Origin of the sequence: Streptomyces sp. NPDC079020, from assembly GCF_044542225.1 — a bacterium.
GTDB lineage: Bacteria > Actinomycetota > Actinomycetes > Streptomycetales > Streptomycetaceae > Streptomyces.
The window spans coordinates 57,672-102,719 of record NZ_JBITUB010000022.1 but is presented as its reverse complement, the minus strand read 5'-3'; the positions used below and the strand labels follow the sequence as shown (position 1 = coordinate 102,719).

Genomic DNA, 45,048 nt, shown 5'->3' with positions numbered 1-45,048 from the left:
TCCACGGTCGAGTACCCACACCCTCACGAACGGCCGAATCGTCACACCGGTTACGCCCCACCAGCACACTTCAACAAGATCGTGTTACGAGCTCTATCTACCTGAATTACACGAGTGGCTCCAGCGCCTTCGCGTATCCCAAAGCAGTGGCGGACCGGGTGAATGAGAAGGTCCTCGGGCGGCTGATGAGAACCCAGTACCGCACCGGCGAAGTGCTGATGGACTATCCCGGCTACGCGATGATCAACACGATCATCGCCGCGAACCGGCCCTGGACCAACCCCGAGTGGAACGTACCGCGGTTCGCGGTGATGCCGCTGGGCGACTCGATCACCTTGGGCGTGGGCAGCGGCGCCCGGACCGGGTACCGTCCCGCCCTGGCCGCGAGCCTTACTGGGCATACGAGCACGCTGGAGTTCGCGGGTTCGCAGGTTGACGCGGACGGGGCCCGCCACGAGGGGCATTCGGGCTGGCGTATCGACCAGTTGCAGGCGAACGTCGAGACGTGGCTGGCCGGGGCGAAACCCAACCTCATCACGTTGCACATCGGCACCAACGATATGAACCGCGACTACCAGGTCGCCACCGCACCGCAGCGGCTGGGCACGCTCATCGATCAGATCCACACGGCCTCGCCCGACACCACGGTCGTGGTCGCTTCCCTGGTGCCGGCCACGGACCCCGTGGTCCAGGCCCGCATCGACACGTACAACACGGCGATTCCGGGGATCGTCGCAGACCGTGTTCAGCGCGGGTACAAGATTTCGCAGGTCAGCATGAGCGCGCTGACCACCGCTGATCTCAACGACAATCTGCATCCCAACAACGCCGGCTACACCAAGATGGCGGCTGCGTTCCTGGGCGGCATCGCCACCGTCACCGGCAAGGGCTGGATCAAGGAGACTGTGGAGGTCAAACCCGCCCCGCCCGGCCAGGCGGCGCAATTCGGCGACTCCGACGTGGACATCAACGGGGATGGCCGGGCCGACTATCTGGTGCTGGAGGACAACGGCGCCGCCCATGCCTGGCTCAACACCGCCGATCCCACCACGGGCACCGTCAAGTGGGTAGACCAGGGCACCATCGCCTCCGGCTCCAGTGCCTGGACGGCCGACCAGGTCCGCTTCGCCGACATCGGCGGCGACGCCCGCGCCGACTACCTGATCGTGGACCCCGGCAACGGGGCGGTCCGCGCGTTCATCAACACCGGCGGCAACGGCCGCGGTGGCTGGCAGGACAAGGGCATCATCGCCACCGGTTCCAGTGCCTGGACCGGCGGCCAGGTGCGGTTCGCCAACGTCGGCGGCGACGCCTACGCCGACTACCTCGTCGTGGAGGCCAACGGCGCCACCCGCGCCCTCCTCAACACCACCGACACCACCACCGGCATCGTCAAGTGGGCCGACCAGGGCACCATCGCGTCCGGGTCCAGTGCCTGGACGGGCAGCCAGGTCCGCTTCGCCGACATCGGCGGCGACGCCCGCGCCGACTACCTGGTGGTGGATGACAACGGCGCCACCCGAGCCTTCGTCAACATGGGCGGCAACGGCCGCGGAGGCTGGGACAACCGGGAGTACATCGCCACCGGCTCCAGCGCCTGGACCGCCGGTCAGGTCCGCTTCGCCGACCTCAACGCCGACGGCCACGCGGACTACCTCGTTCTCGACGACAACGGCGCCATCCACGCCTGCACCCACACCACCGACACGGCCGGGACCATCTCATGGGCCGACCAAGGGATGATCGCCACCGGTACCGGATCGCCCGGCTACCGCGTCCGCATCTGAACCCAGTCCCGCTCCGCCCGCCCGGTCACACCAATGACCGTAGTACGGCGGCCCGATGCCCCGACGCTCTCCGCGCCGGGGCATCGGGCCGTCAGCCTGGGCCGCGGCTACCGCGGCACCGACCGCATCACCGCGATCGTCCAAGCCGTACTCGTTCTCCACCGCGCATCAGCGGGAGGTGGGCGAGGGCGCACTCCCGAAGACGACGCCCCTGCGCTGATGGGCACGGCAGGACGCCGGGTCGACGCCGGCCATGTTCCTGCTGAGCCAGGAAGCTCGGGGCCGCATGGCCCGCGGCACCTCCGGACGTGTCACCGCGCGACCGAGTGCGGAACGGCTTCGGCCCAGGGGATGTCCGTCCCGGCATACCAGGTGAAACCGGGAGCACGCCAGAGCGGGGTCTGCCGGGCGAGCCGCTCGCGCAGGGTCGCCCAGGGGGTCGGGGCGAGCGTCCAGGCGCGTTCGGCGATCAGCGGGAGGCGGGGCAGGAGCAGGAGGTGCACGTCGTTCTCGTCGCTGACCGTCTCGCCCCACACGGCGGCCTCCACGCCGGCGATACGATCGGGGGCGATCTGGTCGGTCAGGGTGTCGGGATCCCATTCGAGGGATTCCCGGACGGCGGCGGGCGGGTAGCCGCGGTGCCCGATCCGCTGCCTGCTCGGTTCCTGCGCGGGGTCGCAGCTCACTTCCGCGTAACGGCGGTCGAGGTAGGTGGCCGAGACGGGGGAGAGGAGGACCCATGCGTTCTGCTCCCGTGCCCGGGGCAGATCGGCGGCAGACTTCTCGTACTGCTCCAGGACCATCTCGAGCGGCACGCCGGGGAGTATCTCGCCGAGCGTCCCGTTGCCGGTGACCTCCCGGAGACGGTCGAGCTCGATCCAGTACTGGACGACCGAGCGCGGGGGGAGGTCGCCGCGGGCGATCTCCTGCCAGCCGGCAACCTCCTTGCCCGCCCCGGCGACGACGGCGGCGGCGCGACCCACGAACGCCGCATGGGCGTCGGGACTCATCGCGAAGGCCTCGTCGCCACCGATGTGGATGAAGCGGCCCGGGGTCAGTTCGGCGATGTCCCCGATGACGTCCTCGACGAAACTCCAGGTGCTCGCGGATTCCGGGTCGGGCATCCGCTGGGCGAAGCCCGCGACACCGGGGTTCTCCGGCTGCTCCTTCACACCGAGTTCCGGGTGGGCGCGGAGGGCCGCTCCGCTGTGACCGGGCATGTCGATCTCGGGAACGACGGTGATGAACCGGGCGGCGGCGTAGGTGACGATGCGTGCGTAGTCGGCCCGGGTGTAGGACGGGCCGGCCGCGGGGTGGTCGGTGAGCCCCGGCCGTGAGGGCAGCTGGACGCGCCAGCCCGGGTCGTCGGTGAGGTGCAGGTGCAGGGTGTTCAGCTTGTAGAGGTCGAGGAGGTCGATGACCCGCTCGACGGCTTCCACGCCGAGGAAGCAGCGGGCGACGTCCAGGGACAGGCCCCGCCAGGCGAATCGCGGACTGTCGAGAATCCTGGCGCAGGGGAGCCGGACCGTGTCCTCCTCACCGTCCGGGTCCCCGCCGGTGACGGCGAGCTGCGCGAGCGTGACGAGGCCGCGGTGAATGCCCTCGTACGCCGTCGCGCGCACGGTCACGCCGGTCGGGGTGATGGTGAGCTGAAAGCGTTCGGCGATCGCGTCGTCCGCGGAAGGGCGGATGCCGCGCGGTACGGGCAGGGCGTCGAGCTCCGGGAGCTGTTCGCTCACCTCGATGAGCAGGGTGTTCTCCCCGGGTCGGTCGCCTGCCCGTCCGTCCGGGGCGGCTGCCGTGGTGGTGGCGCGGCCGAGCCGGACTCCTGTCCAGGCTGTCAAGCGCTCGCGGAACAGTTCGTAGGCGGTGACCGCGCCGGGGTCGGTGACGGTCACCGAGGTCGTCGCCGACAGGGGGAACGTCCCGGTGAGCGGATCGGTCACGGCGGGGGGTCGGGATGAGGTTCATGTGCGGGGTCCTTCGGTAGGCCCGTGCGGCAGCAGGGGATGACGATGTCCGGCGGGGTGCGTGGCGTTCAGCGCACGCTTTTGACCCGCAGGATGCAGAGGGCGGCGAGGATGCCGAAGACCGTTCCTATCGGGAACAGTGCGGCGTAGCCACCGGTGGCGACGACGACCGCGCCCGCGACACCGGGTGCCAGGATCTGCGGAATCGTCACGGCGATGTTCACGACGCCGAGGTCCTTCGCGTGGTCGTGCTCCGAGGGCAGGACTTCGGATATCAGGGCGGTGTCGACAGCCTGGAAACAGCCGAAGCCGATCCCGCCCACCCCGGCCATGAAGAGCATCCCGGTGACGGTCGGGGAGACCAGCGGAATGAGCACGGCGGCCGACACGAGCAGGCTCGCGGCGACGACGAAGACCTTGCGCCGCCCGATCCGGTCGGAGATCCGTCCGGCGGCCAGGGTCGAGGCGAAGAGGCCGACGACCATGACGACGCCGATCAGCGCGACCACGTCGACGGCATCGTCGCCGAGGCCGATGTAGTCCTGGAGGATGTACAGCTTGTAGCCGAACACGATGTAGTAGCCCGCGTAGGCGAACAGCCGGCTGATGAACGCCCAGGCGAAGTCCGGGTTCTTGACCGGGTTGACCCAGTAGGCGCGGGCGAACGCCCGGAGGCTGAACCGCACCGGTGGCAGGTCGCGGCTCGACGTGTCCGGGCAGATGATGACGTACAGGGTGATGGTCACCATGACGATCCCCGCCAGCAGGAGATATCCGGCCGGGATGTTCTCGGCGAAGGCGGCCACGTAGATCTGACCGCCGAGTGAGCCGAGCATCGCGCCCAGCCCCCACACCGACGCGAACGTGCCGCGCAGGGTGCGGGGAACACGGTCCGGCATGACGGCGGTCATCGGCGAGGTGGCGAGGCCCAGCCCGAGCTGCACCGTCACCCAGGCGATGGTGAGGGTGACCCCATCGTTCGCGACGGCGAGGCCGATGAGGGCCAGGCCACCGGTGAGCGCCCCGAGAGCCATCCACGGGGCTCGCCGGCCGAACCGGCTGCGGGTGCGGTCGGAGAGGGCGCCGGCGATCGGCTGAATCAGCATCGCGGCCACGGCGCCGCTCGTGGTGACGACGGCCAGCATCGCCACCTTGTGCTCTTGGCCGTAGATGTCCTGGACCTGGAGCGCCAGGAGGATCGAGGGCACCGAGCCCCAGACGAGCGAGATGCTGAACGAGGCCGGTCCGAAGAGCGCGAGAAGCCGCCCCGAAGGTCGTCGGATGCCGCCGATGCGAGGCCGCTGGCCGGGCTCTGCGGGCTCTGTCCGGGTGCGCTGTTGTTCGCTCATGGCCTCTGCAATCGAGTGGAAACGGAGCAGGAGAAAGCCGGAGAGGGAAACCGGGGCGGAAGTGTGCCCGAACGGATTCGTCGGGCAGGGAGGGAGAGCGGAAGAGGGGGAACGGGGGCGTGGCGTGCGCCTACGCGTTGGCCTTGGAGATCAGGGCATCCAGTGCCTGTTCGGTCAGGCCCGTTCCGGGAAAGCTGCCGATGCGGGAGAGGGGGATGGAGGCGTACCGGGCGAGCACCTCCGGATCCGACAGAGTGCGCGACATCTCGCTCTCGCCGAGCTTCTGTTCGAGGAACGAGGCGAGTATCCGGCCGCCGCGGGGATGAGCCATGCACTCGCCGATCGTCGAGTCGCGGTGGAGCGGCCGCACCGGCTCGGTCACCCGCACATCGACACCTGTGGCCAGCGGCAGGTCACGTGAACTGTGGCCGACGTGGATACCGACCGTGCCGGACTCGACGTACCACTGCCTGAATTCCGGGTGGAAGTAGGCCAGATCGCGCCAGGTCAGCGTGAGCGTCACTGCGCGGCTCTCACCGGCGGCGACCTCGGCCGGGGCGAAGGCGCGCAGCTCACGCACCGGGCGCCGCACCTTGGCGCTCGGCGCCTCGTCGTAGACCTGGACGACATCGCGGCCGTCGCGCGTACCGGTGTTGGTGACCGTGACGGTCACGTCGATCTCGAGCTGCTCATCGCTGCCGCGTACTTCGGTACGCAGATGGGAATGCTCGAAGATGGTGTAGGACAGGCCGTGTCCGAACGGGTAGCCGACCTCCATCTCACGCGCGTCGAACCAGCGGTAGCCGACGAAATCATCAGCCGCCTGACGGAACGGATCGACTCGATCGATCCCGAGGGCTTCTCGCTCGACCGGTTCGCGGAACTCCTTCCCGAACCCGAGACCGGTGAACGGGACTGGTTCCTGGTGACCGCCGAGTTCACGCTGCACGCCATCCGCGACCGGCAGGCCGCCTGGATGCTCGCACGCCACGACGCGCGGCTGCGCACGCAGATCGCCCGCGCCCTGACCGAATGCGTGCGCGGTGCGGGCCTCGCTCTCACCGTGGATCCCGAGGAGTTCGCCCGGCTGCTCATCGCCGTCCGGGAAGGGGAACTCGCTCGGAGCTACGTCGAACCCGATCAACTGCCACCCGGTGAGCTCGGGCGCCGCTACCTCGCCCGCTCCTGTCCGCCGTGACCGTACCGGTGGGTGACGCGCCCCTGCCCGGGACGCCCGGACCGGTTGGAGGCTCCTCGCGTGAAGGCTCCACGGGCGCGCGGTCGTAGCGCCCGTCGGACCCGGGGTGCGGGGCGCTCGGGCCGGACGTCCGGGGCGACGGCCATCAGGGGCACGTCTGCCGGGAAGATGTCCGGACAGCGGGGCCGGCGGCAGCCTCGCCGGCACACACGGCCACTGTGGTAGGAACAGACGGTGGCAGAGAAACAGATCAACGTGGTGATCGCCGACGACCAGCAGTTGGTGCGCACCGGTTTCAGCCTGATCCTGGGGGCACAACCAGATATCACCGTCGTCGGTGAGGCGGCCGACGGCGTGGAATGCCTTGAACTGGCACGCCGGCTACGCCCGCATGTGGTGCTGGCCGACATCCGTATGCCGCGTCTGGACGGGCTGGAAGTGGTGCGGCGGCTGGCCGGACCGGGCGTGGCCGACCCGATGAACGTCGTGCTGATCACCACGTTCGACCAGGACGACTACGTACGGACCGGGCTGCGCAACGGGGCGTGCGGGTTCCTGCTGAAGGACGCGTCTCCGGGACTGCTGGTGGAGGCCGTGCGGACGGCGGCCCATGGGCACGCCCTGGTGTCACCGGCGGTCACGGTCCGGCTGCTGAGGCGGCTGGAGGAGGCGGAACAGGTCGCGGCGTCGGGGGACATGGCGGCGGCCGGGCTCAGTGGGCGTGAGCTGGACATCGCTCGTCTGGTGGCTGTGGGGTGCACGAATCAGGAGATCTGCGACGAGCTGTTCCTGTCGTTGTCGACGGTGAAGACGTATCTGTCGCGGATCCAGGCCAAGCTGGAGGCCCGTAGCCGCGTCGAGGTCGCGGCGTGGGCCTGGGAGCACGGTGCGGTGCGCCGGGCCGGGTGAGATCCGACCGTCCGTCAGTGCGCGGGCCGGTCGTCCCGAGGGGGCGTGCCGGTGAGTGCCACCAGCGGGAATACGGCATGCACCTGCCAGCCTCCGTGGGAAACGGGGCCCGCACGGAGGGTGCCGTCGAGGGCTTCCATGCGTTCGCGCACTCCCAGCAGGCCGAAGCCGCCTCGGCCGCCGGCGGGCGGAGCGGCCTTGCGGTCCGGCGCGGTGTTGGTGACCGTCGCATGCAGCCAGGTGGTGTCCGCGTCCAGATGGACGGTGGTCCGGGCGCCGGGCGCGTGCCGCCGGATGTTGGTGAGTGCCTCCTGGACCACCCGCTGTACGGAGAGTTCGATCTCGGGGCCTAGGCGGGCGGTGCGCGCCGCCGCCGTGACCTCCAGCCGGGCCGGGGCGTCGTCGCCGCCGGCGGCGGAGTGGGCGGAGACGAGGTCGCCCAGTTCGGTGAGCAGGTCGCCGGGGCGCAGGGCGGCATGGCCGTCCTCCCGGAGAACGCGTACGAGACGGCGCATCGATTCCAGAGTCTCCGTGCCGGACCGCGAGATGTTGCGCAGAATCGGCGCCACCTCTTCGGGTGCGGTGGATCGGATGGTCAGGGCGGCGTTGGCCTGGACGATGATGCCGGTCATGTGGTGGGCGATCAGGTCGTGCAGGTCCCGGGCGAGGGCCAGGCGCTCCGCCTGACGGACGTCGTGCACAGCGCGTTCCCTGCGCAGGTCCAGGGCGCGGGCGGTGCAGCCGATGGCTACGCAGACGGCCAGGACCACGGTCAGGCAGTAGCCCCCGGCGACGAAGGCTTCCCGTGATCCCACGCGCAGCGGCAGCATGAGGACCGCGGCGGCCAGTGCGAGGGTGCAGGCGGCCGCCGTGGCCGGCCGCCGGGCGTGGGCAGTGGCGCGGACCGTGAGGAAGAGGAGCCCGCAGGTCTCCAGCCCGCCCCACCACGCTGCTCCGGGCGGCTCGATCATGCTCCAGACGGTCACCGCGAGGGAGATCATCACGGCGCCGATGACGCGCCGTCCCAGCGTGGGCGACCGGAGCGTGCCGAGCACGGCGAGGCCGATCAGCGGGCCGGTGACGAGTACGGGCAGCCAGGCGGTGGGAGATCCGAACGGATGGGGGCTCCTGGCGAGCACAGCGAAGTCCGCGAACCAGGTCAGCGCGAACGCGATCGCGCCGCTGACCTTGATGAGGCGGCTGATGGCCGGGGTGAGTGGGAAGTTCCAGTCCACGCCGATCAGCCTAGGAGCCCGAGGCGAGAGCGGTGTCGGCCGAACGGCCGACACGGCAGGGCCAGCACGGTACGTACGGCCGACACCGGGGCCTCGGCCCCGGCGGAACCATGGCCCACACGGGGCGGTCGGCGCTCCGGCGATTTCCCGTTCTCACCGACAGAGAGAGTTCTCACACTCCGATGGCCACCTTCCTGTACCGCATCGGCCGGGCCGCGTTCAAGCGGCGTTGGCCGGTCGTCCTGCTGTGGGCGCTCGTTCTGGGCGCCGTGGGCGTCGGCGCCGCCGGCGGCTCGGGCCCCGCGAGCTCCAGCATCACCCTGCCCGGTACGGAGGCTCAGCGGGCCTTCGACGTGCTGGAGGAGAAGTTCCCCGCCGCCAACGCGGAAGGCGCCACCGCCCGTGTCGTCCTGCGGGCCCCCGGCGGGCAGAAGATCAGCAGCGCCCGGAACAAGACCGCGCTCGAAGAGACTCTGGCCGGGGTGAGGGACTCCTCCGCACGTATCGGCCAGGTCAGCGACCCCTTCGCCGCGAAGGCGGTCAGTGCGGACGGCACCACCGCCTACGCGCAGGTCACCTACTCCGCCAAGGACACCGACCTCACCGATGCCGAACACACCGGCCTCGACGAGGCCCTGGAGTCCGGCCGGGAGAGGGGACTGACGGTCGAGGCATCCGGCAACGCGCTGGCCGCTCCCGCGGGGAGCCACACGGCCGAGGCCATCGGCTTCGCCCTGGCCGCTGTCATCCTCCTCATCACCTTCGGCTCGCTGACCGCCGCCGGCCTTCCCCTGCTCACCGCGCTGGTCGGGGTGGGGGTGAGCATCACCGCCATCACCGCGCTCAGCGGTCCGCTCGACCTGAACAGCAACGCCTCGGCCCTGGCCACCATGCTGGGGATCGCCGTAGGAATCGACTACGCGCTGTTCATCGTCTCCCGTTACCGCTCGGAACGCGCCGACGGCCACGACGCGTGTGAGGCCGCCGCCCGGGCGAACGGCACGGCCGGATCGGCGGTCGTCTTCGCCGGTCTGACGGTGGTCATCGCGCTCGCGGGCCTGGCCGTGGTCAACCTGCCCATCCTGACCGCGATGGGTCTGGCCGCCGCCGGCGCCGCCGCCGGCGCCGTCGTCGTCGCCGTCCTCGTCGCGATCACCCTCGTTCCCGCACTGCTCGGCTTCGCCGGGGAACGTGTGCGGGGCAAGGCGCACAAGCATTCCGCCGGAAGGACCGACAGGGCGAGGCCGGGGCTCGGACAGCGGTGGATCTCCCATGTCCTGCGCAGGCCGGCCCAGGTTCTGCTTCTGTCGGTGGTCGTCCTGGGCGTGGTCGCCCTGCCCGCCGCGAAGCTCGAACTCGGCCTGCCGGACGACGGCTCCAAAACCGCCTCCTCCACCCAGCGCAAGGCCTACGACATGCTGTCGCAGTCCTTCGGGCCAGGCTTCAACGCTCCCCTCACGGTGACCGTCGACGACCGGAGAGCGACTGTCACCCGCACCGGAGCCGAGGAGTTGGGCAAGGCCCTCGCCGGCCTGCCGGACGTGGCCGCCGTGACCCCGGCCATCTTCAACGAGGCCGGCGACACCGCCATCATCACCGTCATCCCCACGAGCGCACCGGGTGACGACGCCACCAAGGGCCTCGTCGACGGCATCCGCTCCCTGGCCGACGGCATCGGGGCCCGCGCCCTTGTGACGGGCACGACGGCACTCAATATCGACATCTCCGCCAAGTTCAGCGCGGCGATCGCGCCGTACCTGGCTCTGGTGGTCGGCCTGGCGGTTCTCGTGCTGATCCTGGTCTTCCGCTCGATCCTGGTTCCCGTCAAGGCCGCCCTTGGCTTCCTGCTCTCCGTGCTGGCCTCCCTGGGCGCACTCGTCGCCGTCTTCCAGTGGGGCTGGCTGAAGGACCTCATCGGCCTGGAACAGACCGGCCCGATCATGAGCCTGATGCCCGTGCTCATGATCGGCATCGTCTTCGGTCTCGCCATGGACTACCAGGTGTTCCTGGTCACCCGTATGCGCGAGGCGCACGTCCACGGCGCCGACGCCCCCACGGCGATCGCGTCGGGCTTCCGGCACAGCGCCACCGTCGTCACCGCCGCGGCCCTCATCATGATCAGCGTCTTCGCCGGCTTCGTCGGATCCCAGGACGCCATGATCAAATCCCTGGGCTTCGGGCTGGCGATCGCCGTCGCCTTCGACGCCTTCATCGTCCGCATGGCGATCGTCCCCGCCACGCTCGCCCTCCTCGGCAAGCGCGCCTGGTCCCTGCCCGCCTGGATCGACCGCATTCTGCCCAACGTCGACATCGAGGGAGAGAAGCTGGCACGGCGGGACCCCGGACCGCCCACGCGGGAGCAGCCGGTCCGCACATCCGAACCCGACTACGGCGGACACCACTGACAGCTGTGCAAGGTGCGGACCGGGACGGGCGGCGACACCGTCGGCACCGACCACCGTGCTCCTGCAGGGCCTGGTGATCGTCATGCCCGTCATCGGTGCCCGTCCCGGGACCCCCTCAACGGCCCACGGAGCGGCGTAGGACTTCGCGATCACCAGCGTGCTCCTCGCCGGCGGGCTGCCCTGCCCGCGCTGTCGGCAGGGAACCGCTGTGCCAGGGCCACCTTCAAGGCGCTGGTGGCCCTGGACTTCAGGCCGAGCGGAGGGCCTCCGTCGGGGACGCCCTGGCGGCGCGCAGCGCCGGGTAGATTCCGGCCAGGGCGGCCACCAGGACGGACACCAGAGGTCCGGCGACGACCGTGTAGAGCGGAATCGATGCCGGCCAGCCCTGGGCGAACGCGTAGCCGTAGACAGTGAGGCCGCCCACGAGCAGTCCGCCGACGCCGCCGATGAAGCCCATCAGGACGGCCTCCAGGAGGAATTGCGCGGCGATCTGGCCGCCTCGGGCGCCCAGCGCGCGGCGTAGTCCGATCTCGCCGCGGCGTTCCATCACGCCGACCACCATGGTGTTGGCGATACCGACGCCGCCCACGAGCAGGGCGACCGCGGCGAGGGCGAGGACCAGCCCGGTGAGGGCGTTCTTGGCCTCGGTGCGTGCCGTGTACAGGTCGGACGGGCGGCTGACCGCGACGGTGCCCGGGTTGGCGGGGGCCGCGGTGGCCCCCGCCACCGCCTGCACGTCGGGGACGCGTTCCGGATACGTTCTGAGGTAGACCGTGGCGGCGGTACCGTCTGCGCCCAGGTGGGCGATGGCCTGCGGCCGGCCGACGAGGGCTGCGGTGGCGAGCTCGGGGGAGAGTTCGCTCGACGCCAGGATTCCGCCGACGACGAACCACTGCCCGCCCAGCCACACCCGCTCGCCCGGCGCGCTCACACTGAGCCGTTGCGCGGCCTGCTCACCGAGGACGATCACCGGGAGCTTCTCGCTCGCCGCGTCCAGCCACCGCCCGCTCTTCATGTGTATGCGCAGGACGCTGAGCAGGTTGATCCGAGTGGCCAACACGGTGATGCTGCCGGTCCGTTCCGTCGGAACGAGGTCGTTGCGGTAGACGTGGGCCTTGGTGGCCCCGGTCGCGGTGACCTGCTGCACGGGGGCGATGTTGGCGAGCATCTTCTCTGCGGTGGGTGGCAGCGGCACCGGCTTCTGGTCGGGCCCCTTGCCGGGGGCGACGGTGAGCAGGTTGGAGCCGAGCTGGTCGAGCCGTTCGAGCAGGTGTGCCTGGTTGGAGTGCGAGATACCGGTCACCGCGATGACGGCTGCGATGCCGAGCGAGATGCCGAGCGCGGACAACGCGGAGCGCGTCTTCCGGGTGCGTGGCCCGATCATGCCGAGGCGCAGCAGGTCCGTCGGACGCAGCCGGGTTCGGCGCGGGCTGGACGACGTCACAGGGCCGCTCCCGTCGGGTGCGCTGCGCGTTCATCGAAGTCGATGCGGCCGTCGTGGAGGCCGATGCGCCGGGGGAAGGAGGCGGCCAGGTCGCGGTCGTGGGTGATGACGACGATCGTGGTGCCGTCGGCGTTCAGGGTACGCAGCAGGTCGACGACGGACGCTCCGGAGACGCTGTCGAGCGCACCCGTGGGCTCGTCGGCGAGCAGCAGTGCGGGGCGGCCGACGAGCGCGCGGGCGATCGCGACCCGCTGTTTCTCGCCGCCGGAGAGCTGGTCGGGATGGTGGCCGAGCCGGTGGCCGAGGCCCACTTCGCGGAGCGCTTCGGCGGCGCGGGCGCGGCGCACACGGAGGGGCGTGCCGCTGTAGAGGAGGCCTGTGGCGACGTTCTCGACCGTGCTGAGCCCGGACAGCAGGAAGAACTGCTGGAAGACGAAGCCGATCCGGTGCGCGCGCAGGGCGGCCAGTTCGGGGTCGGAGAGGCCGGAAACATCGCGTCCCTCGAACCGTATCCGCCCGTCGCTGGGCCTGTCGAGCGAGCCGAGCAGTGCGAGAAGGGTGGATTTGCCGGAGCCGGACGGGCCGACGACGGAGACGAGCTCGCCTGCCGCGATGGTCAGGTCGATGTCGTGCAGAATGCGCAGCGGCGGCGTGCCCGGGTACTCCTTGACGACGCCGGTGAGGTCCAGGACGGGGGCGTCGTGCGGTGGCTGATGCCAGGAGGGTCCGCTGGGTTCGACGGTGCATGTACTCGATCTTCTTGTCGGATGTCGGCGATGACGTTGGACAGTTCTACGGACCCGTGTGTGAGCCACCGGTCAGAGCTGGGCTAACAGCCGGCTAAACCCCCGCAGGTGCAGACTGGCGGTCACACAGCCCAGCGGGGTGCGGGGCGGCGGAACGGAGCGGAGCGGCATGCGGGTGCTGATCGTCGAGGACGAGGCCGATCTGGCGGCGATGCTGGCCGAGGGGCTGCGCGACGAGGGCATGGCCTGCGATGTCGCGCACGACGGCGCCCGCGCGCTGGAGCTGACGGCCGCGGCCGAATACGACGTCCTGATCTTGGACCGCGACTTGCCCAAACGGAGCGGTGACGCGGTCTGCCGAGCCTTGAACACGGCCGGCTACCCGGCCCGCATCCTCATGCTGACCGCCGCCGGCACCCTCTCCGACCTCGTCGACGGGCTGGGCCAGGGCGCCGACGACTACCTGGCCAAGCCGTTCTCGTACCTGGAGTTGGTGGCCCGGTTGCGCGCGTTGGGGCGCCGGTCCCAGGGCGGCGGTTCCCCCACGGTGCTGAGCAGAAACGGGGTGAGCCTCGACACCGTACGCAGAGTCGCCGGACGGGACGGCCGCCCGTTGAAGCTCACGCCGCGGGAGCTCGGTGTCCTGGAACTGCTCCTCGCCGCGGACGGGGCCCCGGTGGACACGCGGCAGTTGCGGGATGCACTGTGGGACACCGCACTGGATCCGGCGACCACCGCGGTCCGGGTCACCGTGCACGCACTGCGCCGAAAGATCGGCGAACCCGCGCTGATCGTCCACGATCCCGGCTACGGGTACCGGCTGTGAACCGCGCACGTCTCCGCCTGCTGCCACCGCACCGGCTGCCGCTGCGCGGCCGGCTCACCTTGGTGACGACGGCTGTCTTCGCGGTCCTCGGCTGCGGGCTGCTCCTGTTGAACTGGCTGAGTTCCCGACAGCTCCTTGAGGCGTACCGCGATCTCGTCGTGCCGGCCGCCGTCACGACCGGCGCTGTCACGAGCGAGGAGGCAGGCTCACCTGTCACGTGCTCCAGCGCCGCACGGACCGAGGACGCCGAGCCATGCGAGCCGCCGGCACCGACCGACGCTGCGTCGGCCGACGCGGCGCAGGCCTTCGACGACTTCCAGGGCAGCGTCCTCGACGGCCTCCTGCTGCGGTCCCTGCTGATGCTCGTCGTCTTCATCGTGCTCGCCGCCGTGCTCGCCTGGTGGGCCGGCCGTCGCTCTCTGCGCCGGCTCAGCCAGGTCACCGCAGCTGCCCAGCGCATCAGCACCGGGCACACACTGGACGAACGGCTCGGCCTCACCGGCCCGCACGACGAGGTCCGCGAACTCGGCGACACCTTCGACGCGATGCTCGACCGCCTGGACCGGAGCTTCACCGCGCAGCGCCGCTTCACCGCGCACGCCTCTCACGAACTGCGCACCCCGCTCACCGTCCAGCGAACCGCCTTGGAGATCCCGCTGGCGCAGGGCCGGGTTCCCGCCGACCTGAAGCCCGCTGTCCAGCGCGCGCTGGACGCCAACGCCCGTACCGAACGCCTGATCGCGGCGTTGCTGACGCTCGCTCGCGGTGAGGCCGAAGCGTCGGCCCCGCAATCGGCGGACCTCGCGGACGCCGCCCGGGACGCCTTGGCGGACCTGGCCGACGAGGCCCGTACGGCCGGGATCCGGATCACCGGCGCACCGGAGCCCGCACCGGTCGCGGGCGACCCCGCGCTGCTCCGGCAGATCGCGCTGAACCTGCTGGCCAACGCGGTACGGCACAACCACCGCGACGGCACGGCGACGGTGAGTACGGGTACCACGGTCGCCGCGGCCTACATCGAGGTCGCCAACACGGGCCCCGTACTGGCACCGGACGAGATCCCAGCCCTGTTCGAGGCGTTCCATCGGGGCCCGGAACGTCGCGGAAACGGTTCAGGACTCGGACTCGCGGTGGTCCGAACGATCACCGTCACGCACCGCGGTACGGTGAGCGCTGTCCCCAGGGCTGGAGGAGGTCTCACCGTACGCGTCGAACTTCCGCTTCGCAGCCGTCTGTTCGGCGGTCTGCCGGGGGACGCCCGGGTGCGGCCGTTTCGGACCGCGGACCGGTGGTGACACCGGAGGCCGCCCACCGCTTCCGAGGGCGGGTCACGGTGCTCGGCGGTTCCTCGTCGTACGTGACACAGTGGCGCCGGACTGCACTCGACGCTGCTGGGCGTGCTGGAGTTGACGTGCGACAGTACCGCCCGCCGGCCGGTGACGGACGCGATCGATCTGCTCCAGGGCCTGTCCGGGCAGCGGCCGAAGGCGCGTGGGCAGTCGCTGCGGAGCGAGGGCTACGAGGCGAAGGGGTGGTCGGTGTAGCCGGTCTCCCCGCCCACATACATCAGGTACTCGTTCCGGACGGGGGTGATGGGGGCGCCGGTTCGGAGGCGTTCGACCAGGTCGGGGTCGGCGAGGAAGGGGCGGCCCAGCGCGATGAGGTCGGCGCCCGCGGCCAGGAGACGTTCGGCTTCGCGCTTCCCGCCGTCAGCGGGAATCCGGTCGGCGGGCAGGACCGGATTGGCGATGAGTGAGCCCGGCCACTGCTTGCGGATGTCCTGCCAGACACCGGAGTCGGGGTCGGCGAAACCGACGTGGAGATAGGCCGGCCCGCGGTCGGCCAGGGCGGAGACGAGAGCCGCGTACAACGCACCGGTCTCCTCACCCTCGTCGATGCCGTTGACGGTGTTCCCGGGCGAGATGCGCAGACCAGTCCGCTCCGCACCGATCGAGGCCACCACTGCGTCGACGACCTCGGCAGTGAAGCGGATGCGGTTCTCCACGGAGCCGCCGTAGGAGTCGGTGCGCCGGTTGGTGTTGGGGGCGAGGAACTGGTGCAGCAGGTAGCCGTTGGCGCTGTGCACCTCGACACCGGCGAAACCGGCGTCGACCGCGCGGCAGGCGGCGGCGGCGAAGTCCTCGACGGTGGCGCGGATGTCGGCGAGGGTCATCTCACGGGGGATGACGGCTTTCTGACGCCCGCCCGGGGTGAAGATCGGTTCGGGCAGCGGGAGCGGCGACGGGGCGATCGGCGTGAGGCCGCTGGTGTCGGGGTGCCCCACGCGTCCTCCGTGCTGGATCTGGAGGAACATCGGACCGCCGCCCGCCGCTTGAACGGCCTCGGTGACCTGGCGCCATCCGGTCACGTGCCCGTCGGTGTGCAGAGCGGTGATGTGGGGGTAGATCTGGCCGACCGCGTTGGGGGCGGAGGCTTCGGCGATGATCAGCCCTGCGGAGGCGCGCTGTGACGGGCCGCCGGAATGAGATAGCCGGCATGGCCGGCTGGGAGATCCGGGAGGAGAACGGCCACTGGCGGGTCCGTACCACCGCGTCCTACCGCAAGCAGCCGCCGATCCTCCTGACCGCTCGCCATATCCAGAAGAACCAGTTCGACTTCCTCGGAAGCCTGCCCGAACAAGCCCCGTACGGCACCGCGTTCACCAGCGGTGTGGTGACGGAGGAGTTGAAACGGCTGCGGGACAAGGACACCCTTGCCTCCGAAGTCGCACGGTTCCAGCTCGGTTTCACCCATACATCCACGGCGCAGCTGCCTCATGTCATGAAGACGTTCTTCGCCGAAGCGGTGCAGCGGCTACCGCAGTCCGAGCTGCTGGTCGTGGACGTGGTCGGACCAGCACTTACTACACACCCACCGGTTTCTCCGGCCTTCCCGGAAAGAAGGGCCCCATGAACACGACCTGGGACACGGCCACCTCCCTCTACCTGCGACGGGACCGCAACAGCGCCCACTCCTTCCTCAACATGGACAAGTGGGAGAAGGCGCTCCTGTTCTCCCCCGACGGCACGATCCCCCGGGGAATCGCTGGGCTCGCCTTCCTCTGCCTGCTCGACCTGGTGGCCCATCCCGACCGGATCGCCGCGAAACTGCGCTGACGCCTGCTCAGCAGATGGGAACGCTGGGCTGGGAGTACCTCCGTAGCGTGGGAACCCTCCGAACCGGGGGAGCCCTTGGCGTCGTACTGCCAAGAACCGTGTCAGGTGCGTGTGCCCCCGGGCGTACACCGACGGTCACCCCGTTCGACGCGGTGGCTTGTAGAGGTCGTCGAGGCGGAGTGGTGCGGGCTGGGGCAGGGGCGTGGCGTCCGTCGGCAGGCAGGACTGGAGGAAGTAGGCGAGCAGACGGCGCGATGCGGCCATGGAGGCCGCCGGGGACTCACGCACGACGCCGTTGTTGGCCAGGAGCAGGAGAGTGACGTCGCTGGGGTGGAAGTCCTTGCGCAGTTGTCCGGTGTCCTTCGCGCGCCGCACGAGCTGGGCGAGGCACGCCTCGGCGCGGGCACGCTCACGATGGACGTCGGGCGCGTCGGGAAACCGGGAGAGGAACGCGGCGCTGAACCCGCGGTCCTGGGCCTGCATCATGCACACCCTGGTGAGGACGTTGCGAAGTCCCTGCCAGGGATCGTCGTCCTGAAGGGCCTCGTCGAGGGCTGCGACGCACTGGCCGAGTTGTTCGGAGAACGCGGCGGCGATCAGCGAGCCGCGTGTCGGGAAGTGCCGGTAGAGGGTGGCGGCACCCACGCCCGCTCTGCGGGCGATGGCGCTGGAGGATACATCGGTGCCGTCGAGGGCGTACGCCTCGCGGGCGGCCTGAAGGAGCCGGGCGCGGTTGAGCCGGGCGTCGGCTCTCTGCCCCGGTGGTCCGGAGTCGGAGGGGGGCGGGTTCCGAGACAGTTGGGCTGGCATGTCTCCCACCTAATCACAAACGGAAGGGGTCGACCGTTTAGCGGGTTAGCGTGACTGGTGCCGCAGCGCCCCGCGGGCCGACTCAGCCGGGGAGGTGAGTGGCTGAGGGTTTACGTGCTCAAGACGTGCCATGCCTACGGAGGTTGTCCGTGTTTGCTGTGCAGTACCACCGCTATGGCGGTTCCGAGGTCCTTGGCGTCGAGGAGGCCGAAGAGCCGCACGCCGGGCCGGGTCAGGTCCGCATCGAGGTGCGTGCCACCGGCGTCACCCCTGCTGACTGGTACCTGCGTTCAGGGAGGCTGCGGGACATCGCCACCGTGGACTTCCCTCATATCCCCGGCATGGATGCCGCGGGAATCGTCGACGAGGTGGGGGAGGGGGTGACCGGCACCGCCGTGGGGGACGCGGTCTTCGGCCTCGTCCCCTTCGTGGACAAGGGAGGCGCCGCGGCCCAGTACGCCGTGCTGGAGGCATGGGCGCCCAAGCCTCGGTCGTGGTCGTTCGAGGAAGCGGGCGGTGCCGCGGGCAACATCGACACAGCCACACGTGTACTGGGCGCGCTGGAAGCCGCCGAAGGCATGACCCTGTTGATCGACGGTGCCGCCGGAGGGGTCGGCACCATCACCGCGCAACTCGCCCGGGCCCGCGGCCTCACCGTGATCGGCACCGCGAGCGAAGGCAACCACGGCTTCCTCGACCGGCTCGGCGTCGTACCGGTCACCTACGGGGCTGGGCTGGCCGATCGCCTCGCCCCACTGGCCCCGGGCGGTGTCGATGTGGTTCTGGACGCGGCCGGTAAGGGCTCTCTCGCCGAACTGGTGGCCATCGCCGGCGACCCGCACCGTGTGGTGACCATCGCCGACTTCGACGCCGGCCGGCACGGAGTGCGGTACTCCCGCTCCGAAGCCGGTGAGTCGCCGGGCTGGGCAGGACTGGCGCCGGCGGCCGATCTCGCCGACCAAGGCCGCCTCACCGTCCCGCTGCACGCCGTGTTCCCGCTGAGGGAGGCCGCCACAGCTCATGACGCCAGCGCCACCGGCCACGCACGCGGCAAGATCGTCATCACCGTGCCCTGACACGGTGACCGATTCGGCCGGCAACCAGCGGCCCGCAGCAGGGCGGCCGGTCATTCGTCTTCGGCGTCCTCGTCGCGCGGGGCCCGCAGGCCGCCGGGCAGTCCGGGAAGGCGGAAGGAATCGTGTCCCGGACCCCGGCGAAGTTCCGCCGGCCCCATTTCTCTTGGATCTCCCCGGCCGTGCACGGGCTGTCCCGCCACACATGCCGTACTGCTGGAGGCACGACAGGTCCGTGACCCGTTCTGGTGTGGGCTCCGTCGAACAGTCCATGACGGGTTCGCACCCATAGAAGAAGCCACGTCATAGGAAGTCCCGTCACCGCGTGGCGGCTGTCCGACGACTGAGACGGTCCGGTGCGGCCGGCGCCCCCTCGGGCGCCCCGGCCGCACCACGCACCGCACGCCGCCTCCCCGTCCACCGCCACACCGCGAACCCGGCCGTGGCGACCAGCAGATACACCGGTACGAGGAGCTCCACATCCGGGGACGAGAGCTCCACGGACCAGCCGGCGTCTCGCTCGTCCCCCTCGAACACGATCCGGTTGACGGTCAGGAAGGTCAGGTGCGCCCCGATGGCGACGTACAACGGGGCGCGCCGGACCGCCGTACGGGCCACGACCAGCATCAGGCCGAACACTGTCAGCAGGATCAGATAGTCGACGGGATTCTGCCCGCCGGGCGCGAGTCCCACGGGCCCGGCCTCCGTGCCCACGAGGCGCGCGACCGCCGCCCCCGTCACCGTCGAGAGACCGGGAACGGCCAGGAACACGGCGGTCGTGCCGAGAGCCGAGACCACACCGCCGAAGCGGCCGCGCAGGGACGTCCACGTATAGCCGCGTAGCGTCGTCTCCTCGGGCAGCGCCTCCAGGAGCAGAGCGACCACACCGTTCGCCACCAGGAACCCGGCGAGTTCCGGCAGATCGGGGCGGGACCAGCGCAGCAGTCCGGCAGCCGTGCCCGCCCCGAGCACGAGAGCCGCTGAGCCCGCCGTCACGACGGCCCCGACGAGCAGTGCCCGCAGACTCCCGCCCACGCGGCCGAACCCGATCCCGCCGAGAGGGTCACCTCCACGGCGCAGCGCGAGCCATACGAGCGGTACGGCCACCACACTGACCAGGACCGCCGGAATGAGCCTCGCCACGAACCCGCTCGCTCCGACGGCATCGGCCACTTCGGGACCGAGCGCCGTGCCCGCACCCAGTGCCACGGCCATGACGAGTCCACCGCCCAGCGCCCGTCCGAGGACGCCGATGGGCGAAGGGCTGGGAGTGCGGGGGCGAAGGACGGCCATGTGTCTCCTCCATGCTGCTCGATCCCCGCGTCGCGGGGCACTCACCATCCTGGGCGCCCGCGCAGCCATGGAAGTCGTAGCCGTGGAGGAAATGGCCGTACATCTTTGGATGCAGTCCGTCCGTCGGACACGGCTGCTGCCAGGCGGAATCCGACGCCATCGGACGCCAAGTCCTGCTCGTGGGCGCCGTGTCGGCGGGCGCCGCGGGCAAGTCCCGGCCCGTGGAACCTCCGTCACCACGTGGCCGGTGCATCCCGCAACACTTTCGCGGCAGTCGTCACTGGCGATCACGACAGCGCACGGGCCGGTGCCTAGCGCCTCTTCCCAGTACGCACCCTGCGCGACGACCCGTCGCCCCAGGTCCGCGTCAGCGCGGCCGAGTCCCTGATCAACCTCGACCGGCACACCCACACGGCCGTGTCCTACCTCGACCGGACTCTCGCACGCCACCCCGACGTTCGCGTACGGCTCCAGGCCATCAACGCGCTCACCTTCATCGACCGCGACATCGCCCGCCGCGCGCTCCCGGCCGTCGAAGCCGCAGCCGTCAGCGAGGACGAGTACCTTCACCACGCGGGCCGCTATCCGAAACTCGTCCTCGACGGTACCTACACGCCCTCCTCGGGCCTCTACGAGCCGGTCTCATGAACCCCTGCTGCGCCCCGGGCCGGCAGCCCGGACCTCAGGGGCCCGGACGCCCAGCCACCGCGGCTGTGACGCTCACCCTGGGCCGCGAACGCAGGGATGACGTCACCGTGCGAGCAAGCCACCACGTGGCCACCGGGGTGGGCGCTTCCCATCCCGATCAGCACCGCAAGGGCTGCCCCGGCCATCCAGGCTCCGCCCAGCTCCCGCTGGAACGGGGAGTGGAACCCTTCGGTCCATTCCCGCGGCTGGTAGGTGCCATCGGGGGTCGCGAGGCCCGGAGCGGTCGCGATGCTCAGGCCGAAGGACCGGGCCAGCGGCTCAACCGTCTGCACACACCGTTTCGCCGGGCTGGAACAGATCGCATCGATGCTGTCCCGCATGACCGCGGCCAGGGAGCCGGCCTGGCTCAGGCCCTGTGGGCTCAGCGGGCGCGCCGAATCCTCGCCCGACCAATCCTCACGTGCGGCCGACCGGGCGTGGGGTACGAGGTCCACGGTCAGGCCGTGCAATGCCGTGATCATTCGCGGATCGTAGTCACCGGGGCCACCGCCGTCCACAGAAGCCACCCGGAGGCCGCCCGAAGCACCGATGACCGCCGGTGACCACAGGAGGACGGTGCCGCCACCGAACGAGGCCGTGGCTGCCCGCAGGCGGCGCGCAGGTCGAAGAGCACGCTCGATGCGTGTCCGCGCGTGTTCCGGGGGAGTGGTTACTGATCGGGCGTGCGGAGCGGATCCAGATTGAGGTGATGAGTGATGGCGGGTGTGCCGGGCGGGGAAACGGCGTTGGGTACGCAGCCGGGGCTGGCGGCCGAGCCGTTGGTCGAGGCGGTCACACGAGTAGCGGCAGCCGTACTCCGGCCCGACGCGGAGTCCACGGCCGTGGAAGGGGTGTCCAGGAGGCATCTCGACGAGCTGGCCCGGTGCGGTGCCTTCGGGCTCGTCGGGTACGCACCGGCCGAAGGGAGCGGGTGCACCGAACAGCAGGTGGTGCGCGAGATCCACGAGATCCTGTCCGCCGTCGACCCGTCCACGTGGTTCGTGTACACCCAGCACTTCGCCCTGGTGAAGGCACTGGGCGCGAGCCTCAACCACGATCTGAGGGAGCGCTGGCTTCCCGAGCTGGTTACGGGTGCGAGGCGGGCCACGGCGGGTTTCGCGTACCTGCGTCATGCGCAGCCGCCGGTCACCGCGGAGCGCGAGGAGAAGGGCTGGCGATTACGGGGCCGGGTGCCCTGGATGACGGGCTGGGGGCTTGCGGACGTGGCGATCGTCGGTGCCGTCACCGTCGAGGACGAAGCCCTGTTCGTCCGGGTCGGCTGCGGGCCGGACGGGGGCTTGACGGCAGTCGGCGTACCGCCCCTGTGGGCCATGGGCGGTACGCATACCGCGGCCGTCGAGCTGAGAGGCGTTCTCGTTTCCCCGGACGATGTGATCTCCATCGAGCCGAGACAGGACTGGGCCCGGTCCTACGACCTGGAGAACGCCAACGCCCACCCTGCCGTCTTCGGGCATCTTCGCGCCGCGGTGGACCTGCTGCTGGGGGCGGTTCCCCGGGCCGGTGCCGCGTACGGGGCACTGGCCCACCGGCTGGCCGACGAAGCCGCCCGGCTGCGCACCGAGGCGTACGCCCTGCGTGACGAACTGCCGCCCGAGGAAGAGGTGACGGCCCGGACCGAGATCCGGGCCGCGGTCCTCGACCTGGGTGTCAGAGCGGCAAGTGCCTGCGTGGCGGCTACCGGCGGCCGTGCCGTCCAGTACGGCGACACGGCGGGCCGGCTGGCCAGGGAGGCCCTGTTCCACCTGATCCAGGCGCAGACCCCGCAACTGCGGGAGGCCACCGCGGGGGTGGTGACCCGGCGGATCTGAGGCGAGGGCCGGTGCCGCCGGCCGATCCCCGTCCGGCGGCGCTCAGGCGATCGCGCGTGCGGCCGATGTCAGCGCGCCGATCGTGGGATATCCACCGGTTCGGGTCAGCAGGTCGACTGCCAGGCGCAGGCAGCGCAGTTCGCAGGCCGCCCGGTCGGCGTCGGAGGCGATGGAGGTGAGTTCCACCACGTGGGCCATGCCGATGACGCGGCGGATGATTTCGGCTCCGCAGAAGCCGATCGTGTCGGTGAAGACTGCCGCGAGGTAGCGTTCGCGCTCCTGGCCGAGAGCGGCAATGTCGTCGCGGGCGGCGAACATGGCTTGTGGGTAGGCGTCGCCGGATGCCGCTTGTTCCCACAGCCTCGTGAACCGGCCGGCGAAGCCCCGCCACACGTCCTCGATCACGCCCAGCAGCCATATCCGTGTGTCGCGCGCCGTCCGACCGGCGCCGGCTGACACCGGATGGGCGTCCATGGCGAAGTAGGCGAGCAGCAGGTGCGCGAGGAGACTGCCGATGTCGAAGCCCATGGGGCCGTGAACGGCGAACTCCTGGTCGATCACCCGGGTGTCGTCGGGCGTGACCAGGATCGAGCCGGTGTGCAGGTCGCCGTGGAGCAGCGCGTCGGTGGAGGTGAGGTAGCGCAGTTTGAGGCGGGAGACGGCGATCTTGAGAGTGATGTCGTTCCTGAGGCGCTGGACGGTCGCGTCGAGGTGCGGACTGGTCCACCGGTTGCGGTGGTGGTCGTGGTAGATCTCGGTGAAGATCATGTCTTCCATGATCCGGGTCATTTCGGTGTTGCCGCTGAACTCGGCCACCAGGGACCGCTTGTGGTCCGCGGTACTCGCCAGGTCGCTGGTGAAGAACAGGGAGCGCGCGAGGTACTCGGCGAGATGGTCGCCGAGCTCGGGGTAGTGGACACCGTCCAGCAGGCCCTGGCGCAGCACCACGTGGGGTGCGAGGAACTCGGTGACGAGGAGGTGGGCCGAGGGGGCGTAGTGCAGTGCCTCGGGGACCCGTCCCGGGGCGAGCCTGCCGTGTTCCTGGAGTGCCCGGTACTCGAAGCGGGTGCGGTGGGGGGTGAGGGGCCAGGATTCTCCGCTCACCCGGACGTAGGGCATGGCCTGTTTGGCGCAGACGCGGCCGGCGGAACCGCTGACCTCGAAGACGTAGTTGACGTTGCCATCACCGATCTCCCTGACCTGCCATGTGGCGGGCGGGCCGCCCAGCGCCCGGACCACGTGCGGGACGGACTCCAGGTACGGCGGGAGTGTGCGCGCGTCGAGCAGCACGGCGGGTGCGGGGGTGTTCATGGTCCTCCTTGGGCGGGCGGGCTGCGTGGTGTGTCGTGTGTGGGGCGCCGGACGTGTGTCTAGGTCACGTCCCAGCCGGGTGAGGCGTGGGTACGCAGCCAGGCGGGCCTGGGGCGGCCCAGCGGCCCCTGGAGCAGGTGTTCGGCGGAGGCGAGGACCCCTTCGACGGATCCGGGGCGCAAGGTCGTGGAGTCGCTGACGCAGAACACCGCTTCGCCCGGCAGGGGTTCGCGCATGGCGGGGATTGCCTGTTCCGGGTCGTGTCCCGGCCGCCAGACGGGCCAGGCTCCGCCGTGGTGCTCGACGGACCAGTGCTGCCACCGTGACGCGAGGGGGCGTGGTGCTGCGACGACGCCGTGGACCCGCAGCAGCATCGCGTGCGCCTGCTCGGTCTGGAGCCGGCTCGCCGGTCCGGGCTCCGTACGTTCCCTGCTGCCGGGTGCGGGGCCGAACTCCCGGTCCGTGTAGAGCGGTCCGTCGGCCAGGGCCGTCCAGTGGGCTGCCGCGGACCCGCTGGCGTACACGGCCAGTACGCCGCCCGGTGTCTCCCCGGGTCCCGGAGGCGTGGCCCAGTACCAGAGCTGGCGCAGCGGCAGATCGGTGGTGCTGCGGCCACGGCTCACCCCGGTCCGGTGCCACCAGGGCCGGGGATAGCTGAGGAAGAGCTTGACGGCCGGTACGGGACGGGTGGCGGCGAGCAGGCTGGGCGGTCGGCTGCTCCGCCCGCGGACGATGTCCGGTTTCAGCAGCTCGACGGCATGGTGGGGCAGGGCGAGAAGTACCGTCCGGGCGAGTACTTCCCGTGGCGCGGCCGGCTCTGCCCGGGCGAAGCGGAGTCGGTAGTAGGGACCGTCGATTCCGTCGATCGCGCTGTTCACCCGGTCCAGCCGCGTCAGCCGGTGCCCCAGGAATGTGGTGCCGCCCGCGGCCGCGAAGCGTCGGTGGAGGGCGAGGGGGAGTTGCTGGAGGAACCACTCGGACCGTTGCAGCTCCGTACCCGGCCACTGCATCTCATGACCCGGAGGCGTCCCGTCAGGGGACGGAATCTCGTCACTCTCCAAGAACGGTGCTCGCGCCGCGCGGACAGCTTCCTCCACGGCCGGGTCGGCCGGTCGAAACGGCCCCCGCACGAGGCGAACACGCCACCGGGCTCCAACAGCGCGGCCATGCGTGACCACCGTCCCTCCGGGTTCGTCCAGTGCAGCGCTGCTGCCGCGTAGACCAGCCCGTACCGTTCGCCCGGTCGCAGGTCCTCGAAGGCGGCTTGCACCGTTCTGACGCTCGTCGGCACGTGCTTGCGCAGTTCGGCGAGCATGGACCTGTCGGGATCGGTCGCGGTGACCATGACCCCTCGATGAGCGAACAGACGGGTTGCCTTGCCTGTCCCCGCGCCGATCTCCAGGGCGGTCCCGACCGGATGGCCCGCGTATGCCATCACCAGGTCGAACAGTGCCTCGGGATACCCCGGCCGGAACCGTTCGTACGCTTCCGCCACCATTCCGAAGCTCAGCGCGCGACCAGACATGCCGAGCATCCTGACATGAGTGGCCCCATCGGTGCTTGATTCTTCCTGCCGGCCCGGACGCGAGCTGATGTCTCCTGAGAGACATCAGAGTCTGGAGAACGACGGCCACAGGGCGGTGACGGCGTGCACGGGGGAGACGGTGGTGCCGTACGCGATTCGGCGGGCGGGTGCTGCTCCCGGCAGATCTCCTCCACCTCGCACACCGCCTCGGGGACTGAACCGGGTCCTGCTCACCGATCGGCCGATGGACGGGCAGGCACCACAGGCGCCTGGACCGCAAAGACTTCTTCGCGAAGAAACCTTTGCGAAGAAGTCTTGGCGGTCTAGGATGCGCGGTATGACTGACCCCAACGCGAGGCCGGACGGCCCGCAAACCGAAGCCGACTCGGTGGTGCTGGATGCCAAGGGGCTGCGTGCCCTCGCGCATCCGGTGCGTGTGCAGTTGGTCGGACTGCTGCGGAAGTACGGCCCGTCGACGGCCACCCGCCTCGCGGAACGGCTGGGCGTGAATTCAGGTACGGCCAGTTACCACCTCCGGCAGCTCGGCGCGGCCGGTTTCGTCGAGGAGGACACCGAACGCGGCAATGCGCGAGAGCGCTGGTGGCGTTCGGTGCACCGGACTACGTGGTTCAACGATCCGATGCTGGCCGAGCGGGAGCCCGAGGCCGCACTGGCCTATCAGCAGTCCGTCGCCGCCACCTACACCTTGCGCACGCAGCAGACCCTGAACGGGCTTCAGACGATGCCCCGCGCCTGGCGGAACACCTTCGACATGAGCGACTGGGCCTTGCGGCTCACGCCCGAGGAAGCCGCCGCCCTGTACCGGGAGTTGACCGAAGTCATCGAGCGCTACCGGCGAGACGCGCCGGAGACGGCGGCGAGCGCCCCCGAGGGAGCCGAGCGGGTCGCGGTGTTCACGCAGATTCTGCCCGAACTGGACGCGGCGGCCTCGTCGTCGCTCCCTTCCGGCCCCCAGGAAGCAGAAGAAAGTCCGGCGTCGTGACCGACGACGCGTCGGAGTCCGGCGGTATACCCGGCAAGAGGACCCTGCGGCCTTTGGGCGGGGTACTGACGGCCATGGCCGTGTCGCTGACCGGCACGCGGATCTCCGTTGTGGCACTTCCCTGGTTCGTCCTCGCCACGACCGGCAGCGCCACCCAGACAGGACTGGTCGCCTTCTGCGAGATGACTCCCTACGTGGTGGTCAAGGCGTTCACCGGACCGCTGGTGGACCGGATCGGCCCGCGGGCCGTTTCCTGGACCACCGATCTGGCCAGCGCGACCGCCGCTGCCGCAGTTCCCCTGCTCCATGCCCTGGACCTGCTCTCCTTTCCCCTTCTGCTGGTTCTGGTCGCGCTGATCGGCGCGGCCCGGGGACCCGGCGACCTGGCCAAGGAGGTGATGGTCCCGGAGGCAGCCGAGCGCGGCCGGGTGCCGCTGGAGCGGGCCACCGGTCTGTCCGGCGTGATCGAGCGGCTGGCCTCCACCGTCGGCCTGGCGGTCGGCGGATCCCTGGTGGCGCTGCTCGGCCCCCTGACCGGACTCGCCGTCAACGCGGGCTGCTTCGCCCTCGGATCGGTGATCATCAAACTCGCGCTGCCTCGCGGGATGGGGCACGCGGCCGAGGAAGTCCCCACGCCGGCCGGGGAGACGGAACCGGGCTACTGGCGGCGGCTCGGCGAAGGCTTCACCTTCCTGCGCGGCGAGCCACTGCTGCTCACCGTCATCGTCATGGTCGGCATCACCAACCTGCTGGACGCGGCGTTCATCTCCGTGCTCGTGCCCGTCTGGGCCAGGGAGTCCGGCAACGGGCCGGCCGCGATCGGCCTGATGGGCAGCGTGATGGGGGCCGCGGGGGTCGGCGGGAGCCTGATCGCCGCGATGATCGCGCACCGGATGCGTCGCCGGATGGTGGTTCTCACCGGGTTCCTGCTGGCCGGGGCACCGAGATTCCTGATCCTCGCTTCCGATGCCCCGTTGGGGGTGGTACTGGCCGTCTTCGCGGTCAGTGGGTTCGGCGCCGGCTTCGTCAATCCGGTGCTGGGCGCCGTCCTCGTCGAGCGTGTACCACGCCGGATGCTGGGCCGGGTCAACGCCCTCGGTGACTCGCTGGCCTGGGCCGGTATCCCCCTCGGCGGGCTGCTCGCCGGGGCGGCGGTGACCGCTGTCGGACTCGTGCCGGTCCTGCTCGCCTGCGGGGCCGCGTACTTCCTCACCACGAATCTGGCCGGCCTGCGGCCGGAATGGCGCGAGATAGACCGTACGCGCGGGCAGGCCGCTCTGAAGGCGCAGTCCAAGGAAGACGCCTCACAGGACAGTGCGAACGCAGCGACATGACGATCACGGGAGGGAGGCGGGCCATCCGGTTTCCTTCTCCCTCCCACTACTGCTTCTGGCCTCGCCCCCGCTTCACGCACGTTCGGATGGCCGCTGGTCGGTGTAGTCCGTCGCAACGCGGGAGCCCGGAAGCCTGAACTCGCATGGAGGTCAGGACGTCTCAGAACAGGGCGTCCTGACCGGGTTCCTGATGCGGCAACGGACGGGGGTCCTTGCCTTCCCACTTCGCTTCCAGGTGCTTGCGCCAGCCCTGCGGGGCAGGCCACGGTATGCCCCACTCCGCGAGCTGCTTCTTTGTCCAGCCGCCGTTGGGAGTCTGCGCGGCGGTCACTTCGTCAGGAGAGGGCACGTAGGTCGGCATAGCCTCATGATGCCCAACACCGAGGTGGTGCGCGGCAGGATGAGGCAGAAGACTGTCCGGGCGCTTCGGCTGCCACCCTTGCTGCCGGCCTCCGGCCTCGGGCATCGTCGGCACCCAGCTCAGCAGCGGTGAGGCCCATGTGTGCCAACGGATCCATGCCCGCGGAGCAGTTGGTGCTGTGGCGAGCGGCGCACAGTTCGGTCAGGGACGAGTGTCAGGGTCTCGTCGCCGTCGGTCCTCACCCGCAGTCTCAGTGGAACCAGACGACGAGCCGGACGTGCTCCGGGCCGTGAACCTCGGCGAGGGTGCGCATCACACCCCAGACCGGACCCCAGTGGGTCGCGTCGCCTGCCACGGCCCGTCGGCTGCGCGAGCCGGAACTGTCGGTCTCCTGCCAGTCGGCCGACATCAGTTCCGCCCAAGTGATCCAGGTGGTCCCGTTGACCAGCCTGACCGAGCGCCTGCTCTTCAACGCCGGTGTCATCGCACGCCTCGGGAGCGTCGACGGCGGCGATACCCGGACCGACACCCTCGACCTTGAGCGCCGTCGCGGCATCACCATCAAGTCCGCGGTCGTGGCGCTGGCCACGCCCGCTACGGACGCGGACGGCCCGCGCGTCACCCTCGTCGACACCCCCGGCCATGCCGACTTCATCGCCGAGGTGGAGCGGGCGCTGCGCGCGCTCGACGGCGTCGTCCTCGTCATCTCGGCGGTCGAGGGCGTGCAGGCACAGACACGCGTCCTGATGCGGACGATCGTCAAGCTGGGCCTTCCGACGCTGATCTTCGCCAACAAGATCGACCGGACCGGCGCCCGCGAGTGCGCGCTGGTGGCCGAGATCCGGGAGAAGCTGACGGTCCGGGCCGTGGCCGTGTCGTCGGTCGACGTCATCGCCACAGCCGGCGCTCGGGCCATCGAACGTCCCGTGGAGGACATCGGCGAGTTCCTGGCCGACGCCGACGACGCCTTTCTCGCCCGATACCTCGACGACACGGCACAGCTTGACGACGCCGACTACCGAGCCGAGCTGGCCCGCCAGGTCGCCGCGGCGAGGGCGTACCCCGTCTTCTTCGGCTCAGCGGTCACCGGCACGGGGGTCGAGGCCCTGGCCGAGGGAATCGGGGAACTGCTGCCCTCGCGGAGCCTGTCGGCGGACGGTCCGTTGGACGGAACGGTCTTCAAGATCGAACGTGGTCGGGCGGGCGAGAAGATCGCCTACGCGCGCCTCGACGGCGGCACCCTCACGCCGTACCAGCACGTGGCGTACTTCCGTCGCGGCGATTCCGGCATGGTACTGGAGCTGGCCGGCCGGGTGAGAACCGTGGAGGGGTGCGCGGCAGGCGAGATCGCACGGATCACCGGGCTCAAGGACATCCGCATCGGCGACCGCCTCGGCAGCTCGGACGGGCTGGGACAAAGCGGCTTCTTCGCGCCGCCGAGCCTCGAATCCGTCGTGACGCCGCAGGATCCCGCCCGCACGGCTGCGCTGTACACCGCCCTGGAGCAACTGGCCGAGGCGGACCCGTACATCGGCGTGCGGCGGGAGGAGACGACGCACGCGATCTCCGTACGGCTCTACGGCGAGGTACAGAAGGAGGTCGTCCAGACGACCCTGGCCGAGGATTTCGGGATCGAGGTGGAGTTCAGCCGGTCGCGGACCATCTGCATCGAGCGGGTGAAGAAGGCCGGCTCCGGCGTCCAGGAGCGTCGGCCGGAAGAGCGTGTCTTCGACTGGGCGACGGTCGGCCTGCGGATCGAGCCGACCACACCGGGATCGGGCGTCGGCTACGGCCTGGAAGTGGAGCTGGGTGCCCTGCCGCTGTCGTTCCACACGGCGATCGAGGAATCCTTGCGCAAGAACCTGCTCGTCGGGCCGCACGGTTGGGAGGTCACCGACTGCCGGATAACGGTCACCCGCACGGCGTTCTTCCCGCCCATGTCGACCGCCGGCCACTTCCGCAACATCGCGGCACTCGCCCTGGACAGGGCGGTCCGCGCCGCCGGCACGCAGGTCTGTGAACCGGTCAACCGCTTCGAGCTCGAGCTCCCGGCCGACAGCGGCCCCCGGGTGCTACCGCGCCTGGCCGGGCTGCGCGCTGTCCTCGACGAGCCGCAGACCGGACCGTCGACCTGGCGACTCACCGGAACGATCCCGGCGGGCAGCATCGCCGCGTTCGAGCAGGAATTGCGCGGGTTGACGCACGGCGAGGGCGTGTTCCTGAGCGAGTTCGACTCCTATCGCCCGTGCTGACCGGCCCGGAGGCATATCCGCCCGGTCAGCCGACGGCCTGAGCGGCTGCAGCCGTCCGTTCCTTCGCGCGTACTCAACGGCCGGGCGGCCCGTGCGCCTCTGCCGCTCCCGGTTCTCGTCGGGTCGGGCAAGTGGCTCCATCACCTCGTTCGGTGTTCCGCGCCGACACCATGATTTCGGTGCATCTGCTCAGGGCTGTCACTGTTGTGCCGGTACGCGGGCCACCTGCCAGGCATCCTGCCTGGCAGGGCCCTCACTGACCGTTGGGGCCGGGGGAGGGGCGCCGTCCAGTGGCAGATGGCATCGGCCGGGGACCGGGCACCGCCTGCGCGGCCGACGTCAGTTGCCGCACCACGCGCAACAACCGATTCATGAACCAGGAGCGACAGCATGAGATTCGACAACCACCGCGTCGTCATCACGTCCGCCGGCCGCGACTTCGGGCGAACCCTGGCGATCCGGCTCGCCGACCTCGGGGCCGAGGTCTTCCTCTCCGCTCGCAGTCTCGATGCCGCCGAACGTGTCCGCGACGAGATTCGCGATCGTGGCCATCAGCACGTGCATGCCTTCACCTGTGACCTGACGGACCCCGCCTCCATCCGCGACTTCGCCTCCTCCGTCGCACGACGCACAGACCGGGTCGACGTGCTCATCAACAACGGTTCCCGCTACCTCGAAGGGCCGGACCTGCTGTCCGCGACAGACACTGATGTCGTCGACACCATCGCCTCCGGTGCCACCGGCACGGTCCTGGCCGTGAAGAACTTCCTCCCCCTCCTGCTCAACTCGGACAGACCCGATGTCGTGACGATGGTCTCCGCATGCGCAGCACAGGGCCACCACCGGTCGGACGCCCACGACGCCTTCTATGCGGCCAAGAGCGCCCAGGCAGGGTTCACCGAGATCCTTTCCAAGCGCCTGCGCCCCCGAGGAGTCCGGGTGATATCGCTCTACCCGCCCGACTTCGACAACGCCGACCCGCTCACGGAGGAGTGGGAAACCGCCCCTCGCGAGTCCACGGACGGCCTTACCGCGCATTCGCTCGTGGAGTGCGTCCTCTTCGCGGTCGCCCAGCCCCGGGACTGCTTCATCAAGGCCTTCCACTTCGAACAGGTCTGAACGATGCCTCCCACCTCCGTACGGACGCTGATGCCCAATCAGGAGACGTACCACGGCGCCGAACTGCGGGCGGTCAGGCAGTTCGGCGTAGGCGACTTCACCATGGAACCGCCCCGGCGGAGCACAGGCCGTCCTCCTGACCGGGTTCGAGATCCTTGCGCTGCCCCGTATTGCCGCTCCGTACGAGGAGACCACCCGGCCGCGCAGACCTCAGCCCGCCGCCCCCATGCCACCCGCCGCCCGCCTCACGGCCGTTTCCCGGCAGTCGGACCATCGGTTCCTGCGGTTGAGGCATGGGGGAGGGTTCACTGTGTGGGGAAGAGCTCGGTGAGCAGGCCGCGGATACGGGTTGCAGCAGGCTGCGGAGACGGGTTCCATCGCGTCGCGGATGGCGCCCACGAGGAGGATCGGACCGGATCTCGGCGGTAGCGGGCTGAGCACTGCGTTCCGGTGCAGGCGTCCGTGCGTTCGCCCAACGGTGCTTTGCCGCGCGGACCGCGGTTCGGCGTCGCCATACCGTCCCGTGAGGCCGTGACGCCGCGGCGAGGTGCTGGTGCTCTCGTGTTCGGCGGTCAAGATGGCTGGACTTCGTCGAAGAGGGCGAGTGCTTCGGCGGGGTCCGGGCTCACGAGGCGTTCCAGACCGGCCATCGTGATCTTCGCCCACCTGCCGGCCCGTGCCCACATCTGTTCCTCGAAGGCGCGGACGGCCTCGTCCAGATCTCCGGGGCCGGGAGCGGCGGCGATGGATTCGGCGAGTTCGGCGCCTTCCAGCATCGCGAGGTTCGCGCCCGCTCCCAGTGGGGGCATCAGGTGGGCGGCGTCGCCCAGCAGCGTCACCCCGGGGACGTGGGCCCAGGTGTGGGACGCGGGCAGGACGTGGAGAGGGCGGTGGGCGAAAGCGGTGCCGTGGCGGAGCAGATCGAGGACGGGGGCGGCCCAGCCGTCGAACAGAGCCAGCAGGCTTGATCGCGCGGCCTCGACATCGGCCTGGTCCAGGTTCGTTCGCCAGTCCAGCGGCGCGCGGAACTGGGCGTACACCTTGACGTGCCCGCCGCTGTTGCGCTGCGCGACCAGCGCTCGGTTCACGCCGTACACGGCCACGGATCCGTCGCCGATCAGCCGGGCGAGGCCGGGGTGGCGGGTGTCGACATCGTCGAGGGAGGTCTCGACCAAGGTGACGCCGGTGTAGTGCGGCGTCACCGACGAGACAGCCGGGCGGATCCGGGACCGGGCGCCGTCCGCGCCGACCACGAGGTCGAACGTCTCCTGTCGCCCGTCCGCGAAGTGGACCAGTACGCCGTCCCGGGTCCCCGGCACCACCCGCGTCACGCCCCGGCCCCACTGGACGTCGAGAGGGCCGAGCACCAGGTCGCGGAGTTGCCCGCGGTCGATCTCGGGATTGGCCCGGTCATCCGGACGGGGGCGCCAGTCACGCAGGACGGTCCCGTCCGTGTCCAGGATGCGCATGGCCTGCCCCTCGGGACGGGACAGTGCCCGGAACTCGTCCAGCAGCCCCGCCTTGTCCAGCGCGAGCTGGCCCAGCCCTTCGTGCAGGTCCAGCGTGCCGCCCGGGGGGCGGGCGTCTGGGGCGGGATCGCGTTCCAGGACGGTGACAGGGTAGCCATGGCGGTGCAGGACACGGGCGAAGATGAGGCCGGCGGGGCCGCTGCCGACCACGGCGATACGGTGTTGCATGTCGATACACTGTATTTCCCTACTGCACTGCATCGCAACAGAACGGTGTGACCATGACTGTGTGGGACCGGCCGGAGCCGCCGACTCGCCCCGTGCCGCTCGACAGGGAGCGGATCGTCGCCGCCGCCATCGTGCTGGCCGACGAAGGCGGGCTGGATGCCGTGTCGTTGCGCAAGGTCGCCGCCCGGCTGAACGCCGGCCCGATGCGGCTGTACGGATACATCTCCACCAAACAGGAGCTGTTCGACCTCATGGTGGACGAGGTCCAGGCCGAGATTCTCCCCGAGGAACGGCCCGATGACTGGCGGGAGGCGCTGTGCACCCTCGCCCACCGCACCAGGCAGGCCGCTCTCCGTCACGAATGGCTGGCCGACCTGCTCGGCGGCCGCCCGGCCCTGGGCCCGAACGGCCTCGCCGTGACCGAGGCCGCGCTGGCCACCCTCTACGGCCTCGCCGACATCGATACCGTCATGCGGGCCGTGGAGACGGTCAGCGCCTACTTCACCGGCGCGATCAGGCGTGAGATCGCGAGCCTGCGGGCCGAGCGCGCCACGGGCCTGTCCAAGCTCGACCGGCAGCGCGCCTCCGGCCCGCATGTGACGAGGATGCTGGCCACGGGCCGCTTCCCGGCGCTGGCCAAGGCCGTGTACGACGGCACGGACGTGGACGCCGAGGCATCCTTCGCGACCGGTCTGGACTGGGTGCTCGACGCCGTGGCCGCCAAACTGCCCCGGCCGCCGGTGTGACACTCAGCCCTTGCCGCGTGCGAGCGAAGCCGGGGTCGGTGTCCACGGGAGCGGGCCAGCAGCGGACAGGTCACGGACCTGTCCAGGGCGAACTGCTCGAACACCCTCCGGTTAACCCGCACATGCACGTTCTTGTAGTCGAACGTCAGCGGTTTCATGCCCATGCCCATGAAGAGAGATGGCGACTCATCTGGCCGGCGCCCTCTTGGGCCTCGGCAGCGCCCATCCCGGTCCTCAGAGGAACACCACTCCCGCCGCGGCCGTCGCCGCGAGCACGACGATCACCAGAACGTTGAATGTCACCTCCTGTTGTTCCGAGCGGCGCTTGGCCGCTCGGTCCAGCGTGAATTCGGCCGGGTCGGCGGGAGAGTAGTAGACCGCGACGTCACGGCCGTACGCGCCTGCGGGGTCTGCCAGATGCGACGTGCAGTGGGCCGTGACAGCCGTACCCTCGCGGGTGGTGAACGACACCACCGGGGTGATGGTGGTCCGGGTGTGGCCGTCGTCCTGGTCGACGCTCACGTCCTTCAGGACCGCGACGACCCGTCCCTCCGCGGTGTCCATCGCGGCCAGCCTGCCGAGGCGATCTTTTGTGGCGCGTATCGTCCCGGGCAGGCCAACGGCGGCGAAGACCGCCCACGGACCGCCGAAGCCGATCAGCGCCCACGGCCACCCCCGGTCGACCGCGGCGAGGGCCACCAGCCCGGCGTAGACCAGGAAGAGCGCGAAGCTTGGCCAGCCCAGCCCACGACTGGGCTCCTCGGGGACGTTGGAGAACCGGTAGGCGTGCGGTCTGCCCCTGAGGTGGCTGACCCCGATCTCCCGGCCCTCCCACGCCGCAGTGATCATCTCGCCGCGCTCACCGTCGTTCGTCACGGTGACCTCCTGCCCGGAGGCCGGGTCGCGGTAGGAGACGACCACCGATATCCCGCCCGCGCGGGAGCCGCCGTGCCGGGGCTCCCGCACCCGCTCGATCCGCCCCGTGAGCCGGAGCGTCCGCTGCGCCTTGGTCACCCCGGCCAGCGACATGCCGTACCCGCCCAGCGCCGCCACACCCCACACCGCACACCACAGCACCAGAAACTCGTCCCACCCCATGCGCCCTCCTCCATCCGATCCGGTCAACTGCCCATGCGCCGAAGCGCTTTGCCCTGCCCGTCCGCCTCCAGGATTCCCGTGCCCCCGTCGCCGGTGACCACGACCCTGAGTGTGAGAGAGCCGGTGACGGCGTCGGCGGTCAGCTGCCAGCTCCGCGGGGAGTCGATGCCGAGGGTGCTCCTTGCCTCATCGACCAGGCCGGGAATGCGATCGTAGGGCAGGGAGCGCGGGTCGAACCCGGCGCTCTTCACACCGGCGGGGGAGAAGACGACCGTCAGCAGGCGGTCCTGCACGACGACGGTGATTGCGCGGCGCTCGTCCGCGCTCCGCGTCAACGACTCGACGGCCTTGCGGAGTTCGCCCTCGTCGAGCATCGACCGGCCCGGCCCGACGGTGACCGTGCCGGTCGCCGACGTCACGGTGGTCGTGGACGACGAGGAGGAGACGGACGGCCTTCGGGGAGTGCCGCTCCCGTCAGGGCCGAACAGGTCGGCGCGGAACAGCAGGAGCACGGCGCCCACGCCGAGCAGCAGGCCGAGGAGCGTGAGGAGACCGCCGGCACAGCCCGCCGGGGATTCACTCTTCATGGCCGGACCGGGCACCGAATCCACCTGGGCCCCGGCAGCCCGCTCCTCCCACGCCGGGGTCGGCCGTTTCACGATCCGCGTCTTCCACGGCCGGTCCGGTGGATACTCGACCACCACGACCCCGCGCGGCCGGTAGTCGGTCAATTCGACGAGGTTGATGTCCTGCCGGATCTCGACGCGGTACGCGGGCGAGTCGTCCGGCGCCACGGTCAGTTCGAACCGCACCGGTACGTCGCTGCCCTCACCTCCGACCGCCTCCAGGCTCTCGATCACCGCGAGCGCCGTGCGCGGAACGACGGCCGCCTCGCGGGCGCGGCTCGGCAGCGTGGCGAGGAGGAAGACCAGACCGTAGACAGCGGGCAGGACCAGCCCCATGACGATCAGCGGCGTCTTCCCGACGACGCACCCGCCGATGAAAGCGGTCAGCGACGCGCCGATCACCCCGCCCGTCAGGAATCCCAAGGCGAGGACGGCGGGTGTGGCATGCGTGGGCGGCGAGCCCGCGGCGATCGTCATGTGGCCGATTGTGCACGCCTTGGCCTCCGGCCGACAGACCCGGGCATGCGCGTGCAGGCGAGACCAACGATAAAGGCGCCGTGGTGCCGCTGTACTGCCGGTTCACCTCCGTGTGGTGCGGTGACGCAGCACGCGACGGCGGCCTTGGGCCGCTCGCGGGGTTCTCCACGACGTCTTCGACCGTGACGCCCGGCTCAAGGACATCACCGCGGCCCTCGCCACTCACTTCGGCAGCACGCTGCGGGCGCGCGCCCCGATCACCGACGCCACGACGGCCGCCGACCGCATCAACCGGACCCACGTCAAGGACCCCCTCGGCGCACTCACCGAGAAGTGGCGATGACGGCGGCCGCACCGGCAACGAGAAATGGAGGCCCCATGGTTGCTGCCTCAGGCGGCCGGCTGCTGAGGGCGAATGTCTTCTCCGGTGCGTCGTTCGGCCCGTCGATGTCTGCATCGCAGGGCGCAGCCCCTCTCCCATCGCCTGCCAAGGCGGGGGACCGGCCCTTGCGAGTCCGGCATGAAATCCCAGGGCCTGCTCGAATCCCCACCGGGTCGAGCGGTGACCGATGAGGCGGGGCCGCGCCGGACCGCGTTGGCTCAGCCCAGCGCGTCCATCAGCGCGGTGACATAGGCATCCAGCCGCTCCTCCACGGCTCGCGTCGTCAGCTCTGCCCTCCCCGCCTCCCGCCATGGCCGCGCCACCTGCCGCACTTCTTCTGAGCACGCCAGTCCATCCCGAACCTGCCAGTACAGGCGCTCACTCGCCGCCGTGGCCAGCACCCCGCCGGCCTCCTCGTACGCCTCGGCGAACCGCAGACCCCATGCCGGGCCGTGCAGCAGTGCGAGATTGGTGGAGCAGTGCGCGACATCGAGATCCGCCGGGCCCCAGGATGCCGCCGCCCAGTCGACCACGCCGGTGATCCGGGCACCCGCTGACCTCGCGGGCGGCACGTCGAACAGTACGTTGCCGGGCTGGAAGTCCCGGTGCAGGAAACGCCCTTCATAGGGCGGCGCGGGCCGTCGGATCACGTCGATCGCCGAGGCCCATACCGCCGCGTCGGCGCCCTTCGGAACCACGACGGTGTCGGCGGTCGTCAACGCCACATATTCCCGGAGCCGCTCGGCGGGTCGCAGCGCGTGGATCGCCACGAGTTGACGGGCCAGCAGGGATACGCGTGTCTTCAGGCCCTCATCATCGAGGACCGTCCGGCCCGTCAGATGTGTCATGAGGAGCGACGGATACTCGCAATGCGCGGCGGTCGGATCAACCGCGACCAGTCCAGGAGCCGACACGTCGGTCCCCGCCAGCAGGGTCAGGGCGCCGGACTCCCTGTTCAGCCAGTCCTCGGCGTGCTCCACGTCGACGAAGGTCCGCAGCACCAGGTCACGGGTGCCTCCGTCCGGCGTGCCGATGGTCAGCCTCCGCATTTCGGCAGTGAAGCCGCCGTGCAACACCTCGGTTCTGACGATCCGTTCGCCGGCCATCAGGTGCCGGCTCACCCAAACCAGGGTCAACGGTCGGACGGCTGCGGCCTCATTGTGGTTGGTCACTGTGCCACCTCATCATCCGGACATGGGGACGGGCGACAGTTAATCGGAGGCGAAGGCTGTGCTGCTCAGTCAGAAACTCCACCGGAACAAGACGCGCCCTGTTGGCGCGTGCAGCGTGTGCGTGCCGATGGTGGAGCAGCGCGACAGCGTGTTTGCCGAGCCGTGAGGGCTGACTCCGGTCAGCCTCAACCCGTGCTGCCTCCGGATCCTGGCTTGCTCACCGGCTCCTACCGCTGCGCTGACCGCTGGTCCCGTGTTGGGTCCTTGGCGAAGTCGCTGGGGGTGGTGGACGTCCTTGACGTACGTTCATGGCGGTGGTGTCGCTGGTACCGAGGACCCGCATGAGGCGGACGAGGTCGGCGGCGTCGTGAGCTTCGCCCGGTCCACCGACCGTGGGAGTCCATGGATGGCCTTTGAGCTGCGGCGATGCGTAGCCTGCATGTTCGTGACGGAGGCTCACGAGAGGTCCGGAAGCCCGCCCCTCGGGACAGGACAGTTCGGATGGGCGGGCCCCGCATTGATCGATGTGGCCTCGCTCTGGGAGGATGCCGCCCATGACGAACCAGCGAAAGGCCTATGGCGCGTAGACGGCCGGGCCAAGTGCGCGCCAAGCTGTCGCGCAGGCTCCTCCCGGAGCATCGCAGAAAGACCGTTTCCGGGGTCTCGGCGCGCACACAGAGCGAGATTGCCACGTTCGAGGATTCACATCTGTGGCCAGGGGCCATGGCCGATGCGATGGCGCGGTGGGCCGGCACCGTTCACGGGCCGGCCCGTGGGCTTACAGAGCCACAGTTCCGTGGCTGCGGAGTTGTGGCGTGCTGTCCCTCCGACACTCATCCACGAGAGATGCTGGATCAAGCTCTGTGCGCGCTGTCGGCGGGCGCGTCGCGGGAACTCCTGCGACGGGTGCATCCGCTTGACGAGCTCTACTGTTCCCGCACGATCGTGGACTCCTACGGCGACCCGTCTCAGCCATGGTGGTTGCGGAGATGCTGAACCTTGGACAGAGAGATGCCTCGTCAGCGCCCCGCCGTCCGGCCGGAGTCCGGATTCCGCCTGCGGTGCGGCACTCGGCAGCACCCCTGCGAACGCTGTGACGCAGCACTGTGCGTGGGGTGCGATCAGTGGCGTGAAGGAGTCTGCGGTGATCCTGGTCGCACGTACTGCCCACAACGGCGCGAGCGGCCGGCCCTGAGCGTTCCCCGTAAATGATCTACGACGTTTTCGCTGACTTTACTTGCACCTTCAAGCTGGTTCCCCCCCCACGTCAGTTGTTGCCGACGGAGCTGCTCAGCGAGTCGGCACATCGCCAGAGCGGGGCAAATCCAGGTGCGACTTCCAACACCAGCCCCATACACTCGGCGAACAGGACATGCCCCCGGAGGAGCCCACCGCTTGCAGGCCGCAGTGACCGTCACCCCCGCCCAGATCCCGGAACTTCTCCTGGGCCTCGCCACTGTCCGCCCGGTATTCCTCTGGGGCGCCCCCGGCATCGGGAAGTCCTCACTGGTGAGGAAGTTCGCCGACTCCCTGGGCCTGGAGTGCGTAAGCCTGCTGGGCACTCAGCTCGCCCCCGAAGACCTGATGGGCGTGCCACAGATCCGCGACGGCCGCTCCGTGTTCTGCCCGCCGGAGGCAATCGCCCGCGACGAGCCGTACTGCCTCTTCCTGGACGAGCTGAACGCCGCGACCCCGGATGTGCAGAAGGCGTTCTACTCGCTCATCCTCGACCGCCGGATCGGTAACTACGAACTCCCGGCGGGCTCGATCGTGATCGGCGCAGGCAACCGCGCCACCGACAACGCCCTGGCACGCCCCATAGCCTCCGCACTCGTCAACCGCCTCACCCACGTCCACCTGCGGGCCTCCGCCACCGACTGGCTGGTGTGGGCGGGCGAGAACGGCATCCACCCCTGGGTGGTGGACTACCTCGCCGACCGGCCCGACCACCTGTGGTCGCAGCCGCCCAAGACCGAGGAGCCGTTCTCCACGCCCCGCTCCTGGCACATGCTCTCCGACGCGCTGCACTCCTTCGGGACGGCGCTGGACGAGGAGACACTGAAGATCGTGGCCCACGGGACGCTGACCCCCGCCCATGCCGTCTCCTTCTGCGGGTACGCCAAGATCGTGCGACACACCTACGGCATCGAGGCGATCATCAAGGGAGACGCCTCCTGGCCCCGCCGCATCGAGGACCGCGACCTGCTCTACTACCTCGCCGAGGCGTTCCGGGGACGGCTCGTCAAGGAGCTCCCGGCCCGGCGCGAGCACGCCTCGGCCGCCGTGCGCGAGACCTCCTACCGCGCCAAGTCGCTGCTCGTCCAACTCGCCGAGATCTCCGTCGAGGTCGCCCAGACCGTCATCGCCGAGGACGCCGACGGCAACCCGGTGCTGCCCGCCTGGTTCCTGGTGGAGGCCGCCCGCGACATGCCGCGCCTGGTCGAGGCCCGGCGTTGAGCCGGTCCCGCAAGCAGGGCGCGGACCGCCCCGACCCGGCCGCCGAGGCCTTCGCCGCCGGCGCCGACCTGGTGCGCCGCAACCCCGCCCTCGCAGCCGTCGACGCCAACTTCGTCCGTACCAAGGGCAACGCCGACGCCCCTGGCCAAGGCCTCGTCCGGGCAGACTCCAACGGGCGGGTGCACGTCCACCCCGCCCGTCGAGCCGAACCCGGCGAGTGGGCCTGGGCGCTCGCCCATGCCCTCCTCCACCTCGGATTCGGCCACCTCCCCGCTGCCAAGGAGCCCCGCGAACAGCCCGACCGCTTCGACCTCGCTGCCCGCTGCACCGTCGTGAACCGCTTCCTCGCCACCTTCCCCATCGGCACTGCCCCCGACCACCTCCCTGAGAGCTACCCCGACGGCGACGAGGAGCAGCTCGCCGCCCGCTGGCGCAGGACCGGCGTCCCGGACGCCTACGAGCGGTGCGGCACCGCGGACGGCGAGCCCGACCAGCTGCTGGTCCAGTGGCCACGCTGGGACACCGCCCTGCCCGACCGGCAACTCGCCTTCGCATACGCCCTGACCCGTACGGTCTCCGCCGCGATGGACGTCGCGGGCGGCCGTCGCGACGCGCTCACCGGTGAGCGCGTCGCCCTGCGTCCCTGGGACCGCGCCCTCAACTGGTTCGTCTCGTCCTACCCGCTGCTCGGCGGGCTCGCGGCCGGGCTGACCGTCGTCGCCGACGCCGAACTCGCCCGCGTGCACGACATTTCCGTGGCCGCCGTGGATGCCGCCGTCGGCGAGATCTACATCAACCCGCTCAAGCGGTTCACGGACGAGGAGTGGCGGTTCATCCTCGCCCACGAGATGCTGCACGCCGCCTTGCGCCACGGCGGGCGCCGCGGCGCCCGCGACCACTACCTCTTCAACGTCGCCGCCGACTACGTCATCAACGGCTGGCTGGTTGAGATGAGCGTCGGAGCGATGCCCGAAGGACTGCTGTACGACGCCGAGTTGAAGGGTCTGTCGACCGAGGAGATCTACGACCGGATCGCCACCGGGCTGCGGCGTGGCCGGCGCCTTGCGACCCTGCGCGGCAAGGGCGCCGGCGACATCCTGGGCGAACCACTGCCCGGCCGGACCGCCGACCCCGTGGACCTCGATGAGTTCTACCGGCGCGCACTCGTCCAGGGCCACCAGCTGCACACCGACCGACAGCGCGGCCTGCTACCGGCCGGACTGGTGCAGGAGATCCGCGCACTTGCCCATCCGCCCGTCCCGTGGGATGCCCAACTGGCTCGCTGGTTCGACGAGTTCGTGCCCCGGCCCGAGCCGGTACGCAGCTACTCCCGGCCCGCCCGGCGCCAGGCCTCGACCCCCGACATCCCGCGCGCGGGCCGCTGCTTCCCGCCCGAGGAGGTCGCCCGCTGCACCTTCGGCGTCGTCATGGACACCTCGGGCTCGATGTCCGGCCCGCTGCTCGCCAAGGCACTGGGCGCGATCGCCTCCTACGCCGAGGCCCGCGATGTGCCGGCCGCCCGAGTGGTGTTCTGCGATGCCGCCGCCTATGACGCCGGGTACCTGGCGCCGACGGAGATCGCCGGGCGGGTACGGGTCAGGGGGCGCGGCGGCACGGTCCTGCAACCCGGCATCGACCTGCTCCAGCGGGCCGACGACTTCCCGCCGACGGCCCCCGTCCTGGTGATCACCGACGGCTGGTGCGACGTGCTGCGGGTCCGCCGCGAGCACGCCTACCTGATCCCGGAGGGGGCGGGGCTGCCGTTCACCCCGCGCGGACCGGTCTTCCGGGTGCGCTGAGCGGCAGGGACGCGTAGGGCAAGGCCTCCTCGAACTCGCGGTAGCTCCGCGGCGCCCACGGCAGGGCTGAGGACGTGACAGGCCAGGATGCGCCGCCCGGCCTCGACCTCAAGGAACACGCGGGCCGGGCGTCGTGCAGAGCCGCATACAGGGCGATCGTGGGGTGGAAGCCCGAGTGCTCTGCATGGCAGAGATCAACCGATCTCCCGTGGGCAGACCGGTCTCTCGGCAGCATCCGTCGCCGTCGCCGTCGCAGCGCCGGGGCGGGCCGGTCTCCTCGTCCAGCCGTGTCTTGAGGAACGTCACCAGGTGTCAGTCATGGGACATCCTCAAGGACCATCACAATTGTCGACGGCGGCTTTCCCGGCACCGGATTCCTCATGCCACACCGCCAATGCGGAGGCGAGGAACTGCCCGACTGGAAGCAGGCGCACAACAAGTCCCACATGCAGGTCCGCGCCCGCGTCGCCCGCGTCGTCCACGTCTTCGCCCGCATGAAGACCGGGATGATTCTGCTCGACCCCCCACCTCGGGAGAGCGGGCGAGTGGGCGGGACGACCTTGCGGGAGCCCCGCGCCCTCGGTCAGCTCCAGATCATGCAGATCCGGCGCGCGAAGTTGACGTATCCGGTGCGCTGGAAAGCGTTCACCATGGGGGTGTTGCCGAGATCCGTCGCTGCTCGGATGCGGGGGACATCCTGCGTGCTGAGGATCCGGGTGCCTTCGGCAAGGATCTCGTCGATGTAGCCGTTGCCCCGATGTTCGGGGAGTACGGCGAGGTAGCCGATGACGGCGTTGTAGTCGTTGCGTGCCGGGGTGACGAACCCCACCGGCTCACCGTCCGGCAGTGTCGCGATCCGCCACCAGTCCTGCGGGCTCCGGAAGTGCGCGAGCTCCTCCTCGTAGTGTGTGGCCGCCGCTTCGCGGGGGGACATCCGGGTCAGGTTGTCCCTGCTGTGGGCGTCCAGTGTTCCGTCCAGGACTCGAGTCATCAGGGCGAGGACTTCCTCGGCGTCGCGGACCGGCCGGAACGCCAGGCGCCCCCTCGGCTCGGGGAGCGTTATCCCGGGACGCCACTCCAGAAGCAGCCGTTCGACGAACTGACGGGCGCCGGTCCGTTCCAGGGCGATCATGCGGTCCTCGACGATGCGCCTGGTCACTTCGCCCTCGCGCCAAGCGGGTGGGACGGTTCGGTTGTACTCGGGTGGACGGGCGTCGGCCGGGACCACTGAGGCCGTGGCGGCACGCAGCAGCCGCACGCCGATGTCCACGCGATCGCGATCCGCGCTGCTGTCGTCGATGTCGAAGATGTCCAGAAGGAATGGTGTCTCGTCTCCGGCCCGACCCCACCATGCGGCTCTGGCCAGTGGGCGCCCGCCGCGCAGGGCGACCCACATCCATTCCGGACGGCGGCGGCCGGCGGCAAGGTCGTCCGCCAACTCCTCGTTGAGGATGTAAGGCAGTTGGGAGAAGAGGTCGAGTTCTTCGCGTCCGGTGATCGGACGCATGGTCAGGTCGTTCGTTTTCACGGTCGAGACACGCTCCGGTGAAGGCGCCCGTCCGCTCCGGGGTCAGATGTGGACCGTACCCCGGGAGGACACAAGCGCGGTGGTCGTGGGGATCATGGGCTTATCTCTCCTCTCGTTGTCGTGGGCCCGCCGCCCTCGTGGGTGCGGGTTCAGCGGCAACGTCTATCCAACCGCAGCCCTTGTCCGCAAACCCTTTTCGATCCCGCTGCTTCCGACCGTTCCGAACAGCGAGCCGGGGACCGTCTGCCGCAGGTTCCCATCACCCTGATTCGCGTTGAGGACAGGTGACTCACAGGGCTCGTCCCGGCACGACGGTCTCGTGAAATCGGACGGTTTTGTGAAGCCGGACGGTCTCGTGAAATCGGACGGTTTTGTGAAGCCGGACGGTTTTGTGAAGCTGAACGGTCTCGTGAAACCGGACCGTCTCGTGAAGCCGGTCGATCTCCTCGTGCTGGGCGGCGAGTCGGGCGGGGACCTGGCCTCGGAAGCCCGTGAGCTCGTCGAGCGGGTGTTCCGCTGCGGCCGGCAGTTCCCGGGGCCTGGCGTTCTCCGCCTTGAGCCACCGGATCCGGGCTTCGCGGGGGGTCGGGGATGTCGCTGTCCTGCTGCGGGGGCCTGAAGTCGTCGCTCGAACTCACCGCGGAGGTGAGCGTAGGCGGTAGGTGCCGCAGAAGGCGGTGCGACGCTCGCCGCGCTTGTCGGCATCGCCAAGGCCAGTGCCAGCGAGCACGCCACGACACTGCGCAACGCGGGCCTGATCAACACCCACCGGGACCGCCGGACGACTGCCCACGTCGCCACCCCCACGGGCATCGCGGTGCTCAACGCACCCGCCGGACACCCTTGAGAAGGTGTCTCTCAGATCCGCCCAGGAGATTCGTCATCCGGTATCTGGCGCCCGGGGAGTCGGTTCCTGAACAGACGTTCACTGTGTTCATCGCCGAGGACGCCAACGAGGACGCCCGAAGCTTCGAGCCGCGGTGCGTGTTCAAGGAGCCGGGGGAGCGGGAGTTTGCTCTTGAGCTGGACGGCCAACGCGTCACGTCGGAGAGGACGGCATTGACCATGGCGGTCTTGAAGAGGCAGTCCTACTGCCAGGTCGGCTCGTCCTCCAGTTCCGGAGCGATTCCGTGGATGGGTGGCAACTGCCGTCCAGGAGCACCACTTTGGGGATCGCCCCAGGCAAAGACATCGATGAGCTCCGGACGGGCCTGAAGAAGGTACGCACGTACGGGAACTCCCCGAAGGCGGCTATGAAGGTCCCTGTCATGAGCCTCACGTGACCTGAGGCGCGCCGTAGGGCCGGGGCTGCCGACTGTGTGCAGTCCGTTCCTCACAGCGGTCTCTTCGGGGATACGGCGGCGGCCGCGGTGGTCTCCGCAGGCCCGGGGCGAACGCCAGGTGTCGTCGAAGACATCTGAGTCCGCACTTCCCGGCAGTGCGGACGCGCACGAAGGTGCGGTCGACGCGCAGGGATTGGCATT

General features: G+C 70.2%; 39 protein-coding genes and 2 pseudogenes. 21 read left to right on the top strand and 20 right to left on the bottom strand.

Features of this window, described 5'->3' with window-relative positions:
• Positions 1-158: 158 nt before the first annotated feature.
• The gene (locus ACIGJO_RS32265; protein WP_399964308.1) at positions 159-1,787 is read left to right on the top strand and encodes a GDSL-type esterase/lipase family protein; all 1,629 of its coding nucleotides are present in this window, start codon (positions 159-161) and stop codon (positions 1,785-1,787) included.
• Between the two features lie 311 nt (positions 1,788-2,098).
• Here the strand turns inward: ACIGJO_RS32265 and ACIGJO_RS32260 are convergent, their stop codons facing one another.
• The 3 genes from ACIGJO_RS32260 to ACIGJO_RS32250 all read right to left on the bottom strand — a co-directional run bounded on the left by ACIGJO_RS32260 (position 2,099) and on the right by ACIGJO_RS32250 (position 5,884).
• Complete coding sequence (locus ACIGJO_RS32260; protein ID WP_399964306.1) at positions 2,099-3,733, bottom strand: family 20 glycosylhydrolase; 1,635 nt, start codon at positions 3,731-3,733, stop codon at positions 2,099-2,101.
• A gap of 92 nt (positions 3,734-3,825) precedes the next feature.
• Entirely contained in the window at positions 3,826-5,106 is a 1,281-nt protein-coding gene (locus ACIGJO_RS32255) for an MFS transporter (protein ID WP_399964304.1), read from the bottom strand.
• 130 nt (positions 5,107-5,236) lie between these two features.
• Positions 5,237-5,884: a fibronectin type III-like domain-contianing protein gene (locus tag ACIGJO_RS32250; protein ID WP_399964302.1), complete on the bottom strand. Its 648-nt coding sequence runs from the start codon at positions 5,882-5,884 to the stop codon at positions 5,237-5,239.
• Between ACIGJO_RS32250 and ACIGJO_RS32245 the strand changes: the two genes are divergently transcribed.
• Complete coding sequence (locus ACIGJO_RS32245) at positions 5,858-6,304, top strand: TetR family transcriptional regulator C-terminal domain-containing protein (protein ID WP_399964300.1); 447 nt, start codon at positions 5,858-5,860, stop codon at positions 6,302-6,304. The genes ACIGJO_RS32250 and ACIGJO_RS32245 overlap by 27 nt on opposite strands.
• A 234-nt stretch (positions 6,305-6,538) precedes the next feature.
• Complete coding sequence (locus ACIGJO_RS32240) at positions 6,539-7,213, top strand: response regulator (protein WP_399964298.1); 675 nt, start codon at positions 6,539-6,541, stop codon at positions 7,211-7,213.
• 14 nt (positions 7,214-7,227) lie between these two features.
• On the opposite strand, the gene ACIGJO_RS32235 is transcribed toward ACIGJO_RS32240, so the two are convergent.
• Positions 7,228-8,448: a sensor histidine kinase gene (locus ACIGJO_RS32235; protein WP_399964296.1), complete on the bottom strand. Its 1,221-nt coding sequence runs from the start codon at positions 8,446-8,448 to the stop codon at positions 7,228-7,230.
• 182 nt (positions 8,449-8,630) lie between these two features.
• Here ACIGJO_RS32235 and ACIGJO_RS32230 point away from each other — a divergent pair, with 182 nt between their 5' ends.
• Entirely contained in the window at positions 8,631-10,853 is a 2,223-nt protein-coding gene (locus ACIGJO_RS32230) for an MMPL family transporter (RefSeq protein ID WP_399964295.1), read from the top strand.
• Between the two features lie 247 nt (positions 10,854-11,100).
• Here ACIGJO_RS32230 and ACIGJO_RS32225 read toward each other — a convergent pair whose 3' ends face one another.
• Together ACIGJO_RS32225 and ACIGJO_RS32220 are read right to left on the bottom strand one after the other, a co-directional pair.
• Positions 11,101-12,297: an ABC transporter permease gene (locus ACIGJO_RS32225; protein ID WP_399964293.1), complete on the bottom strand. Its 1,197-nt coding sequence runs from the start codon at positions 12,295-12,297 to the stop codon at positions 11,101-11,103.
• Positions 12,294-13,112 carry an ABC transporter ATP-binding protein gene (locus ACIGJO_RS32220; protein ID WP_399964291.1) on the bottom strand — a complete coding sequence of 273 codons (819 nt, stop codon included), beginning with the start codon at positions 13,110-13,112 and terminating at the stop codon, positions 12,294-12,296. The genes ACIGJO_RS32225 and ACIGJO_RS32220 overlap by 4 nt, the downstream gene beginning before the upstream one ends.
• A gap of 100 nt (positions 13,113-13,212) precedes the next feature.
• Here ACIGJO_RS32220 and ACIGJO_RS32215 point away from each other — a divergent pair, with 100 nt between their 5' ends.
• The 3 genes from ACIGJO_RS32215 (at position 13,213) to ACIGJO_RS32205 (ending at position 15,413) form a co-directional block, all read left to right on the top strand.
• The gene (locus ACIGJO_RS32215) at positions 13,213-13,869 is read left to right on the top strand and encodes a response regulator transcription factor (RefSeq protein WP_399964289.1); all 657 of its coding nucleotides are present in this window, start codon (positions 13,213-13,215) and stop codon (positions 13,867-13,869) included.
• Entirely contained in the window at positions 13,866-15,164 is a 1,299-nt protein-coding gene (locus tag ACIGJO_RS32210) for a sensor histidine kinase (RefSeq protein WP_399964287.1), read from the top strand. Before ACIGJO_RS32215 ends, ACIGJO_RS32210 begins: the two co-directional genes overlap by 4 nt.
• Positions 15,165-15,266: 102 nt before the next feature.
• Complete coding sequence (locus ACIGJO_RS32205) at positions 15,267-15,413, top strand: hypothetical protein (protein WP_399964285.1); 147 nt, start codon at positions 15,267-15,269, stop codon at positions 15,411-15,413.
• Here ACIGJO_RS32205 and ACIGJO_RS32200 read toward each other — a convergent pair.
• Positions 15,386-16,339 (bottom strand): annotated as a pseudogene (locus ACIGJO_RS32200) (alkene reductase); the annotation flags it as partial. The gene ACIGJO_RS32205 and the pseudogene ACIGJO_RS32200 overlap by 28 nt on opposite strands.
• A 26-nt stretch (positions 16,340-16,365) precedes the next feature.
• Between ACIGJO_RS32200 and ACIGJO_RS32195 the strand changes: the two are divergent.
• Positions 16,366-16,782 carry a hypothetical protein gene (locus tag ACIGJO_RS32195; protein ID WP_399964283.1) on the top strand — a complete coding sequence of 139 codons (417 nt, stop codon included), beginning with the start codon at positions 16,366-16,368 and terminating at the stop codon, positions 16,780-16,782.
• Entirely contained in the window at positions 16,779-16,985 is a 207-nt protein-coding gene (locus ACIGJO_RS32190) for a hypothetical protein (RefSeq protein WP_399964281.1), read from the top strand. The genes ACIGJO_RS32195 and ACIGJO_RS32190 overlap by 4 nt, the downstream gene beginning before the upstream one ends.
• Before the next feature lie 135 nt (positions 16,986-17,120).
• Here the strand turns inward: ACIGJO_RS32190 and ACIGJO_RS32185 are convergent, their stop codons facing one another.
• Positions 17,121-17,795, bottom strand: coding sequence for a TetR/AcrR family transcriptional regulator (locus tag ACIGJO_RS32185; RefSeq protein ID WP_399964279.1), 675 nt, complete (start codon positions 17,793-17,795; stop codon positions 17,121-17,123).
• 149 nt (positions 17,796-17,944) lie between these two features.
• On the opposite strand from ACIGJO_RS32185, the gene ACIGJO_RS32180 reads away from it, so the two are divergent.
• Positions 17,945-18,871, top strand: a complete 927-nt coding sequence (locus tag ACIGJO_RS32180; RefSeq protein WP_399964277.1) for an NADP-dependent oxidoreductase — start codon at positions 17,945-17,947, stop codon at positions 18,869-18,871.
• A 315-nt stretch (positions 18,872-19,186) separates the two neighbouring features.
• Here the strand turns inward: ACIGJO_RS32180 and ACIGJO_RS32175 are convergent, their stop codons facing one another.
• Positions 19,187-20,161, bottom strand: a complete 975-nt coding sequence (locus ACIGJO_RS32175) for a type II CAAX prenyl endopeptidase Rce1 family protein (protein ID WP_399964275.1) — start codon at positions 20,159-20,161, stop codon at positions 19,187-19,189.
• A 336-nt stretch (positions 20,162-20,497) separates the two neighbouring features.
• Here ACIGJO_RS32175 and ACIGJO_RS32170 point away from each other — a divergent pair, with 336 nt between their 5' ends.
• The gene (locus ACIGJO_RS32170) at positions 20,498-20,809 is read left to right on the top strand and encodes a HEAT repeat domain-containing protein (RefSeq protein WP_399964320.1); all 312 of its coding nucleotides are present in this window, start codon (positions 20,498-20,500) and stop codon (positions 20,807-20,809) included.
• Here ACIGJO_RS32170 and ACIGJO_RS32165 read toward each other — a convergent pair.
• The gene (locus ACIGJO_RS32165; RefSeq protein WP_399964273.1) at positions 20,791-21,330 is read right to left on the bottom strand and encodes a SixA phosphatase family protein; all 540 of its coding nucleotides are present in this window, start codon (positions 21,328-21,330) and stop codon (positions 20,791-20,793) included. The two genes, ACIGJO_RS32170 and ACIGJO_RS32165, sit on opposite strands and share 19 nt — an antisense overlap.
• Positions 21,331-21,594: 264 nt before the next feature.
• Here ACIGJO_RS32165 and ACIGJO_RS32160 point away from each other — a divergent pair, with 264 nt between their 5' ends.
• Positions 21,595-22,677, top strand: a complete 1,083-nt coding sequence (locus ACIGJO_RS32160) for an acyl-CoA dehydrogenase family protein (protein ID WP_399964271.1) — start codon at positions 21,595-21,597, stop codon at positions 22,675-22,677.
• A gap of 42 nt (positions 22,678-22,719) precedes the next feature.
• Here the strand turns inward: ACIGJO_RS32160 and mtnK are convergent, their stop codons facing one another.
• Genes mtnK through ACIGJO_RS32145 form a run of 3 tightly spaced genes read right to left on the bottom strand, consistent with a single transcriptional unit; the run spans position 22,720 to position 25,423 of the window.
• On the bottom strand, positions 22,720-23,988 hold the full coding sequence (gene mtnK, locus ACIGJO_RS32155) for an S-methyl-5-thioribose kinase (RefSeq protein WP_399964269.1): 1,269 nt from the start codon (positions 23,986-23,988) through the stop codon (positions 22,720-22,722).
• A 59-nt stretch (positions 23,989-24,047) separates the two neighbouring features.
• Positions 24,048-24,998, bottom strand: a complete 951-nt coding sequence (locus ACIGJO_RS32150) for an FAD-dependent oxidoreductase (RefSeq protein WP_399964267.1) — start codon at positions 24,996-24,998, stop codon at positions 24,048-24,050.
• On the bottom strand, positions 24,881-25,423 hold the full coding sequence (locus tag ACIGJO_RS32145) for a class I SAM-dependent methyltransferase (RefSeq protein WP_399964318.1): 543 nt from the start codon (positions 25,421-25,423) through the stop codon (positions 24,881-24,883). Before ACIGJO_RS32145 ends, ACIGJO_RS32150 begins: the two co-directional genes overlap by 118 nt.
• A 427-nt stretch (positions 25,424-25,850) precedes the next feature.
• Here ACIGJO_RS32145 and ACIGJO_RS32140 point away from each other — a divergent pair, with 427 nt between their 5' ends.
• Both ACIGJO_RS32140 and ACIGJO_RS32135 read left to right on the top strand, forming a co-directional pair.
• Positions 25,851-26,516, top strand: a complete 666-nt coding sequence (locus tag ACIGJO_RS32140; RefSeq protein WP_399964265.1) for an ArsR/SmtB family transcription factor — start codon at positions 25,851-25,853, stop codon at positions 26,514-26,516.
• Positions 26,513-27,850, top strand: coding sequence for an MFS transporter (locus ACIGJO_RS32135; RefSeq protein WP_399964263.1), 1,338 nt, complete (start codon positions 26,513-26,515; stop codon positions 27,848-27,850). Before ACIGJO_RS32140 ends, ACIGJO_RS32135 begins: the two co-directional genes overlap by 4 nt.
• A gap of 160 nt (positions 27,851-28,010) precedes the next feature.
• On the opposite strand, the gene ACIGJO_RS32130 is transcribed toward ACIGJO_RS32135, so the two are convergent.
• On the bottom strand, positions 28,011-28,211 hold the full coding sequence (locus tag ACIGJO_RS32130; protein WP_399964261.1) for a hypothetical protein: 201 nt from the start codon (positions 28,209-28,211) through the stop codon (positions 28,011-28,013).
• A gap of 250 nt (positions 28,212-28,461) precedes the next feature.
• Positions 28,462-28,683: a hypothetical protein gene (locus tag ACIGJO_RS32125; protein ID WP_399964259.1), complete on the bottom strand. Its 222-nt coding sequence runs from the start codon at positions 28,681-28,683 to the stop codon at positions 28,462-28,464.
• On the opposite strand from ACIGJO_RS32125, the gene ACIGJO_RS32120 reads away from it, so the two are divergent.
• Both ACIGJO_RS32120 and ACIGJO_RS32115 read left to right on the top strand, forming a co-directional pair.
• Entirely contained in the window at positions 28,652-30,463 is a 1,812-nt protein-coding gene (locus ACIGJO_RS32120) for a GTP-binding protein (protein WP_399964257.1), read from the top strand. The genes ACIGJO_RS32125 and ACIGJO_RS32120 overlap by 32 nt on opposite strands.
• 390 nt (positions 30,464-30,853) lie before the next feature.
• Positions 30,854-31,582 (top strand): SDR family oxidoreductase, encoded by a 729-nt coding sequence (locus ACIGJO_RS32115; RefSeq protein ID WP_399964255.1) that lies wholly within the window; start codon positions 30,854-30,856, stop codon positions 31,580-31,582.
• A 572-nt stretch (positions 31,583-32,154) separates the two neighbouring features.
• Here the strand turns inward: ACIGJO_RS32115 and ACIGJO_RS32110 are convergent.
• A complete protein-coding gene (locus ACIGJO_RS32110; RefSeq protein ID WP_399964253.1) occupies positions 32,155-33,279 on the bottom strand; it encodes an FAD-dependent oxidoreductase in 1,125 nt (374 codons plus the stop codon).
• Positions 33,280-33,332: 53 nt separating this feature from the next.
• Here ACIGJO_RS32110 and ACIGJO_RS32105 point away from each other — a divergent pair, with 53 nt between their 5' ends.
• Positions 33,333-34,025: a TetR/AcrR family transcriptional regulator gene (locus ACIGJO_RS32105; RefSeq protein WP_399964250.1), complete on the top strand. Its 693-nt coding sequence runs from the start codon at positions 33,333-33,335 to the stop codon at positions 34,023-34,025.
• A 234-nt stretch (positions 34,026-34,259) separates the two neighbouring features.
• Here ACIGJO_RS32105 and ACIGJO_RS32100 read toward each other — a convergent pair whose 3' ends face one another.
• The 3 genes from ACIGJO_RS32100 to ACIGJO_RS32090 form a co-directional block, all read right to left on the bottom strand.
• Complete coding sequence (locus ACIGJO_RS32100) at positions 34,260-35,123, bottom strand: DUF3592 domain-containing protein (RefSeq protein ID WP_399964248.1); 864 nt, start codon at positions 35,121-35,123, stop codon at positions 34,260-34,262.
• A 23-nt stretch (positions 35,124-35,146) separates the two neighbouring features.
• The gene (locus ACIGJO_RS32095; protein ID WP_399964246.1) at positions 35,147-36,226 is read right to left on the bottom strand and encodes a hypothetical protein; all 1,080 of its coding nucleotides are present in this window, start codon (positions 36,224-36,226) and stop codon (positions 35,147-35,149) included.
• A gap of 600 nt (positions 36,227-36,826) precedes the next feature.
• Positions 36,827-37,780 (bottom strand): phosphotransferase family protein, encoded by a 954-nt coding sequence (locus tag ACIGJO_RS32090; RefSeq protein ID WP_399964244.1) that lies wholly within the window; start codon positions 37,778-37,780, stop codon positions 36,827-36,829.
• Positions 37,781-39,175: 1,395 nt separating this feature from the next.
• On the opposite strand from ACIGJO_RS32090, the gene ACIGJO_RS32085 reads away from it, so the two are divergent.
• The 3 genes and pseudogenes from ACIGJO_RS32085 to ACIGJO_RS32075 all read left to right on the top strand — a co-directional run.
• Positions 39,176-40,237 carry an ATP-binding protein gene (locus ACIGJO_RS32085; protein ID WP_399964242.1) on the top strand — a complete coding sequence of 354 codons (1,062 nt, stop codon included), beginning with the start codon at positions 39,176-39,178 and terminating at the stop codon, positions 40,235-40,237.
• A complete protein-coding gene (locus ACIGJO_RS32080) occupies positions 40,234-42,036 on the top strand; it encodes a hypothetical protein (protein WP_399964240.1) in 1,803 nt (600 codons plus the stop codon). Before ACIGJO_RS32085 ends, ACIGJO_RS32080 begins: the two co-directional genes overlap by 4 nt.
• Positions 42,037-42,368: 332 nt before the next feature.
• Positions 42,369-42,557, top strand: a pseudogene (locus ACIGJO_RS32075) (IS5/IS1182 family transposase); the annotation flags it as partial.
• Between the two features lie 62 nt (positions 42,558-42,619).
• Here ACIGJO_RS32075 and ACIGJO_RS32070 read toward each other — a convergent pair.
• Positions 42,620-43,543: a GNAT family N-acetyltransferase gene (locus tag ACIGJO_RS32070; protein WP_399964316.1), complete on the bottom strand. Its 924-nt coding sequence runs from the start codon at positions 43,541-43,543 to the stop codon at positions 42,620-42,622.
• Positions 43,544-43,883: 340 nt separating this feature from the next.
• On the opposite strand from ACIGJO_RS32070, the gene ACIGJO_RS32065 reads away from it, so the two are divergent.
• Positions 43,884-44,183, top strand: a complete 300-nt coding sequence (locus ACIGJO_RS32065; RefSeq protein WP_399964238.1) for a hypothetical protein — start codon at positions 43,884-43,886, stop codon at positions 44,181-44,183.
• Positions 44,184-45,048 lie beyond the last annotated feature (865 nt).

What these genes read in the sequence shown, in the direction of transcription:
- ACIGJO_RS32255 (WP_399964304.1), bottom strand. Translation starts at nt 5,106, where the DNA reads ATGAGCGAACAACAGCGCACCCGGACAGAGCCCGCAGAGCCCGGCCAG.
- ACIGJO_RS32250 (WP_399964302.1), bottom strand. Translation starts at nt 5,884, where the DNA reads ATGGAGGTCGGCTACCCGTTCGGACACGGCCTGTCCTACACCATCTTC.
- ACIGJO_RS32230 (WP_399964295.1), top strand. Translation starts at nt 8,631, where the DNA reads ATGGCCACCTTCCTGTACCGCATCGGCCGGGCCGCGTTCAAGCGGCGT.
- ACIGJO_RS32215 (WP_399964289.1), top strand. Translation starts at nt 13,213, where the DNA reads ATGCGGGTGCTGATCGTCGAGGACGAGGCCGATCTGGCGGCGATGCTG.
- ACIGJO_RS32195 (WP_399964283.1), top strand. Translation starts at nt 16,366, where the DNA reads ATGGCCGGCTGGGAGATCCGGGAGGAGAACGGCCACTGGCGGGTCCGT.
- ACIGJO_RS32190 (WP_399964281.1), top strand. Translation starts at nt 16,779, where the DNA reads ATGAACACGACCTGGGACACGGCCACCTCCCTCTACCTGCGACGGGAC.
- ACIGJO_RS32185 (WP_399964279.1), bottom strand. Translation starts at nt 17,795, where the DNA reads ATGCCAGCCCAACTGTCTCGGAACCCGCCCCCCTCCGACTCCGGACCA.
- ACIGJO_RS32175 (WP_399964275.1), bottom strand. Translation starts at nt 20,161, where the DNA reads ATGGCCGTCCTTCGCCCCCGCACTCCCAGCCCTTCGCCCATCGGCGTC.
- ACIGJO_RS32165 (WP_399964273.1), bottom strand. Translation starts at nt 21,330, where the DNA reads ATGATCACGGCATTGCACGGCCTGACCGTGGACCTCGTACCCCACGCC.
- mtnK (WP_399964269.1), bottom strand. Translation starts at nt 23,988, where the DNA reads ATGAACACCCCCGCACCCGCCGTGCTGCTCGACGCGCGCACACTCCCG.
- ACIGJO_RS32150 (WP_399964267.1), bottom strand. Translation starts at nt 24,998, where the DNA reads ATGCAGTGGCCGGGTACGGAGCTGCAACGGTCCGAGTGGTTCCTCCAG.
- ACIGJO_RS32145 (WP_399964318.1), bottom strand. Translation starts at nt 25,423, where the DNA reads ATGGCATACGCGGGCCATCCGGTCGGGACCGCCCTGGAGATCGGCGCG.
- ACIGJO_RS32140 (WP_399964265.1), top strand. Translation starts at nt 25,851, where the DNA reads ATGACTGACCCCAACGCGAGGCCGGACGGCCCGCAAACCGAAGCCGAC.
- ACIGJO_RS32130 (WP_399964261.1), bottom strand. Translation starts at nt 28,211, where the DNA reads ATGCCGACCTACGTGCCCTCTCCTGACGAAGTGACCGCCGCGCAGACT.
- ACIGJO_RS32115 (WP_399964255.1), top strand. Translation starts at nt 30,854, where the DNA reads ATGAGATTCGACAACCACCGCGTCGTCATCACGTCCGCCGGCCGCGAC.
- ACIGJO_RS32110 (WP_399964253.1), bottom strand. Translation starts at nt 33,279, where the DNA reads ATGCAACACCGTATCGCCGTGGTCGGCAGCGGCCCCGCCGGCCTCATC.
- ACIGJO_RS32105 (WP_399964250.1), top strand. Translation starts at nt 33,333, where the DNA reads ATGACTGTGTGGGACCGGCCGGAGCCGCCGACTCGCCCCGTGCCGCTC.
- ACIGJO_RS32100 (WP_399964248.1), bottom strand. Translation starts at nt 35,123, where the DNA reads ATGGGGTGGGACGAGTTTCTGGTGCTGTGGTGTGCGGTGTGGGGTGTG.
- ACIGJO_RS32095 (WP_399964246.1), bottom strand. Translation starts at nt 36,226, where the DNA reads ATGACGATCGCCGCGGGCTCGCCGCCCACGCATGCCACACCCGCCGTC.
- ACIGJO_RS32070 (WP_399964316.1), bottom strand. Translation starts at nt 43,543, where the DNA reads ATGCGTCCGATCACCGGACGCGAAGAACTCGACCTCTTCTCCCAACTG.